This is a genomic window from Caballeronia sp. DA-9 (genome assembly GCF_051615025.1).
GTDB lineage: Bacteria > Pseudomonadota > Gammaproteobacteria > Burkholderiales > Burkholderiaceae > Caballeronia > Caballeronia sordidicola.
Window position 1 is genome coordinate 797087 of record NZ_CP195131.1, and the last position, 57671, is coordinate 854757.

Annotated in this window: 49 protein-coding genes (1 of these 49 cut by a window edge); 28 read left to right on the top strand and 21 right to left on the bottom strand. The window is 58.4% G+C overall.

Going from position 1 to position 57671, the window contains the following annotated elements; all coding sequences use genetic code 11:
• Window positions 1-235: the final stretch of an efflux transporter outer membrane subunit gene (locus tag ACRWA7_RS03590; RefSeq protein ID WP_438391044.1), read on the top strand. 1229 nt of this gene lie to the left of the window's left edge; the window shows 235 of its 1464 coding nt (coding positions 1230-1464); the start codon falls outside the window, past its left edge; it ends in the stop codon at window positions 233-235.
• Window positions 236-262: 27 nt separating this feature from the next.
• On the opposite strand, the gene ACRWA7_RS03595 is transcribed toward ACRWA7_RS03590, so the two are convergent.
• Complete coding sequence (locus ACRWA7_RS03595) at window positions 263-994, bottom strand: FadR/GntR family transcriptional regulator (protein ID WP_060858799.1); 732 nt, start codon at window positions 992-994, stop codon at window positions 263-265.
• Between the two features lie 166 nt (window positions 995-1160).
• Here ACRWA7_RS03595 and ACRWA7_RS03600 point away from each other — a divergent pair, with 166 nt between their 5' ends.
• From ACRWA7_RS03600 to lhpI, 3 genes are read left to right on the top strand one after another with little or no spacing between them, the layout of a single operon-like run.
• A complete protein-coding gene (locus tag ACRWA7_RS03600) occupies window positions 1161-2279 on the top strand; it encodes a branched-chain amino acid ABC transporter substrate-binding protein (protein WP_438390097.1) in 1119 nt (372 codons plus the stop codon).
• A gap of 28 nt (window positions 2280-2307) precedes the next feature.
• Complete coding sequence (gene lhpH, locus ACRWA7_RS03605; RefSeq protein ID WP_438390098.1) at window positions 2308-3315, top strand: trans-3-hydroxy-L-proline dehydratase; 1008 nt, start codon at window positions 2308-2310, stop codon at window positions 3313-3315.
• A gap of 2 nt (window positions 3316-3317) precedes the next feature.
• Window positions 3318-4220, top strand: a complete 903-nt coding sequence (gene lhpI, locus ACRWA7_RS03610; protein WP_438390099.1) for a bifunctional Delta(1)-pyrroline-2-carboxylate/Delta(1)-piperideine-2-carboxylate reductase — start codon at window positions 3318-3320, stop codon at window positions 4218-4220.
• A gap of 12 nt (window positions 4221-4232) precedes the next feature.
• Here lhpI and ACRWA7_RS03615 read toward each other — a convergent pair whose 3' ends face one another.
• The 4 genes from ACRWA7_RS03615 to ACRWA7_RS03630 all read right to left on the bottom strand — a co-directional run bounded on the left by ACRWA7_RS03615 (window position 4233) and on the right by ACRWA7_RS03630 (window position 8890).
• Window positions 4233-5486, bottom strand: coding sequence for a four-carbon acid sugar kinase family protein (locus ACRWA7_RS03615; RefSeq protein WP_438390100.1), 1254 nt, complete (start codon window positions 5484-5486; stop codon window positions 4233-4235).
• A gap of 12 nt (window positions 5487-5498) precedes the next feature.
• Window positions 5499-6554, bottom strand: a complete 1056-nt coding sequence (gene pdxA, locus ACRWA7_RS03620; RefSeq protein ID WP_438390101.1) for a 4-hydroxythreonine-4-phosphate dehydrogenase PdxA — start codon at window positions 6552-6554, stop codon at window positions 5499-5501.
• A 12-nt stretch (window positions 6555-6566) separates the two neighbouring features.
• The gene (locus tag ACRWA7_RS03625; protein ID WP_438390102.1) at window positions 6567-8009 is read right to left on the bottom strand and encodes an FAD-binding oxidoreductase; all 1443 of its coding nucleotides are present in this window, start codon (window positions 8007-8009) and stop codon (window positions 6567-6569) included.
• A gap of 92 nt (window positions 8010-8101) precedes the next feature.
• A complete protein-coding gene (locus ACRWA7_RS03630; RefSeq protein WP_060858806.1) occupies window positions 8102-8890 on the bottom strand; it encodes a DeoR/GlpR family DNA-binding transcription regulator in 789 nt (262 codons plus the stop codon).
• A gap of 233 nt (window positions 8891-9123) precedes the next feature.
• Here ACRWA7_RS03630 and ACRWA7_RS03635 point away from each other — a divergent pair, with 233 nt between their 5' ends.
• The 16 genes from ACRWA7_RS03635 to ACRWA7_RS03710 all read left to right on the top strand — a co-directional run bounded on the left by ACRWA7_RS03635 (window position 9124) and on the right by ACRWA7_RS03710 (window position 27366).
• Complete coding sequence (locus tag ACRWA7_RS03635) at window positions 9124-10476, top strand: MFS transporter (protein WP_208603330.1); 1353 nt, start codon at window positions 9124-9126, stop codon at window positions 10474-10476.
• Between the two features lie 5 nt (window positions 10477-10481).
• Complete coding sequence (locus tag ACRWA7_RS03640; protein WP_060858808.1) at window positions 10482-10940, top strand: MaoC family dehydratase; 459 nt, start codon at window positions 10482-10484, stop codon at window positions 10938-10940.
• Complete coding sequence (locus tag ACRWA7_RS03645; RefSeq protein WP_438390103.1) at window positions 10933-12111, top strand: CaiB/BaiF CoA transferase family protein; 1179 nt, start codon at window positions 10933-10935, stop codon at window positions 12109-12111. Before ACRWA7_RS03640 ends, ACRWA7_RS03645 begins: the two co-directional genes overlap by 8 nt.
• Window positions 12108-13313 (top strand): extracellular solute-binding protein, encoded by a 1206-nt coding sequence (locus ACRWA7_RS03650; RefSeq protein WP_438390104.1) that lies wholly within the window; start codon window positions 12108-12110, stop codon window positions 13311-13313. The genes ACRWA7_RS03645 and ACRWA7_RS03650 overlap by 4 nt, the downstream gene beginning before the upstream one ends.
• A gap of 3 nt (window positions 13314-13316) precedes the next feature.
• Window positions 13317-14906: a class I adenylate-forming enzyme family protein gene (locus ACRWA7_RS03655; protein WP_438390105.1), complete on the top strand. Its 1590-nt coding sequence runs from the start codon at window positions 13317-13319 to the stop codon at window positions 14904-14906.
• 43 nt (window positions 14907-14949) lie between these two features.
• Window positions 14950-15726: an IclR family transcriptional regulator gene (locus ACRWA7_RS03660; protein WP_438390106.1), complete on the top strand. Its 777-nt coding sequence runs from the start codon at window positions 14950-14952 to the stop codon at window positions 15724-15726.
• Window positions 15727-15928: 202 nt separating this feature from the next.
• Window positions 15929-17206, top strand: coding sequence for an MFS transporter (locus tag ACRWA7_RS03665; protein WP_438390107.1), 1278 nt, complete (start codon window positions 15929-15931; stop codon window positions 17204-17206).
• Window positions 17207-17230: 24 nt separating this feature from the next.
• A complete protein-coding gene (locus ACRWA7_RS03670) occupies window positions 17231-18439 on the top strand; it encodes an alpha-hydroxy acid oxidase (RefSeq protein WP_438390108.1) in 1209 nt (402 codons plus the stop codon).
• 48 nt (window positions 18440-18487) lie between these two features.
• Window positions 18488-19312, top strand: coding sequence for a phytanoyl-CoA dioxygenase family protein (locus ACRWA7_RS03675; protein ID WP_060858814.1), 825 nt, complete (start codon window positions 18488-18490; stop codon window positions 19310-19312).
• Between the two features lie 4 nt (window positions 19313-19316).
• A complete protein-coding gene (locus tag ACRWA7_RS03680) occupies window positions 19317-20414 on the top strand; it encodes a Zn-dependent alcohol dehydrogenase (protein WP_438390109.1) in 1098 nt (365 codons plus the stop codon).
• 2 nt (window positions 20415-20416) lie between these two features.
• Window positions 20417-21415: an alpha/beta fold hydrolase gene (locus ACRWA7_RS03685; protein ID WP_438390110.1), complete on the top strand. Its 999-nt coding sequence runs from the start codon at window positions 20417-20419 to the stop codon at window positions 21413-21415.
• Between the two features lie 84 nt (window positions 21416-21499).
• On the top strand, window positions 21500-22498 hold the full coding sequence (locus ACRWA7_RS03690; RefSeq protein WP_438390111.1) for a GntR family transcriptional regulator: 999 nt from the start codon (window positions 21500-21502) through the stop codon (window positions 22496-22498).
• 235 nt (window positions 22499-22733) lie between these two features.
• A complete protein-coding gene (locus ACRWA7_RS03695) occupies window positions 22734-23081 on the top strand; it encodes a hypothetical protein (RefSeq protein ID WP_438390112.1) in 348 nt (115 codons plus the stop codon).
• 1122 nt (window positions 23082-24203) lie between these two features.
• The gene (locus tag ACRWA7_RS03700; RefSeq protein ID WP_060858819.1) at window positions 24204-25361 is read left to right on the top strand and encodes a glycosyltransferase; all 1158 of its coding nucleotides are present in this window, start codon (window positions 24204-24206) and stop codon (window positions 25359-25361) included.
• Window positions 25362-25418: 57 nt separating this feature from the next.
• On the top strand, window positions 25419-26360 hold the full coding sequence (locus tag ACRWA7_RS03705) for a glycosyltransferase (RefSeq protein ID WP_060858820.1): 942 nt from the start codon (window positions 25419-25421) through the stop codon (window positions 26358-26360).
• A 73-nt stretch (window positions 26361-26433) separates the two neighbouring features.
• Window positions 26434-27366 carry a glycosyltransferase gene (locus tag ACRWA7_RS03710; protein ID WP_438390113.1) on the top strand — a complete coding sequence of 311 codons (933 nt, stop codon included), beginning with the start codon at window positions 26434-26436 and terminating at the stop codon, window positions 27364-27366.
• 69 nt (window positions 27367-27435) lie between these two features.
• Here the strand turns inward: ACRWA7_RS03710 and ACRWA7_RS03715 are convergent, their stop codons facing one another.
• From ACRWA7_RS03715 to ACRWA7_RS03725, 3 genes are all read right to left on the bottom strand, one after another.
• Window positions 27436-28512 (bottom strand): hypothetical protein, encoded by a 1077-nt coding sequence (locus ACRWA7_RS03715; RefSeq protein ID WP_438390114.1) that lies wholly within the window; start codon window positions 28510-28512, stop codon window positions 27436-27438.
• Window positions 28513-28552: 40 nt separating this feature from the next.
• Window positions 28553-29785: a hypothetical protein gene (locus ACRWA7_RS03720; protein ID WP_438390115.1), complete on the bottom strand. Its 1233-nt coding sequence runs from the start codon at window positions 29783-29785 to the stop codon at window positions 28553-28555.
• An 89-nt stretch (window positions 29786-29874) separates the two neighbouring features.
• On the bottom strand, window positions 29875-32130 hold the full coding sequence (locus ACRWA7_RS03725) for a polysaccharide biosynthesis tyrosine autokinase (RefSeq protein WP_060858823.1): 2256 nt from the start codon (window positions 32128-32130) through the stop codon (window positions 29875-29877).
• Window positions 32131-32816: 686 nt separating this feature from the next.
• Between ACRWA7_RS03725 and ACRWA7_RS03730 the strand changes: the two genes are divergently transcribed.
• The 5 genes from ACRWA7_RS03730 to ACRWA7_RS03750 all read left to right on the top strand — a co-directional run bounded on the left by ACRWA7_RS03730 (window position 32817) and on the right by ACRWA7_RS03750 (window position 39637).
• The gene (locus ACRWA7_RS03730; protein WP_438390116.1) at window positions 32817-33752 is read left to right on the top strand and encodes a polysaccharide deacetylase family protein; all 936 of its coding nucleotides are present in this window, start codon (window positions 32817-32819) and stop codon (window positions 33750-33752) included.
• Window positions 33753-33892: 140 nt separating this feature from the next.
• Window positions 33893-35707 (top strand): NosD domain-containing protein, encoded by a 1815-nt coding sequence (locus tag ACRWA7_RS03735; RefSeq protein WP_438390117.1) that lies wholly within the window; start codon window positions 33893-33895, stop codon window positions 35705-35707.
• A 263-nt stretch (window positions 35708-35970) separates the two neighbouring features.
• Window positions 35971-36693: a hypothetical protein gene (locus ACRWA7_RS03740; protein WP_438390118.1), complete on the top strand. Its 723-nt coding sequence runs from the start codon at window positions 35971-35973 to the stop codon at window positions 36691-36693.
• A 326-nt stretch (window positions 36694-37019) separates the two neighbouring features.
• Complete coding sequence (locus ACRWA7_RS03745; protein ID WP_438391045.1) at window positions 37020-37655, top strand: SCO family protein; 636 nt, start codon at window positions 37020-37022, stop codon at window positions 37653-37655.
• 74 nt (window positions 37656-37729) lie between these two features.
• A complete protein-coding gene (locus ACRWA7_RS03750) occupies window positions 37730-39637 on the top strand; it encodes an RICIN domain-containing protein (RefSeq protein ID WP_374728655.1) in 1908 nt (635 codons plus the stop codon).
• A gap of 683 nt (window positions 39638-40320) precedes the next feature.
• Here ACRWA7_RS03750 and ACRWA7_RS03755 read toward each other — a convergent pair.
• Window positions 40321-41268, bottom strand: a complete 948-nt coding sequence (locus tag ACRWA7_RS03755; RefSeq protein WP_438390119.1) for a LysR substrate-binding domain-containing protein — start codon at window positions 41266-41268, stop codon at window positions 40321-40323.
• Between the two features lie 143 nt (window positions 41269-41411).
• On the opposite strand from ACRWA7_RS03755, the gene ACRWA7_RS03760 reads away from it, so the two are divergent.
• Window positions 41412-42374 carry a LysR family transcriptional regulator gene (locus ACRWA7_RS03760; protein ID WP_438390120.1) on the top strand — a complete coding sequence of 321 codons (963 nt, stop codon included), beginning with the start codon at window positions 41412-41414 and terminating at the stop codon, window positions 42372-42374.
• 98 nt (window positions 42375-42472) lie between these two features.
• Here the strand turns inward: ACRWA7_RS03760 and ACRWA7_RS03765 are convergent, their stop codons facing one another.
• The 7 genes from ACRWA7_RS03765 to ACRWA7_RS03795 all read right to left on the bottom strand — a co-directional run bounded on the left by ACRWA7_RS03765 (window position 42473) and on the right by ACRWA7_RS03795 (window position 50170).
• Complete coding sequence (locus ACRWA7_RS03765; protein ID WP_438390121.1) at window positions 42473-44614, bottom strand: xanthine dehydrogenase family protein molybdopterin-binding subunit; 2142 nt, start codon at window positions 44612-44614, stop codon at window positions 42473-42475.
• 91 nt (window positions 44615-44705) lie between these two features.
• Window positions 44706-45722 (bottom strand): FAD binding domain-containing protein, encoded by a 1017-nt coding sequence (locus ACRWA7_RS03770; protein WP_438391046.1) that lies wholly within the window; start codon window positions 45720-45722, stop codon window positions 44706-44708.
• A complete protein-coding gene (locus ACRWA7_RS03775) occupies window positions 45722-46435 on the bottom strand; it encodes a (2Fe-2S)-binding protein (RefSeq protein WP_438390122.1) in 714 nt (237 codons plus the stop codon). The genes ACRWA7_RS03770 and ACRWA7_RS03775 overlap by 1 nt, the downstream gene beginning before the upstream one ends.
• Window positions 46436-46608: 173 nt before the next feature.
• Entirely contained in the window at window positions 46609-47118 is a 510-nt protein-coding gene (locus ACRWA7_RS03780) for a cytochrome P460 family protein (RefSeq protein WP_438390123.1), read from the bottom strand.
• Window positions 47119-47135: 17 nt separating this feature from the next.
• A complete protein-coding gene (locus tag ACRWA7_RS03785) occupies window positions 47136-48176 on the bottom strand; it encodes an alpha/beta fold hydrolase (protein WP_438390124.1) in 1041 nt (346 codons plus the stop codon).
• 165 nt (window positions 48177-48341) lie between these two features.
• A complete protein-coding gene (locus tag ACRWA7_RS03790) occupies window positions 48342-48656 on the bottom strand; it encodes a DUF4148 domain-containing protein (protein WP_438390125.1) in 315 nt (104 codons plus the stop codon).
• 245 nt (window positions 48657-48901) lie between these two features.
• Window positions 48902-50170 (bottom strand): condensation domain-containing protein, encoded by a 1269-nt coding sequence (locus ACRWA7_RS03795; RefSeq protein WP_438390126.1) that lies wholly within the window; start codon window positions 50168-50170, stop codon window positions 48902-48904.
• 429 nt (window positions 50171-50599) lie between these two features.
• Between ACRWA7_RS03795 and ACRWA7_RS03800 the strand changes: the two genes are divergently transcribed.
• Together ACRWA7_RS03800 and ACRWA7_RS03805 are read left to right on the top strand one after the other, a co-directional pair.
• Window positions 50600-50806, top strand: a complete 207-nt coding sequence (locus tag ACRWA7_RS03800; RefSeq protein ID WP_438390127.1) for a hypothetical protein — start codon at window positions 50600-50602, stop codon at window positions 50804-50806.
• A 79-nt stretch (window positions 50807-50885) separates the two neighbouring features.
• On the top strand, window positions 50886-52157 hold the full coding sequence (locus ACRWA7_RS03805; RefSeq protein ID WP_438390128.1) for an epoxide hydrolase family protein: 1272 nt from the start codon (window positions 50886-50888) through the stop codon (window positions 52155-52157).
• Between the two features lie 203 nt (window positions 52158-52360).
• On the opposite strand, the gene ACRWA7_RS03810 is transcribed toward ACRWA7_RS03805, so the two are convergent.
• The 5 genes from ACRWA7_RS03810 to ACRWA7_RS03830 all read right to left on the bottom strand — a co-directional run bounded on the left by ACRWA7_RS03810 (window position 52361) and on the right by ACRWA7_RS03830 (window position 57405).
• Window positions 52361-54118: a cytochrome c biogenesis protein DipZ gene (locus ACRWA7_RS03810; RefSeq protein WP_438390129.1), complete on the bottom strand. Its 1758-nt coding sequence runs from the start codon at window positions 54116-54118 to the stop codon at window positions 52361-52363.
• Between the two features lie 340 nt (window positions 54119-54458).
• Entirely contained in the window at window positions 54459-54845 is a 387-nt protein-coding gene (locus ACRWA7_RS03815) for a BON domain-containing protein (RefSeq protein WP_438390130.1), read from the bottom strand.
• Between the two features lie 217 nt (window positions 54846-55062).
• Window positions 55063-56172: a sensor histidine kinase gene (locus ACRWA7_RS03820; protein WP_438390131.1), complete on the bottom strand. Its 1110-nt coding sequence runs from the start codon at window positions 56170-56172 to the stop codon at window positions 55063-55065.
• A 192-nt stretch (window positions 56173-56364) separates the two neighbouring features.
• Window positions 56365-56994: a response regulator transcription factor gene (locus tag ACRWA7_RS03825; RefSeq protein ID WP_438391048.1), complete on the bottom strand. Its 630-nt coding sequence runs from the start codon at window positions 56992-56994 to the stop codon at window positions 56365-56367.
• 66 nt (window positions 56995-57060) lie between these two features.
• Window positions 57061-57405, bottom strand: coding sequence for a response regulator transcription factor (locus ACRWA7_RS03830; RefSeq protein ID WP_438390132.1), 345 nt, complete (start codon window positions 57403-57405; stop codon window positions 57061-57063).
• Window positions 57406-57671 lie beyond the last annotated feature (266 nt).

The window sequence follows — 57671 nt, forward strand, 5'->3', positions numbered from 1 at the left end:
TTCCGTTGATCTGGCGCTGAACCGGTATCGGCAGGGCGCGGTGGGTTATCTCGACGTGGTGCAGGCGCAGACCGCGGCGCTCGACGCCCAGCGAGCCGTGCTCGACATCCAGACGCGGCAGTTGAGCGCGAACGTGCAACTGGTCAAGGCGCTGGGCGGCGGATGGTCCAGCGACGAACTAGCGAGCACGGCGCAGGCGCCCGCGCTCGTGGCCGCGACCGATCCCAAGGGTTGAGCGCGCAGCGAGCGAATGGAGCGGGATTCACTTCGGCGTGATGTCCCTTTCCACGCGCTTGATATGCTGCTCGACGTAGAACGCGGCGGCATTGGCGTCGCCCTGGATCACCGCCTCGTAGATCAGCCTGTGCTCGGCCACGTAGAGACGGATGCGGCCTGCGTCGTAGATGCCTTCGTCTTTCAGGCGTTTCCACAAGGGCTGGTCCATCGAACTCGCGACCTCGTCGGCGATCTTGACCATCAGGGCGTCGCCCGTCATGACGGCGAGTTGCCGGTGGAACAACCGGTCGCTGCTGTTCCATAAGGCGCGCTGCGCGGGGTCGTCGATGTCGTAGATGTTTTCCATCTGACCGAGATAGTGTTCGGCCAGCCGGTCGCGTTGAGCGCGTGCAGCGGCGCGCCGGGCGATGGCAGGTTCGAGGACCATGCGTACATCGAGCGTGGAACTCGGGCTGAAGTCCGCGGCTTGCGCGCTGCTCGCGCTTCCGTGCGACAGACGGTCGAACGCGTCGCCGCACACGAACGTCCCGGAGTTCCGTTTTGTTATGACCAGCCCTTCGTTCTGCAGCGCGCCGATCGCCTCGCGCACGGCCGGCCGCCCCACACCGAACAATGCGGCGAGGTCGCGTTCGGAAGGCAGCCGCGACTCGGGCATGAAACGGCCGGCCGCAATCTCGTCGCGAATTTTCTGCGATACCTGTTCATAAATTTGCCTGGGCCGGAATGAGCCGTCCAGTTCGGCGTGCACCGCTGACATTCGTGTTCTCGCTAACGTGGCAAAGCGGATGATTCAATCTACTTGGTCAAAAAACAAACCAGAATGGGTCCGCTTTATTTTGAAATGGTTGCGACCATGACCATTTGTGGTCTACATTAATTGGTATGCAATGAAGACCAGTATAGTCCCACACGGAGCGAAATAAATGAACAAGACAGTCGCAGGGTTGATGGTCGCCGCCGCATTGGCAAGCATGGGCGCCCACGCGCAAGAAGTGGTGACGATTGGTCATTCGGCGCCATTGAGCGGTCCGCAAGCGGTCAATGGCAAGGATAACGAGAATGGCGCGCGCTTGGCCGTGGAGGATCTGAACAAGAAAGGCGTGACGGTCGCGGGCAAAAAAGTGACCTTCAAACTGGACTCGGAAGACGACCAGGCTGATCCGAAAATTGGCGTTCAAATCGCCCAGAAACTCGCCGACAGTGGCGTGGTCGCCGTGCTCGGACCATACAACTCTGGCGTCGCGATTCCGGCGTCGCGGGTTTTCAGCACGGCAGGAATTCCCATGCTGCCGGTGGCATCGAACCCCGCGCTGACCACGCAGGGCTTCAAGAATATTTTCCGCATTGGCGCGAGCGACGAACAACTAGGCGGCGCAATGGCCGTGTTCGCGAAGAAGACGCTGAAGGCGAAAACGGCGGCGGTTATCGACGATCGCACAGCTTATGGCCAGGGCGTCGCCGAGCAGTTCGTGAACGTGGCAAAGGCGCAAGGCATTCAGATCGTCGACAACCAGTACACCAATTCCAGCGCGACCGATTTCCTCGGCATCCTGACCACGATCAAGGCGAAGAATCCGGACGTCATCTTCTTCGGCGGCTACGCTGCGCAAGGCGCGCCAATGGCGAAGCAGATGCGCCAGCGCGGCGTGCGCGCGAAGCTGCTCGGCGGCGACGGCATTTGTTCCGCCGACATGGGCAAGGTCGCGGGCGATGCCGCGTCGATCGTGTATTGCGCGCAAGGGGGAACGTCGCTCGAGAAAACGGCCGCGGGCCGCGACTTTGTGAAGCGTTACAAGGACACGTATCACACTGACACGCAGGTCTACGCTGTAAGCTACTACGACGGCATGATGCTGCTCGCCGACGCCATGGTGAAGGCGGGTACGACCACCGATCGCGCGAAGCTGATCGCGCAACTCGCGAAGACCGACTATAAGGGCATTGCCGGCACCTATTCCTTTGACGCCAAGGGCGACCTGAAGGGCGCGCCCACGACCGTGTACGAGATCAAGGACGGCCTGCCGGTCGCGTACGGGCAATGAGTCCGGCAGTTAGCGAACCGGACACGAAATGAAAATCACGAATGCAATCAGCACGGTCGAAGTTCATACCGGAGGGGAAGCGTTTCGCATTGTGACGAGCGGTTTGCCGAAGATGCAGGGCAAGACGATTGTCGCGCGCCGCGCGTGGCTGAAGGAACATGCCGACCACATTCGCCGCGCGCTGATGTTCGAGCCGCGCGGTCACGCCGACATGTACGGCGGTTACCTCACCGAACCGGTCAGCGAAGGCGCCGACTTCGGCATCATCTTCGTTCACAACGAGGGCTATAGCGACCATTGCGGCCACGGTGTCATCGGGCTTGCGACGGCGGCGGTCGAGTTGGGATGGATCGAGCGGACGGAACCTGAAACGCGTGTGGGTATCGACGCGCCTTGCGGTTTCATTGAAGCGTTCGTTCAATGGGACGGCAACCATGCGGGCAATGTGCGTTTCGTCAACGTTCCTTCGTTCATCTGGCAACGCGACGTTACCGTTCAGACGCCATCGTTCGGTAGCGTGACCGGCGACATCGCTTTTGGCGGCGCGTTTTATTTCTATACCGATGGCGCGCCTTTTGACCTGCCGATCCGCGAGTCGGCAGTCGATAAGCTGATCCAGTTCGGCGCCGAAGTGAAGGCTGCCGCCAACGCGGCGGTGAAGGTCGTGCATCCTGAGATTCCAGAACTGAACCATATCTACGGCACGATTATCGCGAACGAACCTCGGCACGCGGGTTCATCGCAGGCGAATTGCTGCGTGTTCGCCGACCGCGAAGTCGATCGTTCGCCAACGGGTTCGGGCACTGCCGGCCGCGTCGCGCAACTGTACTTGCGGGGCAGGTTGAAGAAGGACGAAACACTCGTCAACGAGTCGGTGATCGGCACTGTATTCAAGGGCCGCGTGCTGAGCGAAACGAAGCTCGGTTCCTTCGATGCGGTCATTCCGGAAATCGAGGGCAATGCTTATATCTGCGGTTTCGCGAACTGGATCATCGACGATCGCGATCCGCTTACCTACGGCTTCCTGGTGCGATGAACATGATCGAATCCTTCGATGAACAACAGACCGCGGCGCTGCTTCCCTATGTGGAACTCGTCGATGCATTGAGCGTTGCCGTGACCGAATATGGCGCGGGAAAGATCGTGAGTCCGGAGCGGCTCGTGGTGCCCTTGCAGGCGAACGGCGTGATGCTGTCCATGCCCGCGAGCGCGGCCGATCTTGCCATTCACAAGCTCGTGAACGTCTGCCCGGGAAACGGCGCGAAGGGATTGCCGACCATCCATGGCCAAGTGACGGCTTACGATTCGATCACGGGCCAAGCGCTTTTCACACTCGATGGCCCCACGGTCACGGGCAGGCGAACTGCGGGAATATCGGCGCTTGGCATCAGGCGTCTTGCGCGCAGTGTGAAGTCCATTTTGCTGATCGGCACGGGCAAGCAGGCGAGCAATCACGCCGAGGCGTTCGCCGCGCTGTTTCCGGAGGCCACGCTTTACGTCAAGGGTTCGTCGTTGCAATCGGCGCAGCGGTTTGCGGCAACGCGTGAGGGAATGGTGGCGCTCGACAACGACATCGTGCCGGATGACGTGGACGTGGTCGTCACGCTCACCACGAGCAGGACGCCGGTTTATCGCGATGCGGCGCGCGTGGCGCGGCTGGTTGTCGGAGTCGGCGCATTCACACCGGACGGAGCAGAAATCGCCTCCCCCATTGTTCATGCGAGCGCCGTGGTCGTGGACGATCCGGCGGGCGCGAAACACGAAGCGGGCGATCTGATTCAGGCGGGCGTCGACTGGACGGCGGTGGGTGCGCTGGCCGCTGTTATCGATGGAACATGGGGCAGGCCGTCCGATCGTCCGGTGCTCTTCAAGAGCGTCGGGTGCGCGGCGTGGGACCTGGCTGCCGCGCGGCTCGCGCGCAAGCGCTTGTCCAACGCGTAGGCTTTTCGCGCTTCAAGTCAGAGCAAAGCGGGCGAAGTTGACCATGGTGACAAGATCATCAGATGTCCCGAACGATCCTGGCTTGGTCAGGAACGGACGGCCATCGTACGCGCCGCCCCTGACCGTTGCCACCGGCGTGCCGGGCAGCACTTCGTGACCGTAGATGGTCAGCCCGTCCGCGCCGAGCAGGCGGAAGATCGATTGCGCCGTTGCCCCGCCCGAAAATACGAACGCATTGCAGCGCGGCAGAAAAGGCGTAACCAGAAACTGCAGCAATGCTTCGATGCGCGCGGCAAGCATCGGCTCATCCCAGCCGGCTTTGGCCGCGAGTTGCCGCACGCGGTCGCTCGCCTCATGCGAGCCGGATGTGTGCAGCAGGAGATCGCCGCCGCCGCGCAGCCGTTCAATATAGGGCGCGCCGAACGCTTCACAGGATTGCTCGAAAAATGCCGGGCCGAGTTCGAGCACGACGCTGCGTGCATCGATAGCCGCCTCTAGCCGCGCGACCTGCTTGCGCGTCATGTCGCTGGTGGAACCGGCAACCACCAATACCGCCGATGCACTGCGTGCACCGCCCGCATACGGACGCAACGCTTCGCCGAGGCCGTACGTTCCCGCAAAGAACCGGACGCCCGCGCCGTGCGCTGCCGCAACCACCGCGTTGAGGTCGGCTTGCGTGGCGCTATCGGCGACCACGATGCCGTGTCCCACCGCATCGAAAAACGCGGCCAGCGCTGCAGCGCCTCCCGCGATCACGCGGGCATCGAGGCAATGAACCGGGCGCGCCGTCTGTTCATGCAACCGGTCGGGCACATACGACGATGCCACCGGCGCGCCCGGGTCAACCATGCGCATGCGTTCGGCGAGCGGCAGGCCATCGACGAGTTGATAGCCGCCAACGGTGATGCGTCCCATTTTCGGCGATGCACACAGCACCACGCAGCGCTCCTGCGCGCACGCTGACATGATTGCGTCGATCTCGTGTCCGAACGGTCCGCGCAGCAGGGAATCAAACTTCTTCACGATGAATGCCGGGCCGAGCCGCTGCAATGCGCGCGCTGCATCGGACACTTTCTCGCGTGCACGAAGCGGTATGTCGTAGCGCGATTCGGTATCGAAGATCAGCACCTGGGCCGCGTTGCCTTGCGCGCGGACCGCATCCAGATCCTGCACGAGCACGGTCGACAATCCGCAGCGCGCGAATTCGGCGCCGGTGCTGCTCGCGCCCGAAAGATCGTCCGCAATGACCGCAATGGAACCGTTCATGACGCTGCTCCGTCAGCTTGAAGCGGCGGTCGCCGCCTTGCGCCGGCGCAGATCCGCGAGTTCAGCGGCAAGCAGGATCGCGCGAACCAGCACGTCGCATTTTGCAATGCCCTTGCCGGTAATGTCGTAAGCGGTCCCGTGACCGGCCGTGGTTCGAATGATCGGCGTTCCCGCGATCACGGTCACATAACCGTAGCGCTTGAGCGGAATCACGCCTTGATCGTGATACATGCCGATCACGCCGTCGAACGTCCCTTGCTCCGCCGAATAATAGAGGCTGTCGGCGGGACCCGGCCCGACGAGCTGGAACCCTTCGCCGCGCAGACGTTCCATTACAGGAATGACGTGTTCGATTTCCTCGCGCCCGAACAGGCCGCCATCGCCTGCATGCGGGTTGAGCCCCGCGACCGCGAGCTTGGGGTCGTCGATATGCCACAGATCGCGCAATGCCTCGCGCGCGATCCGGATTACGCGCTCCACACGTTCCTGCGTGACGAGATCGATAGCCTGCCTGAGCGACACATGCGACGAGACCAGGAACACCTTCACCTTGCCGCCCGTGAGCACCGTGAAGAAGTTCTTGGTGCCCGTGGCTTCGGCGAAGACTTCCGTTTGTCCCGCATAGAAGTGGCCGGCCGCGTGCATTGCTTCCTTGTTGGTGGGCGCTGAAGCAATGGCGTCGATACGGCCATCGAGCGCCATCTGCGCCGCCGTGCGAATGTATTCCACGAACGCCGCGCCGCATGAGGCGTTGATCTGGCCGGGCGTGAAGCTGTCGGGCGCGAGGTTTTCGAGGTCGAAGACGTCGATCACGCCAGGCTCGTAGCGTGCTTCATCCACGGAATGAATCGCCCGTACGCTCAGCGGCAAGCCCGCCGGTTGATCGCCGTTGCCGGAAGCCAGCGCGAGCGCGTTGCGGACAATGCGCGCGTCGCCGATCACGAGCGGGCGGCATGTGTCGTACAGCGCGCCTGAAGCAAACGACTTGGCGATGATCTCCGGGGCGATGCCCGCCGCGTCGCCAAGAGTAATACCTACAACAGGGAGTGCGGATTCAGAGTGCGGCATGCGTGGCTCCGTTCATTGATCGTTGAGGCGAGCGCCCGCGTCAGGGGCAGCGCCGATCCCGAACTTGCCGGGGTTCATGAGGTTGTGCGGATCGAGTGCGTGCTTGATGCGCTCGAGCATGGCGAAGCCACTGCCGAGCTCGTCTTTCATCCGCGCGGCGCGAGCGAGACCCACGCCGTGATGATGTCCAATGGTGCCTCCGGCCGCGAGCACGCGCGCCATGACCGTGTCCCACACCTTCAGATAACGCTCGCGGGCGGCGGCGCTGTCGGCGGCGTCCACGAAGAAGATGAAGTAGAGGCACGCGCCGGTCGAATAGAAATGCGAGTAGTGACCCATTGCCTTGCTGCAAAGCGGCGCGACATCCTGCATCAGCTTTTCATAGAGCGGCACGAGTTCGTTCCACGATGCGGCGACCTCGATTGCATCGGCCATGCGTCCCGGTCCGTCATTGCCGCGCGTGAGCCAGCTTGCATCGAAACGATGGGCTTCCCATGCCGCGCCAATCGCCTCGCCAAGCGGCGTTGCGCCATGCCGTATCGCGATGTCCGAGAGTACTTTTTGCTCCGCTTCCACGATCTCGCTCGGGCCTTCGTGGCCCACTATAAGCAGCGGTTTGTTCAGGTTCTCGCCCACCCGCGCGTACAACCCTTCCGCCTCGATTGCATCGTAAAGGCGCAAGACGGCCGCGCGCACGTGGCGTCCGTACGCTTCGCGCAAGACGCGGGTGGCGCTCGCAAGGTCATCGAATGCATAGCCCGATAACGCCAGCCGCTCCGCTTTCGGAAATACCCGCACGGTCACTTGCGTGATGAGTCCAAACGCGCCTTCCGCGCCGATAAAAAGGTTCGCGAGGCTCGGTCCCGCCGCCGATCGCGGTGTTGGTCGGAAGGCGACGGTCTCGCCATCGGGCAACACGGCTTCAAGTCCGAGCAGCAGGTCTTCAATGCCGCCGTACTTGCTCGAAAACGTGCCGGTCGAGCGCGTGGAGACGAGTCCGCCCATCGACGCGAGATACAGGGATTGCGGATAGTGCCCGAGCGTGAAGCCGCGCTCGCCAAGCCAGCGCTCGAGATCGCCGCCTATTACGCCGGGTCCGACCGTGACCATGAGATTGTCTTCATCCAGGTGAACGATGGCGTTCATCTTGCGCAGGTCGATCACCACCGATCCCGCCGCTGGCACGGCCGCGCCGGTCACGCCGGAGCCCGCGCCGAACGGCACGATTGCGAACCCTTGCTGCGTGGCGATACGCACCGCCTCGCGCACCCCTTGTGCATCCACAGGCTGCACGACGCAAGCCGGACGATGCGCGCCGGCTTCCTCTGCCGTCCACTTGGCGGCGAACGGCCATGCGTCGTTTGAATGGGCCCGCAACACGGCAGCCTCCGTCGATACGGCTGCTTCGCCCAGGTTTTCACGCAGTGTCTTCACCACGGTGTCATTGCTGTTCATTGTGAGTCATCCTCATTTTCGTCATCATGCTCGGCTGAAATTTGGCTAGTACGTGGCTTGCCAGAACTAACGTCGCGCAGGGCGTTGATTCTTCATTCATCGGCGGCTCGCAATACATTCACGCCGCGCTGGCGTAATGCGTCGCCGACTTCCTCCGGCAGGCGCGCGTCCGTGTGCCAGCCATCCACGGCGTCTATTGGCGTGATCGAGGCGAAGCAGACCTTTTCCCACTTCGAACTGTCGGCAATGGCGAACACGCGGCGCGCGCGTTGCAGCACGGCCTGTTTCACATCGATACCGACCGGGCTGCTCGCAGTCCATCCCGCCACAATGTCGATACCCGATACCCCAAGAAAAAACAGGTCGAAGTTGAGAGCGCCGATCTGCGCGAGCGTGGCGGGTCCGCTCGCGCCAAAGGTGTCGGGATAGATCTCGCCGCCAATCTGATGAAGCGTGATGTTCGGATGCCCGGCCAGTTCCGCGCCAATGTTGATGGCATGTGTGCTCACGCGCACTTTCAGGTTCTCTTCAAGACTGCGCCGCACGAGCGCGCGGGCGACTTCGATAGCGGTCGTGCCGGTATCGAGGTAAATCGACTGGCCTGTTTCAACCTGGCGCGCCGCTGCAATCCCGATTGCGCGCTTCTCTTTCTGGAACTGCTTGAAACGCAGCCAATAGCCCGGGTCCCGATCCGAAGCCAGCACCGCGCCGCCGTGTACGCGGCGTGCGAGGCCGCGGACTTCGAGGTCCTTGAGGTCACGGCGCAGCGTCATCTCCGACGCGTCCAGCAAGGCGGTCAGGTCCTTGAGCGACACGCTGCCACGCTCGGCGAGTAGCTCGAGGATGGCCTGCGTGCGAGAACTCTTGATCGGTGTCGCCATGAAAATCGGTCCTTGCCGGTGTTAGATTTTGTTATATTTTACACAAAACGGCGCGGTTTAAAGAGCAGGAATATAAAAAAATTGGTGAGTTCGCATGCGTGCTTAAAACTTCGGATGCGAGTTAACCCGGGTATGCAAGAGTAAAACGAGCCTTCTACACTGGGCCACATCGATGAAACGTAATAGAAAGCAACAGTGTGTCTGACATACCAGACAAAACGAAGGAGACCGCGATGACCCGAAGCACTCGAGGACCTGCCGGTGAGCTCACCGCAGCCAGCCCGGCAACCACCGGCCGCATGCGGTTGCGCTGGGTGATCCTGGCCATCACGTCGCTGGTGCTGATCCTGAACTACGCGGATCGGGCGGCGCTCGGTGTCGCGGGCTCGCACATCATCAAGGAGTTCGGGCTCACCAAGACCGAGTTCGGGCTGATCTCGAGCGTGTTTTTTATCGGCTATGCGCCGTTCTGTTTTATCGGCGGATGGCTTTCCGACAAATACGGGCCGCGCGTGGTCATGGGCATGGCGGTCGGCTGGTGGAGCCTGTTCACCGCGCTGACCGCAGCGGGCGCGGGTTATCTCAGCTTCATGGTGATCCGCTTTCTGTTCGGCTTTGGTGAAGGGCCGCAGGGTGCGGTGACCATCAAGACCATGCGCAACTGGTTTCCGCAACGGCAGATGGGCACGGCGGTCGGGGTATCGCAGGGCTGCACGCCGCTTGGCGGCGCGATTGGCACGCCGCTCGTTGCGTGGTTGATTGCAGGAACGGGCGACTGGCGCACGCCGTTTATTGTGCTGGGCGTACTCGGCTTGCTGATGACCGTTGGCTGGTTCGTGCTGGTGCGCGATACACCCGAGAAACATCCGTGGGCCGTCGAGCAGGACGCCACCGATATTGCCGACATCGTCGACCCGGACGTCGCGCAAGTGGCGGACGAAGATGCGCCGCCAGTGAGCTTTTACATTCGCCAGCCGCTGGTGCTCGCAACCGCGCTCGCGTTCTTCGGCTATGCATGGGTGCTGTATTCGTTCCTTTCGTGGTTCCCGGTCTATCTGGTCGAAGCGCGTGGCGTGAACCTGAAGGAAGTGGCGCTGACGGGCGCGCTGCCCTGGTTGCTTGGCTTCGTGGGGTATTTGCTCGGCGGCGTGCTGACGGACAACATCGCCGTGCGTACCGGGCGTCCCGCGTTCGCGCGCAAGAGCGTGATCGTGGTCGGGCTGACGCTGACCGCCATCCTGTTGTGCTTCGTCGGGCTCGCGACCACGCTTACGGGAGCGATGGTGCTGATGTCGTCGGTCGTGTTCCTGCTGTATCTCACCGGCAGCCAGTATTTCACGCTCATCTCCGACACCATTCCGAAGTCGCGCCTGGGCGGCGTTGTCGGCTTCGTGCATTTTCTAGCGAATACATCCGGCGTATTCGCCCCGCTGGCCGTGGGGGCAATCGTCGATCGCACGCACTCGTGGGTGCTTACGTTCGGCGTGTCGGCGGGCGTGTGTATAGCAGGCGTGGTCGCCATTCTCGTCTGGGGCCGCACGCCGCCGCGCGCGCCGCTTGCAGCTACATCATTGAAAGGGGAGTAAGTCTCATGCCAGGCTGGCAAACCGTTGAACGTTATTTCGAAGACTATGTGCTGGGAGAACAGGAGGGCGAGCGCCGCCGCACAGTCGACCAGGGCGACATCAGCCAGTTCGCCGGTCTCACGCTCGACTTCCACCCGGCGCATACGGATGCGACCTATGCCGACCCGCGCTATGGCGGCAGGCTCGCGCACGGCATGCTGACCTTCGCGCTGGTCACGGGCCTCAACGTGGAATACAACCTGCGCGCGATTTCGTACGGCTACGAGAAAGTGCGTTTCCCTGCGCCGGTTCGCGCGGGCGACACGGTGATCGCGAAGTCCGAGGTGATCGAGCTCACGCCGCACAAACGCCCGGAGATCGGGCTCGTGACCAAGCGCTACACCGCGACGAACCAGGATGGCGCAGTGGTGTTCAGTTGCCTGCATGTCCTCGCCGTAGACCGGAGGAAGACCGCTCATGAGTGATTTTCTCGATCAGTATCGCGGGAATGGTCCCTTGCGCGATATCACCGTGCTCGATTTTACGCAGATGATGATGGGACCGGTCGCGACCCAGTTGCTCGGCGACATGGGCGCGCTGGTGATCAAGGTGGAGCGTCCGGTCAGTGGCGAATGGGAGCGCAGCTACAACCCGCGCGGCCGGCGGCTGCATGGCGAGTCGCCGTATTTCCTCGCGATGAACCGCAACAAGCTCGCGATGACCGCCGACCTCACGAATTCCGATGACCGCGCGATGATCTGCGATCTCGTGAAGCATTGCGACGTGGTCGTCGAAAATTTCCGTCCGGGCGTGATGGAACGGCTGGGGCTGGGTTATGACGCGCTGCTCGAACATAATCCGCGTCTTGTCTATGCGTCGGGTTCGGGATATGGGCCTAAGGGGCCACTGATCCATCGGCCGGGTCAGGACATGCTGCTGCAATGCATGAGCGGCCTTGCCGCCAACTCGGGTCCCGCCGATGGTCCTCCCGTACCTGTTGGCGCACCGGTGCTGGATGCATCGACGGCGTTCCTGCTCGCGTTCTCGATTGTCTCCGCCGTGCATGGCGCCCGCGCGAACGGAACGCCGCGGCTCGTGCAGGCGAGCTTGCTTGGTACGGCGTTGCTTATCCAGTGCCAGGAAGCGCTGGTCGCCATGAATACGGACCTCGAATGGCAACGCAGCGAAGCCGGCATTGCCGCGCCGTGGACCGACGCGCCTTATGGCGTCTACGAAACGGCAGATGGGTTTATCGCGATGTCGATGACACCGCGCGCGAAGCTCGCCGGAATTTTCAGTCTGCCGGCCGCGATGATCGATTGTACGGACGACGAATGGTTCTTGAAGCGCGACGAAGTCAACCTCGTTTTGAAGGAGCGGCTCAAGCACAAACCCGCGGCGCAATGGATCGATGAACTCACCGAAGCCGGCATGTGGGTGGCGCCGGTGCAATCGGTCTCCGAGATGGTCGGGCAGGAACAGACCGCCGCCAATTCCTATGTGGAAGAAATCAGCACGCCGGGCGGCAACTCGGTCAGGGCAATCGGCTTGCCGGTGACCATGAGCGGCATGGACGGCGTCAACCGGTTGCCGGTGCCGACCATCGGCGAGCATGACGCCGTTGTACGCGCCGCACTTCGGGGGACGGGCACATGAGCGGAATCGATCGACAACGCCCGGTGAAACTGCGCGGCATGACATGGTCGCATCCGCGCGGACTCGATCCGTTGCTTGCCGCCACGCGTGCGTTCAGCGATCAGGGCGTGACCATCGAATGGGAAGCGCGTTCGCTCAAGGGCTTCGAGGAAGCGTCGATTGCGGACCTTGCGGCCGACTACGATCTGATCGCGATCGATCATCCGTTCATGGGCAAGGCGTTCGAACAGCATGCGCTGCAGCCGCTCGACACGCTGTTCGATACCTCATGGCTCGCGCAGCTTCGCGCCGCGTCTGTCGGGCCGAGCTTCGAGAGCTACGTATGGAACGGCTCGCTCTGGGCGATTCCCGTCGATGCCGCCGCGCAAGTCGCCGCGTATCGTGCCGACCCGCTCAGTGCAGCCGATGCCGAGATTCCGCGAGACTGGAACGCCGTGCTGGCGCTTGGTGCGCATTTGAGAACGCGCGGGCAGTGGATTGCCGTGCCCGCCAATCCGACGCACCTGTTTCTTGCGTGGGCGACGATCTGCCATGCGTTCGCTGCGTCGTCCACGCGTCAAGCCGATCTGCGGCCTTTGTGGTGGACCGATAGCGGTATCGAACCAGCGCTGGGTGCGCGTGCGCTCGGTGTATTGAGCGAATTGCTCGCGCTATCGCATCCGATGTCATGGGATGCCGATCCCATCGAATTGTTCGAGCACATGAGCCGCAGCGGCGATATTGCCTATACGCCGGTGGCGTTTGGTTATTCGAATTACGCGCGGCCATCGGCGGGACTGCACGCGTTGAGGTTCGCAGGCGTGCCTTCGGCCGGGGCGGAAATGCGCGGCGGCATGCTTGGCGGCGTGGGGCTTGCGGTGTCGCATCGCTGTACGCAAACGGAGGCCGCGGCGCGCTTCCTGAAGTATGTGGCGGATGCTCCCGTGCAGCGCCGTCTTTACGCCGATGCCGGCGGCCAGCCGGGTCATCGCGAGGCCTGGACCGACACGCACGTCAACGCCATCTGTCCGCATTTTTTCGCGCCAACGCTGGATAGCCTCGATGCCTCCTTCGTTCGTCCGCGCGTGCCGTATTATCCGGACTACCAGCGCGACGGCGGCCTGCTGCTGCACGCGCGCTTGAAAAATGGCGATGAAGCCGCGAAAATCGTGGCCGAGATGAATGCCCTCTGGATGCACATGCGGCGCCAGAGCACCGGGTAAGCAATGTCACACACGAACGATCATGGAGCGCCGCCGGACACATGGGCGGCGTTGCTGCAGGAAGCGCATCGCCGGTATGCCGGGCAGGTGGCCTTGCTCCCCGACTTGTCCGATGCAACCAGTACGCTGCAAGCACCCATGACGTACCAGCAGCTTTACGAAGCGGCCTCGCGCGTGGCGGGCAGGCTGGCGACGCTTGCACCGCGCGGCGCGCGCGTGATGCTTGCGCTCGACAATCGTCCCGAGACCGTGGTGATCGAGCGTGCGGTTGCGTTGTGGGGTTATGTGCGCGTGGCGGTCAGTCCGCGCCTGCATCCGCTCGAACTGGCGTTCATTGCCGGCGATTGCGGGGCGCGCGTGATCGTCTGCGAGGCGCATCTTGCGGCGGCTTTGCGCGAGTCTGCTGACGGGCTTGAGATCATCCCCGCTGAGCCTGTGGATGGGTTTGGACTGATGCTCGCCGGATTGATCGATGCACGCAACGACGCGCCGGCTCTGCCCGACATCCGTCCCGACGACATTGCTTCGCTGATGTACACCTCCGGCACGACCGGCCGCCCGAAAGGCGCGATCAATACACATCGCGCGTGGGCGGCAATGGCGCGGCGGCTGCTGACCCGGCTTCCTCCAGCAGGTCCCGGCGATATCCTCCTGCACGTCGCACCGATGAGCCATTTCAGCGGCTCGGTTTCGTCGGCGTATATGGTGAGCGGCGGCGCCATTGCAACATTGCGCCGGTTCGATCCCGCCGCCACGCTCGATCGTGCGCGTGAGCTTAAAGCAACCTGCCTGCCTCTCGTGCCGACCATGCTTGCCGCGCTCACGCGCGAGGCAAGCACACTCAAGGCGCACGCGCCAGCGTTGCCTGCCTTGCGAGCGATTCCTTATGGCGGCTCTCCAGTCGCGCCCGCCACGCTCGAACGCGCGCACGATATCTTCGGTCCCGTGCTCGTGCAGTTCTACGGCATGAGCGAAGCGTTGATTCCGCTCACATGTCTCGGTATCGATGAACACGGTGCGGGTCCCGAACGTGAGCATCGGCTGGCGACGGCGGGTAGCGCGGTTCCCGGCGGCGACGTAAAACTCGACGCGGTAAAGGAGGGTATCGGCGAGATTTGCGTGCGGGGGCCGCATGTGTCAGCGGGATACTGGCTCACGCAGGACGCAATGCGCCCCGCGCTCGATGCCGACGGCTGGCTGCATACGGGCGATCTCGCGAGCATCGATGCATCCGGCCGTTTCCGCATTGTCGATCGCAGCAATGACGTCGTGATCTCGGGCGGCTTCAACATCTATCCGGCGGAAGTGGAGCGCGTGATCGCGGGCGTGCATGGCGTCGCGGATGTGGCCGTAATTGGCGTGCCGCACGAGAAGTGGGGCGAGGCGGTGACCGCGTTGATCGTGGAAGAGCCTGGCGCGCATTGCGCCGATGAAGACGTCCTCGCCGCGTGCCGGGCGCAGATTGCAGGCTACAAGAAACCCCTTTCCATAGAACGTCTGGATGCGTTCCCGAAAACCAGTACCGGCAAGACCGACAAACGCGCGTTACGTGAGCGCTACTGGAAAGACGCGCCACGAAAGGTGGGACAATGACCATTGCATGCGTCAGCGCGATGCGTGTGCGCAGAGGCGTTGAATGAGGGTCGTTCCAGGTCTCGACCGGGGACTTCGCATCCTCGCGTTGCTCGCACAAAAGCGGGTGCCGATGCGCGTTTCCGATCTCGCGCGCGCACTCGAATTGCCCCGCAGTGCCGCCTATGAACTGGTTCACACCCTGGCGGTTCACGGCATGATCAAGCAACTGGAAACGGGCGAAGTTGCACTTGGCCCCGGCTTGCCCGTGCTCGGTCATGCGTATAGCGCGGAACTCGATTTCGAGGCGCTCGCGCGTGAGACCGTGCAGCGCGTGACGGCGCAATGCGGAGAGACCGCGCAGATCGGCGTCCTCGACGGCTGCAAGGTTTTTTATATCGCGAAGGCCGATTCACCCAACGCGGTGCCACTCGCATCGACTGTTGGCGTGAGGCTTCCGGCGGAATGCACGGCGCTCGGAAAAATCCTGCTCGCCATGCTGCCGCAAGACGAATTCGAACGCCGCATTGGCATGGCGCCGCTCGCGCGCCTGACCGACAGATCGATAACCGACCCAGACGCATTGCGCCGTCATCTTCGCGAAGCGCGTTCGCAGCGTTTCGCGTGGGAGGAGTGCGAATCGAATCCGAATATTGCGTGCGTGGCCGCGCCCATATCGAATGGCGCGGGCGAAACCATCGCTGCACTGAGCATTTCCATGCCGCTTGCGCGCATGAATGCGCAGCGCCGGCATCAGTTGCGCTCGCTTGTGGTCCAGGCAGCCGATGCACTGTCGGCGCAGCTTGGCAACAGCGCGGCGCCCGGTTTCGTCGCGGCTTGAGGCTGGCCGATCAATCCACCGGCGGTTTGTGGCAGCGCCCCAAGCGGGTAAACCCGCTTCAAGAATTCGTTGACATCGACAAAGCCGGTTACTAGAGTGAATGTACTTTGGATGCAAAGGACGTTTTTATAAAACGTCCGGCTGATCCAATCCCACGTGGCAAGCCGGCAAAAGAGCGGACGCCATCATTCTGGAGACATTCATGACGCAGCAGCGGCCTCGTTGGATACTCGTCACTTTGTTATTCGTGGGCGGGATGATCAGCTACCTCGACCGGGCGGCTTTATCGATTACCGCGCCGTTGATCTCCAAGGATCTCCATCTCGATCCGGCGCAACTCGGCATTGTCTTCAGCAGCTTTTTTGTCGGTTATGCGCTGTTCTGCTTCGTTGGCGGCTACGCGTCGGACCGCTTTGGCCCGAAGGCGGTATTGAGCGTCTCGATGCTGGTCTGGTCGCTGTTCTGCGGCCTTACGTCGGGCGTCTTCAGCATTGCGAGCCTTTTGGTGGTGCGCGTGATTTTCGGCATGGGCGAAGGGCCGTACTGCGCGAATATCAACAAGCTCGTTTCGAACTGGTTTGCGCGCAAGGATCAGGCGACGGCCATTGGCGTGGCGAATTCCGGGCAGTCGTTCGGCGCGGCGCTTGCGGGACCCGTTGTCGGGTTTATTGCGGTGAGCGCCGGCTGGCGGACGTCGTTTGTCGTGATTGCGTCAGTGGGCGTGCTGTGGGTCGTCGCGTGGATGCTGTGGGCGAAGGACAAGCCCGACGTCGCGCCCGAGTCCGGCCTCGACGCGCGTCAGGAACGCGCCGAAGTCCAGCATGCGCCTGCCGGAGAAACGGGTCCGCTGCTTCATTACCTCCTGCGCCCGGGCATTCTGGCGACGGCGTTCGCGTTCTTCGGCTACGCGTACATTTTGTATTTCTTCCTCTCGTGGTTCCCCAGCTACCTGACGATGGCCCATCACCTCAGCATCCAGAAGATGTCGGTGGTGAGCGTGATTCCGTGGCTGGTCGGAACAACGGGGCTGGTGGCGGGCGGCTTTGTGTGCGATTGGATTTACCGGAAGACAGGCCGTGCCATTTTCGCGCGCAAGCTCGTGCTGATCACGAGCCTTGCCGCGGGCGCGCTGTGTATTGCGGCAACGGGGGCCGTGACCGATCTGACGCTCGCCGTCACGCTGATGGCCGTAGCGGTCTTCTTCATGTATGCGTCGTTCAACACGTACTTCGCGATCATTCTCGATACCGTCGAAAAGAATCGCGTCGGCGCGGTGAGCGGTTTTGTCCATCTGATCGCGAATCTGGCGGGCATCGTGGCGCCGGCCGCGACCGGCTTCCTGGTGCAATGGTCCGGCAACTTCAAGAGCGCGTTCCTTTTGACCGGCTTGATCGCGGCGCTGGGCGCGTTGTCCGTTGCGATCTTCGTGCGCTCGCCCAGGCAGCAAGTGTCGTTTGAAGCCGAACCCGCCAGAAGCTAGGCGTCAATTACACGGACCCTCGAGATGACCTATTTCGCGACTGTCGAAGAACTGCGGATCGCAGCGAAAAGGCGCGTGCCGAAGATGTTCTATGAATACGTCGATGCCGGTTCGTGGACCGAATCCACGTATCGCGCGAACTCGGACGACTTCGCCAGGCTGCATTTCCGCCAGCGCGTGGCGGTGGATTTCAGCGTGCGCAATCTTTCGACCACGATGGCCGGTACGCCCGTCACCATGCCCGTGGCGCTTGCGCCGACCGGCCTCACCGGCATGCAGCACGCGGACGGCGAGATACTCGCGGCGCGCGCGGCCGAGCGCTTCGGCGTACCGTTCACGCTGTCGACCATGAGCATTTGTTCCATCGAGGATGTTGCCGGGGCGACCACGCGGCCGTTCTGGTTCCAGCTTTACATGATGCGCGACCGCGGGTTTATCGCGAGCCTGATCCGGCGTGCCGAGGCAGCGGAATGTTCGGCACTGGTGCTGACACTCGACCTGCAAATCCAGGGGCAACGCCACAAGGACCGCAAGAACGGTTTGTCCGCGCCGCCGAAACTCACACCGCGCAATATTGTGAACATGATGAGCCGGCCGCGCTGGTGCGCCGGCATGCTGGGTACGCCGCGGCGTACCTTCGGCAATATTGTCGGGCATGCGCCCGGCGTGACGGGCATTGCTTCCATGGCCGACTGGGCCACCGATCAGTTCGACGCAACCCTCACGTGGAAGGATGTGGAATGGGTGAGGCGTCTCTGGAAAGGCAAGCTGATCGTGAAGGGCATCCTCGACCCGGAAGACGCGTTGATGGCAGCGCGGTGCGGCGCCGATGCGCTGATTGTCTCGAACCACGGCGGCCGGCAGCTAGACGGCGCGTTATCGACTATTTGCGCATTGCCTCATATTGCCGATGCCGTCCGCGGCGAAATAGAAGTGCACATGGACGGCGGCATTCGCTCCGGCCAGGACGTGCTCAAGGCGCTCGCGTGCGGCGCGCATGCGGTTTATATAGGCAGGGCTTTTTTATATGGACTTGGCGCGCAAGGCGAGGCGGGCGTGACGCGTTGCCTCGAGATCATTCGCAGCGAACTGGATCTGACCATGGCGCTGTGCGGTATCACGGACGTGCGTGGCGTCGACTGCCGCGCCTTGACCTCGGGCGGCCACTCGCTCGAACCGCCAACTGCCGCGCAAGCGCAGACGGAACGCCTCGCAGCCGTTCAAGCAGCGTAGACGGTGTAAGCGGCGCAGGCGCCCAACGTTTTAACCCGGAGACGATACATGTTGAAAGCACTCACTGCAGAACAGGTCCGGCACTTCAAGGAGTTCGGCTACGTTGCGCCCATCCGCGTGATGCCGGTGGCGCAGGCGCTCGAACTGCGCGAACGCCTGGAAGACTTCGAGCATGGCAACGACAAGCTGCGCAAGAAAGCGCTGAACGTGAAAAGCCACTTGCTGTTTCCGTGGTTGAACGAGCTGGTGAGACGGCGTGAAATTGTCGATGCCATCGACGACCTCTACGGCGAAAACCTGCTCTGCTGGGCAAGCAGTTTCTTCATCAAGGACGCGCGCGATCCGGCCTTTGTTTCATGGCATCAGGATTCGACGTATTGGGGACTGTCGGCGCCGGACGTGGTGACCGCGTGGGTGGCGTTGTCGGAGAGCAATAAATTGAACGGCGCCATGCAGGTCGTTCCCAAAACACATCTCCTCGACCAGATTCCTCATCGCGATACCTTCTCCGAGCACAACCTGCTCACGCGCGGGCAGGAGGTCGCGGTGGACGTGGACGAGTCGCAAGCGGTATCGATTGAGCTGGAGCCCGGCGAGATGTCGCTGCACCACGTGCGCATTGTGCACGGCTCGCCGCCGAACGCGTCCGATAAACGCCGGATCGGTTACGCGATCCGCTACATTCCAACCTACGTCCGCCAGCTGGAAGGCGACGACAGCGCGACGCTCGTGCGCGGCGTGGATACCTTCAACACTTTCGAGCACGAACCGCGGCCAACGGCCGATCTCGAACCCGAGTTCGTCGCGTTGCACCAGCAGATCGGCGAGCGCAACCAGCAGATACTTTACAAGGGCGCGGCGCAGCGTCGTTGATCCCATGAACTTTGCCGCGGCGGTATTGACTGAAACAGGGCGGCCACTCACCGTCGAGCGCCTGACGCTCGGTGCGCTGGCCGATAACGATGTTGTGGTCAGCGTGCGGGCAACCAGCCTTTGCCACACGGATCTTGAAGCGGTCCGCGGAGATCTTGGCGTGCCGGTGCCGTTCGTGCCTGGCCACGAAGCGGCAGGCGTCGTGCAGTGGGTGGGCAAGGCGGTGACGCATCTCGCGGTGGGCGACCACGTGATCACGTCATGGAATCCGCATTGCAACGGCTGCTTTTATTGCATGAGGCAGCAATCGATACTTTGCCAGCAGTATCGTGACCGGTCGCCGGCGGCGTGGCATTTCGACGGCAGGCCGCGGCTTTTTCTCGACGAAAACCCGGTGCATCAACTCATGTATTCCGGAAGCTTCGCGGAACTGTGCGTGGTGACGGCCGATTGCGCGGTGCCGATCTCGAAGGAGATGCCGTTCGACCGCGCGTGCCTGATCGGCTGCGGCGTGATGACAGGCGTGGGCGCGGTGCTGAACGTCGCCAAGGTCGATGCCGGAAGCTCGGTCTGCGTGATCGGCTGCGGGTCCGTGGGGTTATCGGCCATACAGGGCGCAAGGCTTGCAGGCGCCGAGCGGATCATCGCGGTCGATCGCGATGCGCACAAGTTGCAGTTGGCAAGCACCTTCGGCGCAACCCATGCGCTCTTAGCCGATGAACATCTCAACAGCGCGCTCGCCGAACTGACATCAGGGCGAGGCGCCGACTATGTGTTCGAGGCAGCGGGAAACCCCGCCGCGTTTCGCGCGAGTCTCGAACTCGTGCGCGTGGGCGGCAACGTGATATGGCTCGGCAAATTGCCAGCGCAAGAAAACCTTTCATTGCGCTGGTCGACGCTGATGGGCGAGAAGCGCATCGTGCGCGCGAGTTATGGCGGCGCGGTGCCGGAGCGCGACTTTCCCATGCTGGTGGACGCGTATTTCAAAGGGACATTGCTGCTGGACGAATACATCACTGACCGCATCAAGCTCGCCGATATCAACATGGGACTGGACCGGCTCGCGCGCGGTATCGACATCCGTTCCGTGATCGAGTTCTGATCATGCCGCATCCGCCGATGCAACCCGGATGGATCGAGTCCGCGCATCATGAATGTGCACTCGGCGCGTTCCGGCTGGAGTCGGGCGAGTGCATGGACGAGTTGAAGATCTCGTACGTGATCCACGGCGATCTCGCCGATACGTCGAGACCTGTGGTGCTCGGCCTGTGCGCCATTGGCAGTACGCATCACCGGCTCGATTTCCTGATTGGCCGCGAGCGCGCATTCGATCCCGACAAGGTCACGATCATTGTGGCCGATGCCATCGGCAACGGCTTGTCGAGTTCTCCATCGAATTCGCCGAAGCAGCCCGGCCGGCAATTCCCGCGCTTTACAATCCGCGACATGGTCGAAAGCCAGATGGCGCTGCTCGCGCATCTCGGCGTCCAAAGCCTGGAATGCGTCGCTGGCGCATCCATGGGCGGCATGCAGGCGCTGCAGTGGGGCGTTTCCTATCCGCGATTCATGCGCAGCATTGTTGCACTGACACCGATGGCAAAGACCGCGCCGTGGGCCGCGGCGATGAACCACGCTGCCCGTCTATGTCTCGAAGCGGGAAGCGGCGGGGCGCAGGCCTGGACCGCGATCATGCACATCTTCGCGATGCGCACGCCAGAACGATTTGCCAGGGACGTGCCCGATGCCACCAACGTTCCCGGCTGGATCGCGCAACGGGCTGCGTGGTTGGGCGAACAGCGGGGCGATCCGCTGGACTGGATTTATCAGTCGTGGGCTTACGATGCGCATGATGTGGGTATGACGCCCGGGTTCAACGGCGATACGGAACGCGCGCTGCAATCGATCCGGGCGCGGACGCTGATTGGCGCGCCCGGGCTGGACCTGTACAACCCGGTCGAAGCGGCCGAGTTCGCAGCAGGTATGATTCAGGACTGCACGTTCCTGCGCTTGCCCTCGACGAGCGGCCACCTCGCAGCCACCGACGCCGACGCGCATTCCGCCGATTTTCTGAACCGCGAGATCGGCCGTTTCCTCGCCCGCTAGCCTGATAGCCGCGCTGCTCCCGCCGATGCAACGATGCGCTAGAGTAAGGCTTCGTCATTTTCGAAACGCGCGCCACGACCCACCATGAGTTCATCAATCGTCACACCAGAGGCTGAGTCGCCTGCAGAATCCAGCGATTCGATTCGTCGACGCGTTTATCTTCTGTTGAGAGAGATGATCGAGTCCGGGCGCATCCTGCCCGGAGAGAAGCTGCTCGAAGCGCAAGTGGCGAAATCTTTCAGCATCAGCCGCTCTCCGGCGCGATCCGCGCTGGCCGCTTTATGCGCCGACAAACTCCTGACTGAAAGCGAAGGGCGGGGCTATCTCGTGGCGGGACGATCCAGCGGCTGCCCGGACGGCCGCTCCGCCACGCTCGATAAACTGGAACTGACGAGCACGCCGCAATGGGAGCGCATGTACGCGGCCGTCGAACGAGAACTCTGCACGCGCGTGCTGTTCGGTTCCGTGCGCATTACGGAAGAGCGGCTCGCGCAACATTTCAACGTCAGCCGTACCGTCGCGCGGGACGTCATGGCGCGCATGCATAGCGTGGGCGCGTTGTCGAAGGATCGCATTGGCCACTGGGTCGCGGAACGCGTCACGGCGGAGCGCATCGGGCATCTGTTTGAAATGCGGCGGCTGCTCGAACCCACCGCGCTGATCCACGCAGCGCCGTTCGTCAGCCGCGAAAAACTGGAGATCATGCGCGAACGCCTTGCCGCCGAGATTGCGCGCGGCGGCTCGGATATGGATACGGCGGAAACGGATCTGCATATCGATCTGCTTTCACATTGTCCGAACCGTGAGATCGTTCAGGCGCTTGCGCGCACCCATGTGCTGTTCGTGCCGACGCGCTATCTCGCTGATCCGTACCTGAGCATTCCGGGCGAACTGATCGATAACGCGCTTGCCGAGCACCTGCGCGTATTCGACGCGCTTCTTGCCGGCAAGCCCGCACGCGCCGCAAGAGAGTTGCAAAAGCATCTCGACGAAGCCGATACCCGCTGGATGCTGCGTTTTGATCTTGTGAGCCGTCTGGAACAGCCGGAGTTGCCGCCTTATCTGAGCGCGATCCCTTCGTGAAAAAGCGCGCGGCCTGATGTTTGCCTAAAGCGTTCCGGCTGTTGTTTCGGCAGACTTGCCCTCATATGGGTAAGCTCTTGCAATGTGGTTCACGCGATTGACCATACCCCAAATTCCGAAACCCACCTCGCCGACGACTTATCGTGGCAGGATATCGGATGCCGCAATCCAGGCGGATCGCTGCCAATACCTTCCGGCGTTCATTGTAAAAAGTGCAAGTATGGAAACAGGTGATATGAGCCTCCTTCCCGAGGCGCACGCGGAACTACTGTGCTTTGTCGTCGCCACGGCCGCGGCGACGTATGCGCTTACCAGCGACTGGCGCGTCGACCATGTCGTGATTGCGTGCCGCTCATGGCTTTCGGTCAACCGCCTGAATCTGCCGTGGCTTGAGAGGGTACGCCTTGGGCAACTTGCGTTGCAGATTGCGCAACGCGACCTGCTTACTGTGGGCATTGCGTTAAAACGCGCCGATGTCCAGGGTCTTTTCACCGGCGACATGAGGTTGAATCCGGCAAGTACCGTCGTTCAGCGGATGTTGCAGGTCTGCCGCCACGCGCTGGAGGATCACCGGTTTGCATGAATGCGGACTGGCAGTTACGCGCCGGCCCGCAAGGACGAGTACAGCCGACAATCAATCACGATCACGACGGGCGCCCACCGGCAACCTGAAGCAAAGCGTTTGCATTCACAGGGGCTCAGGCGCATGGTGGCCCTTGCGATTTGTCGGATCGGTTCTTCGATCGATTGACGATTTTTTCAACAGTCTGGAAAGCCCACATAAGCACGGTAAGCGTGAGAAAGACGGACATCACGAGCACCACAGAACCCGCGCGTTTGATTTTTAACCACATCAGATCTGCCTCGCCGCATCGAGTGCGCCAAAACCGTGAACGGAGCACGAGTCTTCTACTAGACATAGACTCGAATTAAAAACGGGTGTAATCAAATCCCGGCCTTGTCTCAAGCCTCAGGCCGTCGGCTTATCCAGGCTGACGCCAACCCTCAACCAGCGGTCGGTCCGAGCATACGCTATGGTGCGCCGACAAAAAAGATTCCACCTACTACAAAACGCGCATTATAGAACGAGAAGCTCGCAATTTAATGGCGTCGGAAACCGTTCCAAATCGGTCATTTGCTGTTGGATATACTGACTGTTTTGATTAAAATAATCGTCCTTAAATAATAATAATACTCACAATTCTTATATTATTTTATATGACAAAAACTTATGCTTCTGCGGTGTGTCCTTCCGCACAGAGCAGCATTTTTAATGCTTTTACTGTCACGTAAAGATTTCGTGGCAGGCATTATCGAGATTGAATTTATACTGATGCAGCTTTGTTCGGGGCATGCGTCAACCCGATGGTTAGCTTGTTAAGCAGCACAGTCGAAGGCCGCTTGGCTGCGTAGACCGTGCGAATACAGGCCGAAATTATGTCTGCTGAATCTGTCGTTTCCTCGCCGATTTATATCTGATTATTGCTCCTTCGATTTATAAGAAGGTTGCTGAATCCAAAGCAGTAAGTACAGAAATCCCGCAAGCAATGCAGCTGATACCGCAATCCTGCTGCCGCTTTTCGTTTTGGAAAGTGCTTTTGCAATCTACATACCAGATCAATCTCGGGCTCAAGACCGCCAACCAAAACATGAGTCATGAGTATTTCGAAAATCGGGGAAAATTGATAATTGGCGTGGGAGGCCCATGAAAATCGTTCACGTTACAGAGGCATTGGGAGGAGGCGTTTTATCAATGCTGACAGAGCTTTGCAACCGCGCGGTATCAACGGGGGCCGAGGTCACGGTGCTCTATTCCATACGAACTGAGACGCCGAAAAACTTCGCGGAACTGTTCCATCCCAAAGTCGACTTGGTGTATGTCCACATGTGCAGGGAGGTCCACGTCCGGAACGACTGCTTAAGCGTTTGGGGGCTGGTGAGGCAGCTTCGCCGGTGCGGGCCGGACGTCATTCACCTGCACTCCTCAAAAGCGGGTGTGCTGGGGCGAGCAGCTGCAAAGATTGCAACCCCGAATGCAAAGGTGTTCTATTCGCCACACGGTCTTTCTTTTCTTCGCCGCGACGTCTCCCGTAAAAAGCAACTCGCTTATCTGACTTTCGAACGAATGGCGCATTTAATGGGGGGGACGGTGGTTGCTTGCTCGCCAAGTGAGCTACATGAGATCGAGACGCAGCTTCGGGTGAAAGACGCCAAACTGATCGAGAACGGCGTCGATATCAATAGTATCCCGCTTCGCGTGGTCCGCGATGACGAAAATGTGGTCATAGGAATGAATGGCCGCGCGTCGTTTCAGAAGCATCAAGAGCTCTTTTTCGCGCTTGCTATCGAGTTACACGATGTGACTGCCAAGTTTCTTTGGATCGGCGGAAACACAGACGAATTGTCCCTTCTCGAGCAAAGCTCGGCTATCACTTGTAGTGGTTGGCTCACACGCTCGCGCGCTTTGGAGTTGATGTCGGGTCTGGACATTTATGTCCAGACGTCGCGCTGGGAAGGGATGCCCGTTGCGTTGATCGAAGCACAGGTCGCGGGCATCCCCGCCGTGGTGACCGACGTGGTCGGCAATCGTGACGTTGTGGTTCATGGCGTTACAGGATTTATTGCCTCGACCAAGGAAGAGATGGCAAGTTATCTGAAGCAGTTGCGCGATGACCGGCAGCTTAGAGAGCGAGTGGGCCATGCGGCGCGGGAACTCGCCCTAACCAAGTTTTCAATGGACACGATCTTTCGCAGATGGCTGAACACCTACGAGTCGGCAGTTGAAAAGGATACAAAGGAAGCGTTCGAGAATCGTGTAATCGACCCGTGCGACGTCCAGCCTAATGCGGACGAACCGGCGTAGTTATCACGCACACAATTGATTGATGCGGTTATCGCATCGGCGTTTCGAGGAGCAATAGTGTACAAACTCTTCCTATTACACCCCGGTCGGGCTAATTATCCCGAGCTTATGGCCTACGCAGATTACTATAGGGCGCGCGGCGTTGAGGTGGTAATCGGTACGTTAAGCGATTATAAAGCACTGGAGAATAAGGAAGCTTTCCTCGTGTGGGCAATCATGGGGTTTTATCCGCAACGGATTACCTCGGACTTTGTTATTCACGACTACCGGTCGCTGTCCGTTGGCAGCACGGCGCGGATCAAAGATATCGCAAAGCGTTATCTGAATGCCAAGCCAGATCTTCGCGTTTTTCAGAATACGCTTCAGCAAAACATCATGAGGTTCAACGACGACGTTCCATCGGTGATTCTTCCAATGGGGGTTCCAGAATGGATCTTTGATGTACCGCCATTGCCGCCGAATGCCGAAAATATCGCGGATTTTTGCTATATCGGAGATATGAGCTTCGAGCGAGGCTTCAATTTTGTGATCGATGCATTTCTTGGTAATTTCCAAAATACTGAAGCCTCATTCCTCCTGGTTGGTAAGCCAGAACCTCGCCTTTATGATCGTTACGCTAGCAGGCCAGGCTTGGTCTTCGCTGGGCCCATGCCGCAACGCGACGCGCTCGCCCTTGTAGCCAAATCGTCGGTTGCGGTGTCGTATTTCCCATATCATCGTCCGCATTGTTACCAGACGCCCACTAAGTTGCTGGAATACGCCGCACTCGGAAAAAAGATATTATGCAATGATTCCCCTTCAAATGTTGCGTGCTGCGAGGACTTGCAGATCAATAGCATTATCACCAGTTCTGACATATTTTCCGAAATTACTACGGCGACCATCAATTCCGCGAAATCGAATCAGCGTATTAACTTCACGCAGCTCACATGGGACAATATTATAAAGAATTCAAATATAGACAGTTACATTCTGGCAAAACTCAACATCTACGCATAGCCAATTTAATTCATTTTTCAAAATATCGGATGATAACTATAAAAACCAAGCACAGAGACAGGGGTTTAGAAATATGAAGATATTTATCTTGCACACAGGAAAAGCTAATTATCCGGAAATAAGCGCCTATATCGCGTACTTCCAGAACAAGGGTTACAAAGTTTCTTCTGGGATGATTGCCGACTATGTAAAAATTGGCGATCCTGAAAATTATGTGCTCTGGTGCATTATGGGGTTTTATCCAAAAAAACTGGTGTCGCGTTACATCATTCATGATTATCGGTCCTTGTCCGTCGGAAGTTACATAACGCTGAAAGACGCTGCAAAAAGGGTGTTGCAGCCGCGTCCGCATCTGCGGATTTTCCAGAACAGTTCCATGCGTGAGCTGATGAACTTCAAAGACGGCGTAGAAACGATTCTGCTGCCAATGGGTGTACCAGACTGGATTTTTTCAAGCCAAACGCCACGTAACCGGTCGCTACCTTCCGGGACATTCTGCTATATGGGTGAGATCACGCGGGAGAGGGGCGTTGATGAATTCCTTGCAGGGTTCGTTTCTGCCGGGCGATCGTCTGAGACGCTAGTGCTTGTCGGCGCTGTAGAAAAGGAAATTGCCAACGAATATCAAGGTGCACCTGGCCTGATATTTACGGGAAGATTGTCGCAACGCGATGCGCTCGACGTCGTTAAGAACTGCACCTTTGCAATATCGACGATTCCATACACACGTCCATACAACGTTCAAACGCCGACGAAGCTTCTTGAGTATGCTGCGCTCGGGAAAAGGATTATCTGTAACGACTCGCCGTCCAATCTGAATGCCGCTGCTGCGTTCGGCATACAGTGCAAAGTGACCGGCCCGGACATATTCGCCGGAATGGGACATCTGTCGGATAACGCGGTCCCGCTCAACGACCCTTCGACGCTGGAGCATCTACGTTGGAACAACATAATTGCCGCCTCGGGTATAGATCGCTGCTTGGACGACGCGGCCCACATTCGTTGATGCCGTGAACTGCCGTTCATGTAGTTCTGAGCGAATTTCCGAATGCGGTGGCCTGGTCTTCTATCCCGGCTAAGATGCATCGGACTCCTGCGCTGATCGCGACGAGAGCAATAGATACATTAAGAGCGGTGAAATGGGCGAAAGGTGGCGGAGGAACGAGCCGTAGTCAGGCTCGAAGATCGCCTGGGTTACAAGAAAGCTGAATGCAAAGCAAAAGCACAGCTTCTCGAAGCGGCGAGGTTCCCGGAGCGCTTTCCACGTCCGGTAGCGCAAAAACATGGGAACAAGCGTGAAAAAAGTGCAGATTCCGCCAATAGTCTGAGTTGCCACGCCTGAGAGGATCAGCGGCACGGGGAACAGGAACGTGCTCAAGATAAGCATGGCGTTAGTTACATCCGAGACCATATTACCTCCCGGAATGAATTGCACAATAAGCGAAGCGACCTCGGTTGGATCTCTCGTTTCGTTCACCATCTGCCGTGCAAAATCCAGCGCTTCGCCGTACTGGATGCGGAAGTCCACGGCCACGCATGCGAACACGAGGACGGCAAGCGCAATGAGAAACGGAAGCCTGCGAAAAAATGGCGGCCCAAAGTAAAGCATCAAGGTTGGAACAAGCGTGATCGCCCAATAAGAACGAAAGAAGATCGCGATAACCGATGAACACGTTATGAAGACCAGGATCAAGAACCGCGAATCTTTGCATAGGAGAAGGAGCAACACCGCTAGCGATATGACAATTTCCTTGGAAAGCATCCCGATGTACACCGTTTGATCAAAAAGCCAAAAGCACGTGATCAGGAATTCCATACAGCTCAGGCTCTTCACTTCCGATCGCCAGATTGCGAATACGAATCCTAAGGTCGAGCAAAAAAATCCGACCACTGTAATCGCTAGCGTACTCAACCCGAGTGAGCGAAAAATCCACGCAAGATTGTCGAACGCGTCGCCGAACGCTTCAAAATGCACGTCGGCGACCATTCGTTCAAGGATGAACTGTTCATCCAATAAAAATCTGGCGGGAAGCGTTGATTCATGGCTAATGGCAACGAAGCATAGAAGGGATAACACCAGCAGCCAGATCGCTGCGGATACACCCGGACTCGCGCTTTCCCCAATCACTCCGGGCAATTTGACAATACGCACGTTGATTCCCTCCAGTTGCCAGGAGCGCAAACCCGATGGTTTATACGGCAGACTCTAGCCTTGGGCTACCTTTGGCCACGTTGACGGAGTAATAAATTCCCACGCATGCCACCAACGTTCCGGATAGACTCAGAAGGAGAATGACCAGCATGAAATCCAATTTGAAGATGCTGGTAGCGCCAAAAATAAGGAAGATGCTTACCGTACTCATTATCTGGATCAAAAGGTCGAATTTTTGCTGGTTGAAAACAATAAAGACCTGAGCCAGCGATCCGAACACGGCCATAGCCAGGAAGTACGGGCAGAAGACCAGATAAACGTGCATTGACGGCTGCCAAAGATCGCCCATCTTGAAGTTGATAATGAGAGCGAGGCCAAGGTAGCCGGCGAAGATAAGCAGCACGCTGAGCGGCATGAGAATCCGCGAGAAAGAAGTTGCTGGATTGCGAATGCTGCCCGTGCCGTTTCCATTTTCCACAAGATCGATCAGATCGCGGCGGAATACGGCACCGAGGCTTTGAGATAAAAGGGACGCCGGAAAATATCCGACGCGGTATGCCAAGGCGAACACGCCCGCATCGTGTGGTGCGAATGCAAGCGGCATAAGGATCGCGATCGAATAGATCACAACTGAATTGAGAGACGTGGTCGGTAGCGAAAATTTGGCGTAATCCAGTTGCAAACGCGAAAACTGAAGGCACCGCCGCGTCAACATTGCCCGGTTAGAAAATAAGTAGCTGAACAATGGAAGAGCGGCCGATGCAAAAAAGACCAAGCTGTACACAACAAAAATGTGCGCGCCGCTCCATGTGGTTTTTGCGACCGTCATGAGCACGACGAATACCAATGCAAACACGACATTCGGAAGCGCGCGCTGCACGGCGATACCGACATACCTACGTTCACTTGCCAGTGCTGAACCGAGTGCTGCCTGATAAAAGACACCGCAAGAAAGCAAAAGCACGGACATGTACTTTTCCTGTCCGCTGGCGACACCAAGGCCGGCCAAAAGCAGCGCTATCGCAGTCGCCACAATGCTTGAACTAACCAGCGCTTCAACGGCGATTTTCTTTTCCGCCGCCATGCAGGCGACCTCTAGCCGCAAGCCTAGCACCGATCCTGCGAAAAGCCCGATTGCGTTCAACTGACTGAAGTAGCCGAGTTCGCTCGGCCCGCAAAACTTTCCTATCAAGATTACTGCGATGAAATTTGCGGTCTGGCTCAAGATGACGCCCGCGACGCTGACGACCGAATGCTTCACATTTACGATCATTGTCTAGTCAGGGTTCGGTATGACAAGGCCAAGTCAGCCATACCGCATTCATCTTCCGCGGGATGGCGCTAATTATGAAAAACAAAAAATCAACTACCCGATTTGGTTTCTGCCGCAACAGTCGAATACTGGAACTGATACGAAGAATATCGGTCGCGGCCCGCTGCGCTGAGGCTGTAGCGGTATGCGGCGGGATCGAACGCGTTGAAGATCACACCTTTCAGCTCTACGCTCGCTTGCCTGAGCCGCTTTACCGATTCGCGCAGTTCGCCCGCAGATGTCGTGCCAAAACGCGCGACGAGAAACACGCTGCCGCAGCGATCCGCCAGCACCGCTGCATCGGAGACGGCAAGTACGGGCGGAGTATCGATGAGCACCATGTCGTAACTGCTGCCGATCGAATCCAATAGGAGTCCCATCTGATCGCTCATCAAAAGCTCCGCAGGGTTGGGCGGCGTCGTGCCGTTTGCGAGGAAGTCGAGCCCAGGCGCGACGTTACGCTGCAGCGCCTGATCCACCGTGGCACGTTGCATCAACACATCGGACAGTCCCGGCTGGGCTTTTTTGCCGAAATATTGATTCAGGTGTCCCCTGCGCAGGTCGGAATCGACCAGCAGCACGCGCTTGCCGGCGCTTGTCATCACGACCGCGAGATTCGCGCACAGAAACGATTTGCCGATTTGTTCGCTCGGACCGGTGAGCAACACGCGATTGCTTCCTGCATCCAGCATTGCCAGCCGCAGCGCTATGCGCAACCCTCGCAGGCTTTCCACCGACGGGTCCTCCGGTGCATGCGTTGCAAGCAGGAACAGACCATCCTTGCGCGTCCGGGCTTCTTGCTCAAGGTTCGCTTGCATGCGCGAAACTGGCACGGTTGCATAAACGGTCAGCCCGGTTTGTTCTTCGATATCTTGAGGATCTCTAATGCCGCCACGAATGCTATGACGGACAAACGTCACCACCACCCCCAGCAGAAGCCCGAGCGCTGCCGAGGCGGCGATCAGCAGCGGTTTGTTCGGCTTGACAGGATCTTTCGCTACAACAGGGCGGTCAAGCAAACGCACAGTACCGACTTTGCCCGCTTTGACCAGTTTTAACTGTTGCATGTTATTTAGCATGCCGACATAAAGGTCATTGTTCACGCGGACGTCACGCGTTAGCCGTAGAGATTCCTGCTCCAGTTGAGGCAGGTCGGTCATTCGCTGCGACAAGGAAGCTGCTTTGTCGCTCAGAGCGGCAATTTGTTGATCGACGGCCCGAACTGCCGGATAGTCTCCGGTAAAATGCCCGGCGAGTTCCATGCGTTTTTGCTTGAGCGCAATCAGATTTGCCTGCAAGTCGACACTTTCTTTCAGATAGGTTTTGCCTTCCTCACTCAGGTCGAACGTACCACGCTTGATTCGCAAAGCGTTATAGCTGCTCTCCGAACTCTCAAGGTCGCTCTTGAGTTGCGGAAGTAAATCACCAAGGAACGCCAAGGATTTCTCCGCCTCGGCGGCTTTTCGGGCGATGTTCGTTGCGACGTATTCTTCGCCGATCTCGTTGAGGATTTTTGCCGTCAATTGCCGGTCCGCGCCAGTCAATGACGCGCTGATAATGCCACTTTGCTTGCCCTTCTCTAAGATGAACAGCTTGTCTTGCAGAGTTTCCAGCGTCTTCAGCCGTGACTTGCGCACCAGAATGAACTCGGTTCCGGGGTTGGCGTTGAGTGCCTGCACGCGGATCGTGACTAATCCAACATCTTCGTTTGAGACGATCGTCTCGCCGACTCGCCCATAAATCGGCGCGTCGAGATTTTTCTGCCTGACCTTGTATCGACCATTCCCAAGCGAGGTTAGCTTGAAGTCTTCGCCTTCGAGATCCTCGGGCACGTCAAAGACAGCGACGTTGATCGATTCATTGCCCCATGCATAGCCGCCAGCTCCTAGCAGGCCAGGTGTTGACAGGCCTTTATTCCAGCGCGCGAGAAAGCTTCCGATCAGCGGAAAGCGCTTAGGTTCCGCATTGATATAAAGCTTAAGATTATCAACGGCTTTTCCAACCACCATGCGGGAACGCAGCACTTCGATCTGCGCAGTAGTTTCCGTTTTGACGTCGAAGAGACTTGATACGTCGCCAAGCAGACTTTTTGTGTTGGTAGGAACTTCCTGTTCAACTTGAATCAAAATGTCTGATTGATAAACAGGAGGCGAGAGAAAGCTGTACGCGGTTCCTAGAGCCAAGACCGTGCCGGCGATTGCGAGGACCAGCCAACGGTGCGCGGAGATCACGTCGAGATACTGGACCAGATCGATATTATTTTGGCGTTGGTTGGCAGCCTGCAACCTGGGAGAAAGCTCGTTCATAAGGCGCCCATCATCGATGAAGAGGTTTAGCCGATCGCTTGTATCAACCCGGCGAAGCGCTGACGCAAGCTAGGTTCCGGTGTTGCTGTTGTGTTGGCTTGATCCAATGCCCCGAACGCCGGGACGTTTCGATTCTGCTATCCAGCTCGTATCATTCACAAGAATTCGGCAACGCCGAGTGGACTTTCTTTTGTCTGAACGGAAGATGTGCGGCGACAAGACTACGTAATACTAATAATTCGGCTCATCCCTCAGCGCTCACTCCGTTTTGGTCTGGTTGCCGGGATACGGTGTGAAGAAGCACTTCAATGCCAATGTCTTTGAAGCTCGACCAATGCAATCTAGCCATGCAGGAAAGTCTTGCTTGCGGGTATGCCAAAGCAGGGCGCAAAAGCGTTCTTCCCATCTAGCACAATCACAGTCTGCGATGCAGTTTTAATCCCGTCCGTTCGCAAACGCACAGCGAGGGAGCTAAATAAACCATTCTTCCTGGTGGCAAGAAAGCGGTATAGGGTAAAGAGACTTACTTGATTTTCTTCAGACGTGATGCACCCGTACGGAACGGATTTGCGTGGAACTTCGGCCGCGCCGGACTTGATTTGTGTGTAACCGTACGTTCATGGGTTATTGAGGACTGTATAACGATATGCAACGCATGCGCACGCACAGGACAATCTAGAGGCGACATGAAACCGACGCCACTGACGCGAACGATCCTGACACAATCGGTTATTCTCGACGTCCTGAAGACGGTAACGCGTCTTATGCTGTGGCGAGATCGAGTCGCCGTGCTCTTGTATCACGATCCGAATCCCGCGACACTCGACGCCCATCTTCAATATCTGAAGCAGTACTGCGACTTCGTTCCGATGTCCGAGGTCAATACGCCCGGCAGAGGCCGCCCCCGCGCAGCACTTACGTTCGACGATGGTCATGTCGGGAATGCAGCGTTGCTGCCGGTGTTTATCAAGCACGGCATTCGTCCGACGATCTATATATGCAGCAGTATCGTGGCGCATGAACGCACGCACTGGTGGCTTACGCCGGGAGCACAACGCGCAGGGATCAAGCGCCTGATAAAACTGGCAAATGCCGAACGGCTCGAAGAACTGGCGTCGTATGGATACCAGCAGCACGAACGCAGCATTGATACCCCGGTCAGCGGACTGAGCCGCGAACAAATCGAGGCGATGCTTCCTCACGTCGACTTCCAGTCTCACACGCGCTTTCATCCGACGCTCACGCGCCTGAATGTCGACGAATGCACCGACGAGCTGGTGTGCTCGAAGCAAGAGGTGGAGCAACTCACGGGCGCGTCATGCGAACACTTCGCGTATCCGTACGGCCGATACACAGCCCGCGAAGTGGAAATACTCAAGGCGACCGGATACAAGACCGCGCGCACTACGGCGGTGGGCTGGAATGACGAGAGGACCGATCCGTATCGCCTCAGGGCGTTCGACATTGAGGACGACTCCTCCGTGCCGTGGTTTGCCGCGCAGATGACCGGCGTTCCGCTGGCGTGGCGAGTCTTGCCATTGGGAGCGATCAAGTCCGCACTAATGCGGATACCTGGAGTGACCAGAATCCGCAAAACCCAGACAAACGCCGAGAACAAGTAGGTGACTTGATCGGCGCAGTGCTCTTCGTCAACGAACGCCGCAGCGTTTGGTCAACTAGCGCGATTGATCGTCGCGCAAGCTGTTTCCGGCGACTCGTTCACACTCAGTATCCGTAATGTCGCCCGCCGATTCAGCGCGGCTTGAACCTGCGAGAACATGCCGTGACTGAACCGAGGCGCAACTTTCTGACGAGAATCTCCACGACTGCCGGCGTCGCTATTGCGAGTTATTTCGCGGCCGTGCCGGCAGCAGCGGCAAAAGAGTGTGTGCCAGATTGTGAAGCAAGCGTGCTTGACTTCATGGCGCCAGACATGCGCGACGACGCACGCCGGGGAACGCCATCGCTCGACCACAGCGTTGCAATACAAAAAGCGTTCAGCAGCGGCGTGGCAATCATCAATATACCTGGCGGCTACGTATTCCAGCTCAGGCATCCACTCAAAATTGGCAAAAAATTGCGCGTGCAGGGCGGCGGCGAGTTGCGCTTTACTGCCGGCATTGCCACTGATGCCGCAATTACGGTGACGGCGGACGCATGTGAATTCGATGGAATTCTTCTCACCAACTGGAACTTGCTTCAATCGAATACGGGCGCTAGAAACGTCGGCATCATGTTTCGCGCAAGCGCAGGAACCGTGACGCGTTCGACGATTCGTCAATTCCAGAACGGAATTCAGGTGGAGTCAACTGGCGAGTATCACGACTTCATCATCTCCAACAACAGGATTCTGGATTGCATTGGCGCAGGTGGCGGGCCATTGCAAACCTCAAGCTATGGCGAGGACCGCGGGGATGGGATCACGGTCTGGGGCTGCGCCGCTACTATTGTCGGTAATCTCGTGACGGCCAAGGTTGGTCAAGACTGCCGCATAGGCATCCATCTCGAAGGGCTTGCCGACTATCATGCTGAGTCGTTCCCCCTACAGGACAATATGTGTACGGTGGTCGGTAACGTTGTGCGCGGATCGTTTCGGCGCAGCATCGTTTCCGAAAACGTCAACAATTCGACGATCACGGGCAATACCGTGGAAGGCGCGAAATGGTGGGGCATCGCCATCATTCGCTCGCTCGCCTGCTCGGTCACCGGTAACACGGTGATCATTGATCGCGCGGCAACCGATGGTACCGGGTCGTCCTGGGAGCCGATTCACGCGGGCATCGCTGTTTATGGTGGAGCGGTGCAATGTGTCATATCGGGCAATACCATCGATCTCACGCGCGGTCACGCACAAGCGGCGATCTCCCTGCAGGGATCGGACATTGACTCGGCCGTGGCCGTCAAACAGCGGGCGACGACCGACGGCACCGCGCGGGTCACGCTAACGGCTGCCAACCCGGCGGTCCAACTCGGGCAACTGATTACGGGCGCAGGCGTGCCCAACGCAACTTTCGTCATCAGTGTCTCCGCAAAAATGCTGGTTGCAAGCAATCCGATCGCAGCTGGCGCGCCGCTCCTTACATTCAAGTGGCATGAACGCGGGGAGGGTACTACCGTCACCAACAACAGCGTTCTGTGCAATGCCGCTGATGGCGCGGCCGGCATCCTGGCGCTTCATCAAAATTCCCCGTCGATCCTTGGGAACAATCTGCGCTACATGGGAATGAATGGCATACATTGTTCCGACGTGTCCGATCCCGTTATCAACGGCAACACTGTGGTCGGTCAGGCAAGCGTCAAGCACGGCATACATCTCGAATCGAATCCAAGCGGCGCCGTGATCGTCGGCAACGTCGTTGAAGGGTTCGACGGCCCCGGTGGAAGCGGCATTAAAGCGGTAAATCGTACGGGCGGCGTGGTCTCAGCCAATCTTATACGGCGGTGTGCAACCGCCATCAACCTCAACGGCTGCACCAGTATGTCGGCTAGTGGAAATAGTTCGATCGGCTGCGGCGACAGTTACACCGAAACTCACGGCACCGGGATGATCTTATCGAACAACGTCAGCGCTAATTGATCGCTTGATTCGAATGATCAGGCAAACTAACTTTGAGCCGATTTGATCACCCGTGCATGCACGCGACGTTACGCAACGCACATAACTGCCAACAAACTCCGTGACAACTGAAAGCATTCCTTGAGATATTTGAAAGACACTTAAGACGAACTATTGCGCAAGCGACATCGCACGAGGTGCTTATGGAACCTTCGCCAAATCAAGTGTCGGACTGTGGATTAAGACGCGTAACGGATCAGGGACTCGATACATTGAGCCTCGAAATGGATGCGACCGGCGTTGGAACTCTTCGCAATGTTCTTTCGCCAGACGAAATCTATATGTCAAGCGCTTATGTTCAGCGTGAGCTGGACAAACATCAGCGCCAGATGTTCATTTATGCCGGGCATACCTGGCTTGACGAGTCACCGCTTGCGGCATTCACCGACTCGCCTGAACTGCTGCGAATACTCGACGGGCTTTACCAACGCGGCACAGGGCGTCAAGCCGCGGAAAAAATAATTGTCCCCGCTTTGCGAGTGCTATCGGGCGATCTTGGACTTAAGGCCTCGAACCTGTTCCACTATGACACTTATGTCGTTACCGCGCTGCTACCGCTCACCATTCCGAACTGCCCGAACGAGCCGTGCGGCGATCTGGTGATGTACCCGAACCTGCGCAAGATCCGGTCGTCATCAATGGTCAACCTTGCCGAAAAGGCATTCATGCAGAACTCGTTGACGCGCAGGGCGCTCGCGTCCCCGGTCGTGCGGCGGACGTTCGGTGCACGCGTCGTACTGCTTCAGCCCGGCAACATGTATTTCTTCTGGGGGATGCGATCGCTCCATGCGAACGAGGCGTGCCTGCCGCAGAGCGTCAGGTCAACGGTTCTGTTTCACTTTGTCAACCCGCACTCAGGCGGGATACTGGACAACTTTCGCGAGTGGGCCCACCACAGAAATTCTGCGCCATCCAAAGGCGGGTTTCAATCTATCTACAATCCATAGCAATGCGTCGAATGGAGTTTGACTAATCGAGAGCCCCATGGGGCGAAGTAGATGACTTGCTTAATAACGTAAGGGGAGCAGCAACGTAAGGTCAGCAGAGAAATCCTTGTTCCTCGTTTTTGGAGAAGTGCCCATCAAGATGCTAAGTTATGTGCGCAAGTGCACATCAAGAGCGCTTCGGGTTCGCATAAGATGAGATCAAGATGAGATGAGATCAAGATGATGAGCATCACTATGCGGTATGCATCACGCTGAATGGGGTTTTTTTGATGGTGTGAAATTTGGTAATTCGTCACGCTCTTGCGGAGTACGATGCCTTGTTCCATCTGAAAATTTACGAGTACCCGGAAACCTCTCATTCGGGTTCTGCTCGTCAATGGTCCCGGCGCACCCTGCTGCGTAATGCCGCGGTACTCGCAACGGCGACGGCATGCCCCTCCTTGCATGCGCAGCATGGGACAATCGGTCTTGTTAGCCCACCAGCCCGTCTTGACGATACCTTCTTAATCGACCAGACCGGCAAGAAGCGGCTACTCAGCAGCTTCCTTCTCCAGCGCGTCACCGCGCTTCAAACTATTTACACGGGCTGCGGATCGGTTTGTCCCCTCCAAGGTGCGCTGTTCAGCGCGGTTCAAGAACGCCTGCCGCAGATCCACGGTCGCTACCCGGTCCAATTGCTGTCGATCGGAATCGATCCGCTTTCCGATTCGCCGTCCGCTCTCCATTATTGGCTCACGCGTTTTCAAGCTGGTCCGGCATGGAACGCGGCGACGCCTGCGTTGCAAGACGTCGATCAAATGCGCAAGACACTCTCGGGTAGTCAATTGCCGCTTGGGAACATAGCCGATCACGCTACACAGATCTATTGCTTCGATGCGAGCGCAAGACTTCGCTGGCGCAGCCCTGAGTTTCCGCGCGCGGACGACGTTAGGGATGTGCTGAGCGCGCTTGCGAATGGGTGACTCAATTCAATGGAGGACAGATCGTGGCGCGAATCTGTTTCGTCGGGATAATCTTGCCGTCATTCCGCAGATGCGTGAATGCGCTGGTCTCCATTGTCTTTGCAGGGGTCCTTGTCACGCTTTCCAGCGCCGTCACGGCGCAAACCGTCGGGTCGATCTCCGTAAACGCCGCAACTTTGTGTGCGGACGTCGATTCGGCGTCGACCACGCCGGGCGCTGCGGTGAACTCGTGGGGTTGCAGCGGCGGTGGCAATCAGCAGTGGCGACCTGTTGTCAATGGGAGTACGTACGAATTCGTCAACCAGAACAGCAGCCTGTGCATGGACGTTTCGGGTGAGAGCATGAACGCTGGTGGGGCGGTCATCCAATGGACCTGCAATAATCAAAACAACCAGAATTTCACTCTGAAGCCGCAAGGTAACGGGTACGCGATCGTCGCGTCGCACAGTGGCCTGTGTCTGGCCGCAATGAGCTTGACGGGCTGGAGTCAGCCGATCGAGCAGCAGGTATGCAACGGAAGCGCCGTGCAGACCTGGCAGTTGAGTGGCCTGAACGTAAAGACGCTGCCATCGAAGTGGACGGCGCCGATCACGCTGCCAATGGTTCCAGCGGCAGCGGCGAATCTTCCCACTGGCAACGTGGTGGTCTGGTCCGCCGATATGCAGCTTGATTTCACTTCCGGGGAGATAACACCAGGAAAGACCTATACGGCAGTCTTTAATCCCACGGCAGGAACGTTCAAGCAAATGCTGGTGAGCAATACCGGGCACGACATGTTCTGCCCCGGGATTGCGAATCTGCCGGATGGCCGCTTGCTTGTGAATGGCGGGTCGAGCAGTTCCAAGACGAGTCTTTACTCGGCGACAACCGGTGCATGGTCCTCGGTCGATCTGATGAATATCCCGCGCGGTTACGAAGGCACGGTTACGCTCAGTAACGGAAGTGTATTCACGCTCGGAGGTTCGTGGAATGGGGGCGAAGGAGGGAAGAACGGCGAGACGTGGACCTCCGGTTCGGGCTGGAGATTGAACACCGCGATCCTTGCCGACTATATTCTCACGAATGACGCGGGCGGCATTTTCCGCGCGGACAATCACGCCTGGATGTTCGCGGTGTCCAACGGCCGGGTTTTCCACGCGGGACCGAGCGTAGCCATGCACTGGTTCGACACAGCTGGTAACGGCACCGTAACGGATGCCGGCAAGCGGGCCAATGACACCGACGCAATGAATGGCAACGCGGTCATGTACGACATCGGCAAGATTCTCGCCGTGGGCGGTGCTCCGAGCTACGAGCAGGCTAACGCGACGTCGAATGCTACTTTGATTGATATCAGTACCGGCACGGCGGTTGCGACGGCGCTTCCTTCAATGGCCTACAAAAGGGCATTCAGCAGCAGCGTAGCGTTGCCCAATGGACAGGTTGTGGTGGTGGGCGGGCAGGCGTTCGCACAGCCTTTCTCGGACGACACTGCGGTGCTGACGCCGGAGCTATGGGATCCGACGACGAAAGTCTTTTCACAACTCGCGCCTCAAGCTGTACCACGGACCTATCACAGCGTCGCATTGCTATTGCCAGACGGACGTGTGCTGAGCGGCGGTGGCGGATTATGCGGTGGTTGCGCAACGAATCACACCAACGTTGAAATACTGACCCCGCCTTATCTGCTAAATGCGGATGGGACCGCAGCAACGCGGCCAACTCTCAGCGCAGCGCCGGCCGACGCCACCCTCGGCACTTCGATTGCCGTAACGGCCAGTAGCGGCATCAAGGCATTCGCGCTGATGCGGTTGTCGTCGAATACGCATGCTGTCAATAATGAACAACGGCGCGTGCCGGTAGCCTTCACTGTAGGCACGGGTGGTGAATACCTGCTCAAGATTCCGTCCGATCCCGGTGTTGCAGTGCCAGGCTACTATATGCTTTTTGCCATGAACTCAAAGGGTGTGCCGAGCCTGTCCCTTACGCTGCGTCTGCACTGATGATCGGACAACGCTTCCTGTGTTTATCGGTCCGTGTAGCCATCAACGTGGCATTGATCACCATGGCCGGTCTGGCACGTGGCGAGCTCTCTTGCGCTTCGGACAACCTTGGGTGCGCGATCTTCTCCGGTGAGCACCCGGTTGCAGGGCACCTTCGTGGCGACAATCAGCTTCTGCCGTCCTGGACTACACGATGCATTAACTGCCATTCTCAAACTTCCACAGGAACCGCCTTTGCACCACCGCTGACGACGAGTAACCTGCTTGATGCGAAGAGTCGTCGAGGAGGGCCGCCCAGCCGTTACGACTCGCAATCTTTTTGTCGCGCGGTCAGGGACGGCATTGATCCGGCGAATGTCTTACTGCGCAAAGCCATGCCCAACTATCGAATATCAGAAAGCGAGTGTGCTGCGGTCTGGCGGTATGTGATGGCGCCGTAATTGCTTTAGGAACGGCAATGCGTTCGCGCTGCTTAGTAATGTGCTTATCATTCGCTTTAATCGATCTCACGAAGGTGTCAGGTTCCCGCCTATTGATTAAGGTAAGTTCGTCGGCCGCCCCGGTTATTGGTCCATCTCAACATTTATGAATTTTACATAAGATAAATTATCAACTTTTTACTATGTAGCAGCTAAGTTGTAATGTCCGCTTTCGGCCGGCTTAAGCTTAACCAGCATCGTGCATCAAGAAGACTTCCGGACCTCCACCAGCCACTCCTGGTTCCGACGATCTTCAACGTCTGCGTGGCTACGCAAAAAGTCAATGAAAGCCCGAAGTTTCGGTGCGACCGAACGACGGTCGGGATAATAAAGCGTAAAGCCAGGCAGCGTTGGACTCCACTCCGGAATGATGCGTACGAGCCGTCCAGCCTCAAGGAGGCCTTCAATATACCCATTGATCATATAAGCAATGCCGATCCCATCCAGCGCACATTGGACAAGCATTGCCGAGTCATTCACGACCAACTTACTGTTTGGCGCAATCTCGATGGTTTCCCCATCGCGGGTGAACGACCATCGTTCGACTTGACCCGATGTGATTTGCCTGAAGCCAATACAGTCATGGTCAATCAATTCTCGAGGATGAGTCGGAACACCTTTCCTCAATAGATATTCAGGCGACGCCACGATGTAAGCGGAGATTGCTGGACCAACATGCACGGCGACCATGTCTTTCTGAACCAGATTGCCAAATCGAATTCCGGCATCAAATCCTCGCCCTATTATGTCCGCGAGCGATCCATCAATAAAAATTTCCACCCTTATGTCGGGGAACTGGTCAAGAAAGCGCCGTAGCACCGGTTGAAGTATTGTCATGTAGCCGGCACGAGCAACGTTAAGCCTCAGCATTCCCATTGGTTTTCCCGAAAGCGCGCCAAGCTCGTCCGTAGCAAGCGACAACATGTTGATCGCCGGCAATACTTGTTCGAAATACTGTTGTCCCGCCTCCGTTAATCCGACACCTCGCGTATTCCTGTTAAACAAAGCCATGCCTATCCTGCGCTCGAGATTTCGTACGGTTTGGCTCACTGCCGAAGGCGAGACACCTAATCGAACAGCCGCAGTCGAAAAGCTTTTCTCTTGGGCCACAGCAATGAATGTCATGATCCCGTCGAGTTGACTTTGTTGCATTGATGCTCCCTTCTTCGCAAATTTAGAGTCCACTTTGAAGTGGCTCTTCATAGCACATCGTGTCGAGGCATGTTACCAGTATCGATATGGAGTAATAGTCTCATTGATTGCGCTCTAGCGAGCATTGGGACAAGGTGGCCGACATGGATACGACCAGGGCGCTGAATATTTTTCTGAGCGTGGCCAGAGCACGAAATTTTAGTCGTGCAGCCATAGAAACAGGAACGTCGACGCCTGCGATCAGTCGTGCAGTCGCCCAGCTTGAAAAGCATCTTGGCCTGCGCCTGTTTCATCGAACGACGCGCAGAGTCAGTCTTACTGCTGAAGGCGAGCGGTTGTATGAACTTGCCGAGAAGGGACTGCAACTGCTCGACGATGCGATGGACAGGACAATGTACGCGAAGGACGCGTTGCGAGGCTCTATCCGCATAGCTGCACCCCGTTCAATCGGCAGCCATCTTCTTGTCCCACTCATGCTGAAGTTCCAGGAAAATCATCCGAACGTGGGGTTCGATACTGTACTGGAAGACTGCTTCACGGACTTGGTCGGGCAGAAAATCGACATCGGTTTTCGCGCTGGATCCCAGCCCGACGGCGTGCTTATCTCAAGGCCGCTAGCACCGCTGGAACTGTTGACCTGCGCGTCGCGCCGCTATGTAGAACGGTATGGCGCTCCCACGAGTATCGACGAACTTGACAAGCATCGCTGCACTGGATTTCGTCAGCCTAACAGTGGCCGAACCGTGCCATGGGAATTTACCGTTGGCTCGCAAGTGCTATCGCGGCATGTTTCGGCGATTGCCACGTTTAACGATGTGGATGTTGAGGTGAGCGCGGTACGTGCAGGCATGGGAATTGGACAGCTGCCGACCTACCTCGTCTCCGAGCACATTCGCTCCGGTGAGTTGATCAGCTTATTGCCCGGATACTCGTCTAGCCGCATGGGCATCTTTATGTTTTATCCACAGCGGGAGCGCCTGCCTGCAAGGGTGCGCCAGTTCATTGATTTTGTAACACGTGAGGACATGTCGTCATTCTTCAATTCAACTTCGAATTGTCCTGGTGAGGATGTGTTGCGTATTCCCAAGGCGATTGTCGAGGTATAAGTCAACTTTGTCGTTCAATTACGATAGATGTAAATGCGTTGGTGAGCACATGCGTTTGACTTTCGATCGTTGGACGCAAAAGCGTTAGCATTCTCTGCTCAACCGGAAATTGGAAAAGCGGTGTCCATCAGCTTCTCTTTCAGAATCGGGAGTTCGCGGATTCGCTTGCCGGTTGCATGATGCACACCGTTCGCGACTGCCGCGGCTAATCCCGTCGTCCCGATTTCGCCGATGCCTCGCGCGCCGAGTTCGTTGAGCTGCAGGTCGGGGTAATCGAGCAGGATGATGTCAATGTCTGGTTGATCCGCATGCACGGGCACGGCGTACTCGGCGTAATTGTTATTCGCCGGAACCCCGGTGCGCGTGTCGTATTCCGTAGCTTCAAACAAAGCCATGCCAATGCCCATCACAATTGCGCCCTCCACCTGATTGCGTGCTGTCAAAGGATTGATGACACGGCCCACGTCGAGCGCGCTGACGACCCGCGCCACCCGAAGTCGAGAGATACCCGGATCCCAGCGGATCTCCACGAAATGCACGCCAAAAGACTTGAACGACACTTTTCCAACGGATGCCGCCGGCGTTCTCGCAAAACCTTCCGCATTCGCCAAGCGCTGGCCTTTGAGAACCGCAGCAAAATCCAGGGAACGCCTGCCGTCGGTCAGACGCCCTTCCTCAAAGCGCAGATCATCTGTTTTCGCTCCCGCAAAAAAGGCCTTGTCGGCTACCGCGAACGATTTCAGCCGGGCAATGGCATTACGGGTCGCCTCGGCGATAGCAGGTGTCACGCTTGCGGTTGCCCACGAACCGCCGGACATTGGAGCGGCGGGAAACGACGAGTCGCCAAGCCGGACCTGAATACGTTCGAATGGCAAACCTGTTATGTTTGCAACTACTTGCGCCGCAATGGTGTATGTTCCCGTTCCAATATCCTGGATGGCGCACGTCACGAGCACCGTGCCGTCGTTGCGTAGTTGCACTCGCGCCTCCGCGGCTGTGCGATAAGCATCCCAATTGCATGCCGCCATACCGTAACCAATGATCTCGTGACTATCGCGCATGGACCCGATGGCAGGATTTCGCTTAGCCCAGCCAAAGCGCTCGGATGCCGTCACGATCGCTTCGTGCAAGTGATTGCTCGACCACGGGAGATTAGCAACTTCATCGACCGCCGAGATATTTTGCAGACGAAACTCCATTGGATCGATGTTCGATGCAAGAGCCAGTTCGTCGATCGCGGATTCCAGTGCGAATAAGCCTGGTGCTGCGCCGGGCGCACGCATGGAGGTCGGGGAGCCCCGGTTGACTTGCGTGATGTGATGGCTGACGAGCACGTTCGGACATGAATAGAGATTGCGGGAGACTCCCCCGCAGTTCTCAGTGAAAGCATCCGTCATCGAGGTGGTGTTGATCGACTCGTGGCGAAGCGATGTAAGTTTTCCGTTCGCGTCGGCGGACAATCTCAGGCGCTGAACCGTCTCCGGCCGATGGCCCGTTGTTGTGAACATCTGCGCGCGTGGCACGATCAGTTTGACTGGACGTCCCACAACGCGCGCGGCGGCACTCGCGGCGACAGAGTTTGGCCACATGAAAAGCTTGCTGCCAAAGCCCGAACCAATAAATGGCGCTTCGACGGTTACCCGCTCGGGCGTGAGGCCAAAAACCGACGCAATCGTATTGCGATGCACCGTTACGCCCTGCGACGCCTCATAAATAAAGAGGTGGTCACCGTCCCAGTGCGCCACCGTTGCGTGCATCTCCATGGGGTTGTGTGTTTCGACAGGTGTCCTGTAGGTGACATCGATCTTATGCAATGCATTGTCGAACGCGGCCTCGGGCGTGCCGCGGCTGTGCCCGCGACCGCCATCTCGCGTACCATTCATTTCGACGCCCTGGTCCAGCGTCGCTGCAGCCTTGTTGGTCGCGTATGTCACGTTGACTTTATATGCCGCTTCACGCGCATGTTCGAACGTGTCGGCGATTACAAGCGCAACGAACTGGCCCGCATAGTTGACGGTCGCGTCCTCGAACGGCGTCCTGCTTTCGTCGGTGATCGTTGAAGTCAGGATTGTGGCGGGCGCGATAGCGCTGCGGGGCGGCCGATACAGCATTGGAAAATTGTCATGGTGAAGAACATCGATGACACCAGATACGCGTCGAGCTGCGGCAGTGTCAATGCGCAGGACGCGTCCGCTTGCAATGGTGCTGAAAACACCGTACGCGTAGACCAGTCCGGGCATGCTTTGATCAGCGGTGTAACGAGCCGCCCCGGTGACTTTGAGCCTTCCATCGACTCGCTTTACCGATTGACCTATAACTTGCTGGCTCACGTCAGGCCCTCCCGTTCTCGTCGATGTCAGCATGTGGTCTGGCCGCAATGGTTGTCAGATTGCGGACAACCGCTTGCTGGCCCAAAGCGATCTTGAACCCGTTCTGACCGAAGGAGCGCGCTCCGTCAAGTGCAGTAGCGGCCGCTTGAGTGAAGACGTCGGTGCTGGCTCTCTGGCCGATGAGCAAACGTTCGGCGGCGAGCGCCCGCCAGGGCCGTGTCCCGACACCGCCAAGGGCAAGACGGGCGTTGGTGATTGTTTGGCCTTCGAAGGTCAGGATCGCCGCGCAAGATGCCAGCGCGAATTGATACGACGCCCGATCACGCAGCTTGAGATAGGCGGAGCGGCTGCCTGCAATGGGTGCATCGAGCGTGACATGCGTGATCATTTCGCCTTCGGCGAGCGCGTGTTCTTTCCATGGCGTATTGCCAGGAAGGAGGTGAAAATCAAGAAAGTCGATTTCACGGACCCCTCGAACGCCCTGCACGTGGATGGTGGCGCCGATGGCGGCCATTGCAACGCACATGTCGGACGGATGCGCCGCGAAACAGTTTTCACTACCACCGAGAACTGCATGCACGTTGCGGTTTTGACCGCCGACGGCAGCGCACCCCGCCCCTGGGGAGCGCTTGTTACAAGGCGAGATGCCGTCACGGAAATAGCCGCAGCGTACGCGTTGCATGATATTGCCGGCGGTGGTTGCCTTGTTACGCAATTGCGTGCTGGCGCCGGACAACAGCGCTTCCGAAAGCACCGGGTATGCGGCGCGGATGACGTCATCGCGCGCAAGATTCGTGTTCGTCACCATCGCGCCCACGCGAACCCGTCCATCGTTTAGCCGCTCGATGCGATCCAGGCGCAGCTTGTGAATGTCGACCACGCGCGCTGGACGCATCACGTCCAGCTTCATGAGATCGAGAAGCGTCGTGCCGCCGGCGAGGTAGACGGCGTCCGTTTGCGTGCGGGCCAGAAGTGCACGCTCGACAGAGTCGGCGCGAACATAGTCGAAGGTGCGCATCAGGCAGTCCCCCCGCTTTTCGTTCGGGCCGACTGGATTGCTGCAAGAATGTTTTGATACGCGCCACAGCGACAAATGTTGCCGCTCATCGCCTCGCGCACGGAATGGTCGTCAGAAGGGATTCGCGCGTCGCGAAGTACTGCAATTGCACTCATCATCTGGCCGGCAGTGCAATAGCCGCACTGATAGGCGTCGTGTTCCCAGAAGGCCTGCTGTACAGGATGCAGACGGCCGTTCTTCTCAAGGCCCTCTACGGTGAAGACTTCGTCTCCATCGTGCATCATGGTAAGGGACAGGCACGAGTTCACGGCTATTCCATTGACGTGGACGGTGCATGCGCCGCACTGACCGTGGTCGCAGCCCTTCTTCGTGCCTGTCAATTGCAATTGATCGCGCAGGACGTCGAGCAAAATCGCATTCGGCGCGACGCTCAGGCGCCGCCGCACACCATTGACTATTAGTTGAACGGTTTCATTCGATGAAGGCGCAGGCTGCGCTTCCATTATCGGCGTAGTTGGCGACTGCGCCGCTGCGTCCGCGACCGCCCAACGGTTGCCCGCTACCGCAACCCCGGATGCGCCAACAGACTGCAGAAAGCGCCGTCTCGACGCAATTGGTTGCTGATTTTCTGCGACGCTCTCGGCCGGACTTTGCGGTTGATCCGGCTCCTTCTGGTAGGAATGAGGCACGGAATCGTGTTTCTGATGGGCCATGAGTTCGCCGATGGTCGATACCCCGGCTCACAGTAAGCCGGGTTCACCTAATGTACCCGTGCCAGATACCCGCAACCAACGCCCGGCGGTTAATACCGTTTTAAGCAAAACTGTCGACCACGATCGGTCGTGACGACTACGACCGCGCCCTCAATAGAACCGCGGCCTCAGCATTACGGCGCAAAACGCGTGAAAACATAGTCGCAGTCCTTTACCTTGGCTGCATGGCAGGCAAAGCAGGTCTGATGTTGCGCCGCATCGACCGGCTGTCCATCGATAAAACGGCCGTAGCCCCAACCGCCCGTCGACGCGTAGCGGCGTGAGTCCTTCACCATCACCTGCACCGTCGTGGGCGTGCCGGGAATCGTTGCCGATTGAAATTCCGGCGACTGCTTGCGCTTGTATGCGAGCTTGACCAAGATGGTTCCGTCAGGATATGGCAGCGTCGAGTTCTCGATAGCCTTGATGGCGACTGGGTTGCCCAATACAACGCGCAGTTCGTCGAGTGGCGCAGCTTCCTCTGCCGGCGCGATCATTTGCCACCCTCGATAACCATCCGGAATGGTGACCCCGTAAATCGGAGACGGAGCCGATTTCGCAGCCTCCGCCCAAGCGTGATCGGCCAGCGTGCCCAGCAAAAGAGCCCCAGAAAGCATGGCACATACAGTCCTGATCCTTTGCATTTCTTTCGTGTTCCCGGTTAGCTGGATTGGAAACGCGCAACATCGATAATCGCGTCTGCGAATGCCTTCGGCGCTTCCTGCGGCAGGTTATGGCCAATACCGCCGCTGATGTTCCGGTGCGCATACCTGCCCGTAAATTTTTTGGCATATGCCGACGGCTCAGGATGCGGTGCGCCGTTGGCGTCGCCTTCCATCGTGATGGTCGGAACCGTAATGGGCGGCGCCAACGCCAGCCGCTTTTCCAACTCGTCGTATTTCGCTTCGCCCGTGACAAGTCCCAGACGCCACCGGTAGTTGTGAATCACGATCGCGACATGGTCAGGATTATTGAACGATGCAGCCGAGCGCTCGTAGGTCGCATCGTCGAAATTCCATTTGGGAGACGCCGTGTGCCAGATCAGCTTGTTGAAATCGTGGCGGTTCGCGTCGTAGCCGGCGCGGCCGCGATCCGTGGCAAAATAAAACTGATACCACCATGCGAGCTCCGCCTTAGGCGGCAGCGGCGCTTTATTGGCGTCCTGGCTGCCGATCAGATAACCGCTCACCGACACCAAAGCCTTGCATCGCTCTGGCCACAACGCGGCAATGATATTCGCCGTGCGCGCCCCCCAGTCAAAGCCGCCGAAGACCGCTTGATCGACCTTGAGCGCATCCATCAGGTTGATTACGTCTACCGCGATAACCGCTTGCTGGCCGTTTCGGGGCGTGTCTATGGACAGGAATCGTGTGGACCCATAGCCCCTGAGATACGGCACGATGACGCGATACCCAGCCGCAACAAGTAACGGTGCGACTTCGGCGTAGCTATGAATATCGTAGGGCCAGCCATGTAGCAGGATCACGACAGGACCGTTTTGCGGCCCGGCTTGCGCGAAGCCCACGTTGAGCGTGCCCGCGTTGATCTGCCGCAGGTTTTCGAACGAGGCAGTGCTTGATCCGGACGCAACAGCACTCGACTCGGCGTGCGCGAAGCCGCCCAACCCCAATTCCGTCAGGCTGATACCGGCAACCGTCGTACCGAGCAAACGACGTCGCCGCATATTGATCTCATCGGACATGTTTAGCTTTCCTTATTTAAGAGGCTTTGAAACGGCTGCAGGCGCGAGGAAAAACATGAGCTGTCCTCGACGCCAGAGATCCTGGAATCTGCTCTCGGTCGGAGCGATGCAGGCGCAAAGGAGAATTCGCCGACTCCGCATCCACGCTTGAACCGAACGTTCCAGTCACGGATTGGCGTAGATCGGGCCCAGACCGATTATGTCCGTTTCGCCCCGGCGCGCAGAGCCGGACGCGGACTTGCCGGCAGTCGATGATCCGTATGAGGACGCCCAGCCCTTCTGAGCGTCCACACGCACCTGGGCAACCTCGATGTTCTCTGGGTAACGCGTCTGGTCGCTGGCGGGGTTGTATCCGGCTTGCTGCAACTCAACCAACTGTGCGCGGGCGCCCGCGCGGGTAAGCGCCTGGTTCGACTGAGCGAAGGACATTGCGGGCAATGCAACAGCAGCGGCAACAACAAGCGATTGAATAGCTTTCATGATATCCACCTCGAGAAAATATCATTCCACAAACGCCCGTTTGCGTTTGGGTTAGATGCCAGAACAGTTGGCGTGAGCGTATTGGACAGGAATGACGTATCTGGCTTATGTCTGCAATGCGCATCGTTGCAACCTTATGTAACGCCCGGCGACATGGACACATTGGGATACGAAGATGCCCCGAGAACGACGGCTTAATCTGAGTGCGGTCGCTATGGACAGCTGCCCCAGCAGTACGACCAGCATCACGCGTTGACAGCCGCCTCGATAATTGTCCGAATTTCGCTTAGCAGTCCGGGTATGGCGGCATAGCTTGTATGAGTCAGACGCAGGACGCCCCCGGTCGTGCATACGCCGATAACCTGGTCATCGGCGAAACCGGAGGTCACGAACGGCCCCCACAATGCTTCGAGCGTGATATCACCGTAGGCGGATGCAACCGGCTGATTTCCCAGATTCGACAACAGCACGTCGAATGCCAGCACAGTCGACAGAAAGCTTGCCGCGTGCCGAACACTCGGCTTGACTGACATGGCCGCATCGAGAGCCTTTAGTTCCGCCGCTGCCTGGGTGGGCGTTTGCGCAGGCACAAGATCTCGCTTGATTTTGCGCGCGGCAATCCACAGGGGTGCACCGGGCGGGTGATCGTCGACGGTGATCGTTTGAGTGATGTAGACCCCACTGGATGTGCCGACTTCGCTCGCAAGATGACGCACATCAACTGGCGTTACGGTACGAAGTGGACGCGAGCGCCACTCGCGCGACAGACGGCGGCCAGCTTCGTGGACAGCAGCGGCAATGGCGCCGTGCACGGTGGTTTGCTCGGCACGTGCGCGCGCGATGAGCCGGCGAGTGAACTCTGCGGGAAACGCAAGCGCGTCGATTTGCGGTACATCTTCCGCGCCCGGACGAAATGATCTCGGCGATGGCGCTGGTGCCGCGGCGGGCAGAACCGCCGCTGAGTTCATTTGGCTTTCCAGCAAGGTTTCCAGCGACTCCACTAGTCCCAGCGGCGCCAGAGCTTCTCCCGAGAGCGCGAGCAGCAGATCTTGAATCAGATAGGCACTTCCCATGCCGTCGAGCACTGAATGATGCGCAACAAGAATCAGTGTTGACGCATGCGCGCCTTGCAACAAGGTCGCGCGCCACAACGGCGCAACCGACCAGTCGAACGGCGTAGCAATTTCGCGGGCAACTTCTCGCCGCCATGTATCCGGCTCACGCTCGATCACGCGCAACGGAACCGTTGCGTCGGTCGCGCCATGGAAGCCCGTATTTCCCTGCGCATCCACGCCGATGAAAGTCGAAAGCAATGGATGCCGTCGTTGCACAGAGCGGAAAGCCGCATGCCATGCTTGCGGCGGAAAGCTTCGATCTACTTCGGCGACCATGGCGAAATGCGTCGGCCGATTCTGATCGAGCAACCAGAACAGATGTTCCGTACTCCCGAGACTACGCATGCGCGTGTGTTTGCTCGACTGAATGTCCTCGATGTCCTGCTGTTGGTCTTTCACTCTCTGACTCCCGATAGGTTATGTGCTCCGATGCACCTACGCTGGGCCGACGTCTGATATTGATGAACACCGGCGCCGCGGACGTGTTGGTGGTACGGCCCAGTCCGGTATTACAGGTGCGGTGCGTATATCCTTTATGTCGGGCAACAGGTGTTTTTGAAACGCTATGTATCCGCTCACCAACCCAATACATTGCGAAACGCGCTGACGAATGTGTCTCTCAATGTGTACAACGATCTAACAGGTACAGAGCATTGCAATAGCGGGTTCCTGTGACATAAGCCAGATACCTCATCCGGGCCTAATGCATCCAGCGACGGAATCTGGATCGAAATACTTGAGCGTTCCTCACCATACGCAGTCGTGTTCCAGCTATTCCGGCGAATTTGGTATTTTATTTAGGAAACCGATATATTTGGAGGATTCGTTATGTTCAAGAATTTCCTGATCGCCGCACTCCTCTGCGCCAGCGCCGCTGTCGTGTCGCCTGCTTTCGCGGCCAGCGGCTACGGCCCAGCGCCTCGCTACAACCCACTCATCGGCGCGCCGTCTTCTCAACGTGGCCAGAGCGTCCAGACTCTTCGCGCTGAACAGGCCGACCAGACGATCAGCACGAACGATACCTCTCGTCGTTAGTCGCAGCACGTCCTCCCCATAAATCTTCTGGCGCACCGTCATTAACGCGCCAGCTTTTCCTTACTCCCGGATATCAACCATGCCATCAACACCGTTTTCTCCCGGTCGCCGCCATCTCCTTGCCGCTTCAGCCGCCGCAAGTGCCATGGGGCTGATTCCCGGATCCGTGTTCGCTGCTACCGGCGACAGCACGATCCGCCCGTTCAAGGCCAAGGTGCCGCAATCCGATCTCGACGATTTGCGCCGGCGTATCGCGAGCACGCGCTGGCCCGGCAAAGAGACGGTCAACGACGAGTCGCAAGGTGTGCGGCTCGCGAGAATGCAGGCGCTCGCGAAATACTGGGGTACCGATTACGACTGGCGCAAAGGCGAAGCGAAGCTAAACGCGCTACCGATGTTCACGACCGAAATCGACGGACTGGATATTCAGTTCATTCATGTGCGCTCACGCCACGACAAGGCTTTGCCACTGATCATGACCCATGGCTGGCCGGGCTCCATCTTCGAACTCATCAAGGTCATCGCTCCGCTTACCGATCCCACGGCATATGGCGCAAGCGCCGGCGACGCGTTCCACATTGTCGTTCCTTCCCTGCCCGGCTTCGGTTTCTCGGAACAGCCGAAGACCGCCGGATGGGACTCGAATCGCATCGCGCGCGCATGGGGCGAGTTGATGGTCCGGCTTGGCTATACGCGTTTCGTATCGCAAGGCGGCGACTGCGGATCGGTGATTTCGCATCGCATGGCAATGCAGAAAGTGAAAGGCCTGATTGGCATTCACGTCAACATGCCTGCAACCGTCCCGCCGGATATAGCGACACTGCTCGCTCTTGGGGAACCCGCGCCGGCAAACTTGTCGCCGAAAGAGAAGGCCGCATATGATTCACTGAACGTTTTCTATCGGGATAATTGCGGCTACTCCGCCATGATGGTGACGCGACCGCAGACCGTCGGGTATGCGCTTGCCGATTCACCCGTGGGTCAAGCCGCATGGATGTATGACAAGATCTCCCAGTGGACCTATAGCGGCGGTGTACCTGAACGCTCGCTCACGCGCGACGAAATTCTCGACGACATATCGCTCTACTGGCTGACCAACAGCGCCACCTCGGCCGCGCAAATCTACTGGGAAGATCATTCCAACAACTTCAATGCTGTCGACATATCCTTGCCGGCTGCCGTAACCATCTTCCCTGGAGAGATTTATCAGGCGCCGCGAAGTTGGACCGAGCGTGCGTATCACAATCTGATCTATTTCAACGAAGTCGACAAGGGCGGTCATTTTGCTGCGTGGGAAGAGCCGCAGTTATTCGCGACCGAGGTCCGCGCGGCAATGCGCCCGTTGCGTTAGGCGATCGGGTGGTCGCGGCGATCGCACGCCAGGATCGCCGCGGCGTTTTCATATCGTCGCCGTAAGTGAGTGCGGTGAGTGCGGCCGCGGCGAGTATGGCCGACGCACTGAGTCACCGATCCAGCGAAGCGTTGGCCTAAGTTGACCCATGCCATTTGCTGTTTGCGGATAAGCATCGGCAGCAGAAGTCCGGTCGCTCGCGATCAACCGAATGTAAAGCTGAACACGTGCACGCCTGGATCGAGAAATTCGATCTCGAACGTACGGTCGTGCACCGGGCCCGGTTGGCGCACGAGTTGATACAGACGCGCGCTCGTCACAACACCTGCGCCCTCGCTCGTAACGTCAGCACCGTGCGCTTCGCCCGGAGATGCACCGTCCACAGTAATGCGAAAGCGCACCGGCTTGCCTTGCGCAGCCGGCCCCAGCACCAGGTGCAGATCGCGCGCATGAAAGCGGTAGGCGATGCGCCCGTTCAGCGCGCCTGGCACGGCGGATTCCGCACCGATATTCCACTGCCCGGCGAGCGCCCAGTTGTTGAGCGGCAGTTGCGCGGGTAACGTGTAAGCGGTCTCGGTATCGGGCTTAACGCGCTGTGGCGACGCGAAGCCTTGCGCCTCCCGGTAGCCGACGTAGGTCTCGCCCGAGCCAACGTCCGTCGGATTGGCGGCGGCTTGCGCGCCCGTCGCCTGCACCGGCTGCTGCGGGCCGTCACCGGGCATCCGCCTCCCGTTTTCGGCCAGAAGTTGCCGGAGCGCGTCTTCCGCTTCGCTGTAGTCGCCTTCGCCGAAATGGTGATACCTGATGCGGCCCTGCGCGTCGGCAATATAGAAGGCTGGCCAGTACTGGTTGTTGAACGCACGCCAGATGGTGTAGTCGTTGTCGATGGCCACCGGATAATGAATGTTCAGATCGGCCAGCGCACGTTTGACATTGTCGGTATCGTGCTCGAAACCGAACTCCGGAGTATGTACGCCGATCACCACCAGGCCGTCGTCGCGGTAGCGCTGCGCCCACATCTTCAGATATGGCAAGGTGCGCAGGCAATTGATGCACGAGTACGTCCAGAAGTTGATTACGATGACCTTGCCGCGCAATGCGTCAGTCGAAAGCGGTGTGCTGTTAAGCCACGTCGCCGCGCCGTCAAGCGATGGCAGATGCCCCTGAACCGGCAGCGCGGCGTCCATTGACACCCGCATCATCCGGGCCGCTTGCGGCCCTTTGCCTGCCAGCTTTCTCGTTTCGACGAGGCTGACCAACCTCGCCTCGATGACAGTCGTTGACCCGGATGGAATATACGCGAGAATCCGTGTGTCGACGCCCAATGAGATCGCGCCCACGGCGAGCAGCACCAGCGCGCCCATTGCACGGCGCAGACCCTCGCCGAAGCCAAAAGAACGCTTGAGCATATCCAGCGAACGCTTGCCAAGCCCGGACACCACTGCCAGCGAGCAGGCGGCGCCTCCGGCATAGGCACCAAGCGCCACCGCGGTCTGCCAGGTTGCACCATGCAAAGCCGCACTGGTCAGGATCAGTCCGAGAATGGGTCCGGCACAGGGCGCCCATAGCAGGCCGGTCGCGGCGCCAAGCGAGATAGCGGAACCGATCCGGCGTGTCGCGCCATCGTTCTGCGAGCGCGAAACGAAGCGCTCGGCAAGGTCTGACAATGGGCGTGACAGATTCGCCGTACTCTCGGGAAACAACAGTGACACGCCGAACACCGTAAACAGTGCCAGCGCAATCCAGCGCCCGTACTCGCTGAATTGCGCAGCCCCGCTCAGACCGGCTGTGCCGAGGCCTGTCACAAGCGCAAACGTGCCTGCAAGGCCGAGAAGAAACGGCAAGCGGCCAGTCGCGAATGGCTTGTCGGAGCGTGCGAATACGAACGGGACGACAGGCAGAATGCACGGGCTCAGGATAGTGAACACACCGCCCGCAAACGCAATGATGATCAGTAGCATGAGATCAGTATCCACACAGTAGACGGTTGGTCAGACCGGCATCGAACGTCACGCACAACGATGCGTCAAGTCATGTGCCGTATTCCGGCGCTCTCGTGTATCGGGTAGATTTCAGTAGCCGGTCATTGCGCAATCCAATGTATCCATTGCGGTCCGCGACATATACGATACAAACCGCCACGTCGCTTGTCCGGCGCCCACACGCATGCTCCGTATCCGAACGAATCTGCGCCCGTTGCGACAGGAAGGGCATCCCCGCCAGGAAGCAGACATAAGCCACATTACGTCTGTCCGTTTCAATACAGCGGTGGCATTGCCGCAAACCGGCCGGCGCACCGCTTTAGCTTCCACCCTGCTCGCGCAGCGTCAGCTTGCTGTTCACCGACGTTACGCCCGGAACCTGCTTCGCTGCATCGACAGCCAGACCATCCTGGTCCTCGCTTGTGATCTGGCCAGCCAGCGTCACGTGTCCCGTCTTCGCATTGCCGAAGACGGAAATCGTTGCTTGCTCGAGGCCCCTGGTCTTGAAAATGGCTTTTTGAACGGTCTTTGAAAATGCACGATTAGCTACCCGAACTGATTTCCTGGTCGGGGTTTCCTGCGCGCTGACCGCTGAGGTACTGTCCGACCCGCCAGCCGCCGAGTCCGCCGCGAATGCAGGCGCATATGCAAAAGCCGCAACAGCGATGGTAAAGCCGCTGCTCACAACGAGTTGTCGAAGTCTCATGATTTGATCCTTGGCTTAGTCTGAAAAAAATCGCGTGATCGATGGAAACCATACTGTCGCTGCTATTTTCGCGAGCGAGCACTACGTCGGGCGTGAACCTGCTCGACGCCGTATAGCAATTAGAAACATAGGATGTATCCTGGGTATGTCCGCAACGTATCGAAATGTACCGTCTGACGGCTCCGCATCTGCTCATTCGTCCCGCGCATATCTTTTATTACCGTCTGGACGACAGCAGGAGGCCCGTGAGGTCAGCTGCGCCTTGACTACTACCCATCGCGGAAACCGCACGTCCCGGGCAAAATCCTCCAGCCCGGTATCCGTCAGTAACATGAGATAGCGCAACTGATCCCTCAACACCGGGTGAGTAGTTCATGGTCAGCCGCGCTTCGAGCCCTCCTTCATTGCGGTTATATAGCCGCAAATCCGCATTCATGGCTATCGCAAGCTGGCGAGCAATTGCAAGCCCAAGACCTGATCCCACAACGTCCCGGTCTCCGCGCAACTCACCGCGATAGAAAGGCCTGAACACGTTTTCCAGTTGATCCGGCCGAATCCCCGGACCGTTGTCCAACACCGAAATCACAAGCCCGGATGACCCCTTGCGCGCGTGAATGCGCACCGCGCTGCCGAACTTCAACGCGTTATCGACGAGGTTTGCCAGTATCCTGCGAAACGCGTTAGGTAGTGTAATGACCGGCTCTTCAATGCGTGACTCCAGTGAGACATGATCTCCGGAGTCCTCATAATCTGAAACAATGCTTTCAAGCAGTGCGCGCAAGTCGATGCGAGACGGCGGCTCCGTGGTGCCATGAAGCGTGCGTGCATAGGTCACGCCTTCCTTGACCAGCGCGTGCATGGTGTCCAGGTCCTGTAAAAGCCTGGTGCTTTCCTGCTTGCTTTCCAACATTTCGGCACGCAGGCGCATTCGGGTGATCGGCGTCTGCAGATCATGCGAAATTGCGGCGAGGACCTCGATGCGCTCGGCCGTACCGCGGACAAGCCGTTCATTCAGTGTCTTGAAAGCCCGAACCGCCTGCACCATTTCTTTGGGGCCTTTCTCCGGCAAGTCCCGGACAGCGTGGTCAGTAACCGGATGACCGGCAGCTTCGGTGAGACATGCAATTGAACGGCCAATTAGTCCGTCAATATAGGAAGCGAACAGGCCGATAACCATCAACTGAAGAACCGTAGCCAAAGCCATCCAGACGACTGCGGGAATGTCTGGCAGCAACGACATTGCAACCATCGCACACGCCTGACCCAGCACCGCGATAGCCGACAGCACGTAAAATAGCAATCTCGCAAAAGGCAATGTATTCAGCATCGGCAGCTCCATTTGAAAAGCATGACGCGACAAAACGCACATAGTCGACGCCGCAAATTAGAGCGCGATAAAGAGATGCCTTCTATTGGACGATGGTGTTGGTCGATACTTAAGTATTGGTCGGAGCCCGCACCGCTTTTGTCTCGCGGCTATGACCGGCATGCTCGAATGAGCCGATGGACAAATCAAGTCTCAGCGCTTTGACTCGACCGGCAGATGTAGCTTCGCGGCCATGATGACCAGCTCCGGCAGCGACGCGGCTTTCATTTTTCGCATGACGTTGCCGCGATGAGCTTTTACGGTAATTTCGCTGATGCCCAGTTCGCCACCCACTTGCTTGTTCAATAGGCCCGCAACGACAAATGCCATGACCTCGCGCTCTCGCGGGGTGAGCGACTCGTAGCCTTCGCGTAGCTCACACAATTGCGCTTCGTCTGCAAGCGCCATCGCACTGCATTCAATAGCGTGGGTGATAGCGTTTATTAAAGCCTCGTCGCTGAACGGCTTGGTCAGGAAGTCGACTGCTCCGGCTTTCATGGCCTGGACCGTCATGGGCACATCGCCGTTGCCGGTTATAAAAATAATGGGCGTACCGGCGCGTTTTCCACTGATTAGTCTCTGTAGATCCAGACCATTCAGGTCGGGCAAGGACACGTCGAGCACCAGGCAGTTTGGCACGCAAACAAGCGGATGGTCGAGAAACGTCTGCGCGGAAGCGAAGGTTCTCGGCTGCCACCCGACGCTGGAAACAAGCAATTCCAGAGACTCGCGAACGGAGATATCGTCGTCGACTATAAATATAACTGGAACGGCCTTCTCCATGATCTGCGAGCTCGATATGCACAGGTTACTAGCAGAAACAAGTATGCGCCCGGCGACGTCGTGCATTCAATGCTCCCCGAACGCCGCATGCAGTGCTTCAAGCAAGGCGCTCTCACTGAAAGGTTTCAACAGACATGCTACGACCCCCGCCCCTATTAATTCCGAACCGGTTTTTCCATCTCCGTGCGCGGTGATGAATATAACGGGAACCTGCTTCTTCAGGTGATTAAGTTCGCGCACCAACTCCGGGCCAGACATTCCTGGCATTGCTATATCGAGAATCAGGCAACCCGTCACGTCAACCTTGTCCGAAGCGAGAAAGGCCTCTGCCGATGCATACGTCTGCGCGGCGAAACCTAATTCGTTCAGCAAATCGGGCAGCGACTCACGCACGGATTCGTCATCGTCCACAACCGACACGAGCGACCGCAACACCATCATAGATTCCCCATGACATGCTGGTTATTCAGTACCAGCGCCCCCGCAAAAAGATCGCCGTCAGATGTCCGACTGCTCCCCGAGGCCGGACGCGCGCCAGCATAAAGCATGCACCTTTGTAGGGGGACAGGGATATGATACTTTGGTATCGACTCAGAGACGGCAATATGCAAAGCCGCTCTTTTCGACACCAATGATTCGCGGCCATGGAATTGATGGAACCGGATGAGTCAAGTTGT

Bases quoted from the DNA above. Each gene is read 5' to 3' on its own strand.
- ACRWA7_RS03595 (WP_060858799.1), bottom strand. From the start codon at position 994: ATGTCAGCGGTGCACGCCGAACTGGACGGCTCATTCCGGCCCAGGCAA.
- ACRWA7_RS03600 (WP_438390097.1), top strand. From the start codon at position 1,161: ATGAACAAGACAGTCGCAGGGTTGATGGTCGCCGCCGCATTGGCAAGC.
- lhpH (WP_438390098.1), top strand. From the start codon at position 2,308: ATGAAAATCACGAATGCAATCAGCACGGTCGAAGTTCATACCGGAGGG.
- lhpI (WP_438390099.1), top strand. From the start codon at position 3,318: ATGATCGAATCCTTCGATGAACAACAGACCGCGGCGCTGCTTCCCTAT.
- ACRWA7_RS03615 (WP_438390100.1), bottom strand. From the start codon at position 5,486: ATGAACGGTTCCATTGCGGTCATTGCGGACGATCTTTCGGGCGCGAGC.
- pdxA (WP_438390101.1), bottom strand. From the start codon at position 6,554: ATGCCGCACTCTGAATCCGCACTCCCTGTTGTAGGTATTACTCTTGGC.
- ACRWA7_RS03625 (WP_438390102.1), bottom strand. From the start codon at position 8,009: ATGAACAGCAATGACACCGTGGTGAAGACACTGCGTGAAAACCTGGGC.
- ACRWA7_RS03630 (WP_060858806.1), bottom strand. From the start codon at position 8,890: ATGGCGACACCGATCAAGAGTTCTCGCACGCAGGCCATCCTCGAGCTA.
- ACRWA7_RS03635 (WP_208603330.1), top strand. From the start codon at position 9,124: ATGACCCGAAGCACTCGAGGACCTGCCGGTGAGCTCACCGCAGCCAGC.
- ACRWA7_RS03640 (WP_060858808.1), top strand. From the start codon at position 10,482: ATGCCAGGCTGGCAAACCGTTGAACGTTATTTCGAAGACTATGTGCTG.
- ACRWA7_RS03645 (WP_438390103.1), top strand. From the start codon at position 10,933: ATGAGTGATTTTCTCGATCAGTATCGCGGGAATGGTCCCTTGCGCGAT.
- ACRWA7_RS03650 (WP_438390104.1), top strand. From the start codon at position 12,108: ATGAGCGGAATCGATCGACAACGCCCGGTGAAACTGCGCGGCATGACA.
- ACRWA7_RS03655 (WP_438390105.1), top strand. From the start codon at position 13,317: ATGTCACACACGAACGATCATGGAGCGCCGCCGGACACATGGGCGGCG.
- ACRWA7_RS03660 (WP_438390106.1), top strand. From the start codon at position 14,950: ATGAGGGTCGTTCCAGGTCTCGACCGGGGACTTCGCATCCTCGCGTTG.
- ACRWA7_RS03665 (WP_438390107.1), top strand. From the start codon at position 15,929: ATGACGCAGCAGCGGCCTCGTTGGATACTCGTCACTTTGTTATTCGTG.
- ACRWA7_RS03670 (WP_438390108.1), top strand. From the start codon at position 17,231: ATGACCTATTTCGCGACTGTCGAAGAACTGCGGATCGCAGCGAAAAGG.
- ACRWA7_RS03675 (WP_060858814.1), top strand. From the start codon at position 18,488: ATGTTGAAAGCACTCACTGCAGAACAGGTCCGGCACTTCAAGGAGTTC.
- ACRWA7_RS03680 (WP_438390109.1), top strand. From the start codon at position 19,317: ATGAACTTTGCCGCGGCGGTATTGACTGAAACAGGGCGGCCACTCACC.
- ACRWA7_RS03685 (WP_438390110.1), top strand. From the start codon at position 20,417: ATGCCGCATCCGCCGATGCAACCCGGATGGATCGAGTCCGCGCATCAT.
- ACRWA7_RS03690 (WP_438390111.1), top strand. From the start codon at position 21,500: ATGAGTTCATCAATCGTCACACCAGAGGCTGAGTCGCCTGCAGAATCC.
- ACRWA7_RS03695 (WP_438390112.1), top strand. From the start codon at position 22,734: ATGAGCCTCCTTCCCGAGGCGCACGCGGAACTACTGTGCTTTGTCGTC.
- ACRWA7_RS03700 (WP_060858819.1), top strand. From the start codon at position 24,204: ATGAAAATCGTTCACGTTACAGAGGCATTGGGAGGAGGCGTTTTATCA.
- ACRWA7_RS03710 (WP_438390113.1), top strand. From the start codon at position 26,434: ATGAAGATATTTATCTTGCACACAGGAAAAGCTAATTATCCGGAAATA.
- ACRWA7_RS03720 (WP_438390115.1), bottom strand. From the start codon at position 29,785: ATGATCGTAAATGTGAAGCATTCGGTCGTCAGCGTCGCGGGCGTCATC.
- ACRWA7_RS03725 (WP_060858823.1), bottom strand. From the start codon at position 32,130: ATGAACGAGCTTTCTCCCAGGTTGCAGGCTGCCAACCAACGCCAAAAT.
- ACRWA7_RS03730 (WP_438390116.1), top strand. From the start codon at position 32,817: ATGAAACCGACGCCACTGACGCGAACGATCCTGACACAATCGGTTATT.
- ACRWA7_RS03740 (WP_438390118.1), top strand. From the start codon at position 35,971: ATGGATGCGACCGGCGTTGGAACTCTTCGCAATGTTCTTTCGCCAGAC.
- ACRWA7_RS03755 (WP_438390119.1), bottom strand. From the start codon at position 41,268: ATGCAACAAAGTCAACTCGACGGGATCATGACATTCATTGCTGTGGCC.
- ACRWA7_RS03760 (WP_438390120.1), top strand. From the start codon at position 41,412: ATGGATACGACCAGGGCGCTGAATATTTTTCTGAGCGTGGCCAGAGCA.
- ACRWA7_RS03765 (WP_438390121.1), bottom strand. From the start codon at position 44,614: ATGCCCGGACTGGTCTACGCGTACGGTGTTTTCAGCACCATTGCAAGC.
- ACRWA7_RS03770 (WP_438391046.1), bottom strand. From the start codon at position 45,722: ATGCGCACCTTCGACTATGTTCGCGCCGACTCTGTCGAGCGTGCACTT.
- ACRWA7_RS03775 (WP_438390122.1), bottom strand. From the start codon at position 46,435: ATGGCCCATCAGAAACACGATTCCGTGCCTCATTCCTACCAGAAGGAG.
- ACRWA7_RS03780 (WP_438390123.1), bottom strand. From the start codon at position 47,118: ATGCAAAGGATCAGGACTGTATGTGCCATGCTTTCTGGGGCTCTTTTG.
- ACRWA7_RS03785 (WP_438390124.1), bottom strand. From the start codon at position 48,176: ATGTCCGATGAGATCAATATGCGGCGACGTCGTTTGCTCGGTACGACG.
- ACRWA7_RS03790 (WP_438390125.1), bottom strand. From the start codon at position 48,656: ATGAAAGCTATTCAATCGCTTGTTGTTGCCGCTGCTGTTGCATTGCCC.
- ACRWA7_RS03800 (WP_438390127.1), top strand. From the start codon at position 50,600: ATGTTCAAGAATTTCCTGATCGCCGCACTCCTCTGCGCCAGCGCCGCT.
- ACRWA7_RS03805 (WP_438390128.1), top strand. From the start codon at position 50,886: ATGCCATCAACACCGTTTTCTCCCGGTCGCCGCCATCTCCTTGCCGCT.
- ACRWA7_RS03810 (WP_438390129.1), bottom strand. From the start codon at position 54,118: ATGCTACTGATCATCATTGCGTTTGCGGGCGGTGTGTTCACTATCCTG.
- ACRWA7_RS03815 (WP_438390130.1), bottom strand. From the start codon at position 54,845: ATGAGACTTCGACAACTCGTTGTGAGCAGCGGCTTTACCATCGCTGTT.
- ACRWA7_RS03820 (WP_438390131.1), bottom strand. From the start codon at position 56,172: ATGCTGAATACATTGCCTTTTGCGAGATTGCTATTTTACGTGCTGTCG.
- ACRWA7_RS03825 (WP_438391048.1), bottom strand. From the start codon at position 56,994: ATGGAGAAGGCCGTTCCAGTTATATTTATAGTCGACGACGATATCTCC.